Annotated in this window: 40 protein-coding genes and 4 pseudogenes (1 of these 44 running past the window's edge); 20 read left to right on the top strand and 24 right to left on the bottom strand. The window is 70.9% G+C overall.

Features of this window, described 5'->3' with window-relative positions:
- Window positions 1–159: 159 nt before the first annotated feature.
- Window positions 160–1131 (bottom strand): aldo/keto reductase, encoded by a 972-nt coding sequence (locus MXD61_RS26530; RefSeq protein ID WP_248816196.1) that lies wholly within the window; start codon window positions 1129–1131, stop codon window positions 160–162.
- 17 nt (window positions 1132–1148) lie between these two features.
- Window positions 1149–3701, bottom strand: a complete 2553-nt coding sequence (locus MXD61_RS26535; protein ID WP_248816146.1) for an acyl-CoA dehydrogenase — start codon at window positions 3699–3701, stop codon at window positions 1149–1151.
- A gap of 183 nt (window positions 3702–3884) precedes the next feature.
- Between MXD61_RS26535 and MXD61_RS26540 the strand changes: the two genes are divergently transcribed.
- From MXD61_RS26540 to MXD61_RS28235, 3 genes are all read left to right on the top strand, one after another.
- A complete protein-coding gene (locus MXD61_RS26540; protein ID WP_308222857.1) occupies window positions 3885–4370 on the top strand; it encodes a DUF6153 family protein in 486 nt (161 codons plus the stop codon).
- Between the two features lie 82 nt (window positions 4371–4452).
- Window positions 4453–5019 (top strand): DUF305 domain-containing protein, encoded by a 567-nt coding sequence (locus MXD61_RS26545; RefSeq protein WP_248816147.1) that lies wholly within the window; start codon window positions 4453–4455, stop codon window positions 5017–5019.
- A 103-nt stretch (window positions 5020–5122) separates the two neighbouring features.
- Window positions 5123–7429: a glycosyltransferase family 39 protein gene (locus MXD61_RS28235; protein ID WP_285223392.1), complete on the top strand. Its 2307-nt coding sequence runs from the start codon at window positions 5123–5125 to the stop codon at window positions 7427–7429.
- On the opposite strand, the gene MXD61_RS26555 is transcribed toward MXD61_RS28235, so the two are convergent.
- The gene (locus tag MXD61_RS26555; RefSeq protein ID WP_248816148.1) at window positions 7407–7568 is read right to left on the bottom strand and encodes a hypothetical protein; all 162 of its coding nucleotides are present in this window, start codon (window positions 7566–7568) and stop codon (window positions 7407–7409) included. The two genes, MXD61_RS28235 and MXD61_RS26555, sit on opposite strands and share 23 nt — an antisense overlap.
- Before the next feature lie 393 nt (window positions 7569–7961).
- Complete coding sequence (locus MXD61_RS26560; RefSeq protein ID WP_248816149.1) at window positions 7962–9005, bottom strand: alpha/beta fold hydrolase; 1044 nt, start codon at window positions 9003–9005, stop codon at window positions 7962–7964.
- Window positions 9006–9458: 453 nt separating this feature from the next.
- Between MXD61_RS26560 and MXD61_RS26565 the strand changes: the two genes are divergently transcribed.
- The gene (locus MXD61_RS26565) at window positions 9459–11255 is read left to right on the top strand and encodes an MFS transporter (protein ID WP_248816150.1); all 1797 of its coding nucleotides are present in this window, start codon (window positions 9459–9461) and stop codon (window positions 11253–11255) included.
- A gap of 872 nt (window positions 11256–12127) precedes the next feature.
- On the opposite strand, the gene MXD61_RS26570 is transcribed toward MXD61_RS26565, so the two are convergent.
- Window positions 12128–12355: a hypothetical protein gene (locus MXD61_RS26570; RefSeq protein ID WP_248816151.1), complete on the bottom strand. Its 228-nt coding sequence runs from the start codon at window positions 12353–12355 to the stop codon at window positions 12128–12130.
- A gap of 434 nt (window positions 12356–12789) precedes the next feature.
- Between MXD61_RS26570 and MXD61_RS26575 the strand changes: the two genes are divergently transcribed.
- From MXD61_RS26575 to MXD61_RS26585, 3 genes are all read left to right on the top strand, one after another.
- Window positions 12790–14211 (top strand): hypothetical protein, encoded by a 1422-nt coding sequence (locus MXD61_RS26575; RefSeq protein WP_248816152.1) that lies wholly within the window; start codon window positions 12790–12792, stop codon window positions 14209–14211.
- Window positions 14212–14264: 53 nt separating this feature from the next.
- On the top strand, window positions 14265–14840 hold the full coding sequence (locus MXD61_RS26580) for a GNAT family N-acetyltransferase (RefSeq protein WP_248816153.1): 576 nt from the start codon (window positions 14265–14267) through the stop codon (window positions 14838–14840).
- 515 nt (window positions 14841–15355) lie between these two features.
- Window positions 15356–16369: an SAM-dependent methyltransferase gene (locus tag MXD61_RS26585; protein WP_248816154.1), complete on the top strand. Its 1014-nt coding sequence runs from the start codon at window positions 15356–15358 to the stop codon at window positions 16367–16369.
- Here MXD61_RS26585 and MXD61_RS26590 read toward each other — a convergent pair.
- Window positions 16299–17585, bottom strand: coding sequence for an MFS transporter (locus MXD61_RS26590; protein ID WP_248816155.1), 1287 nt, complete (start codon window positions 17583–17585; stop codon window positions 16299–16301). The two genes, MXD61_RS26585 and MXD61_RS26590, sit on opposite strands and share 71 nt — an antisense overlap.
- Before the next feature lie 139 nt (window positions 17586–17724).
- Between MXD61_RS26590 and MXD61_RS26595 the strand changes: the two genes are divergently transcribed.
- On the top strand, window positions 17725–18621 hold the full coding sequence (locus MXD61_RS26595) for a LysR family transcriptional regulator (RefSeq protein ID WP_248816156.1): 897 nt from the start codon (window positions 17725–17727) through the stop codon (window positions 18619–18621).
- Window positions 18622–18713: 92 nt separating this feature from the next.
- Here MXD61_RS26595 and MXD61_RS26600 read toward each other — a convergent pair whose 3' ends face one another.
- From MXD61_RS26600 to MXD61_RS26615, 4 genes are all read right to left on the bottom strand, one after another.
- Window positions 18714–19385 (bottom strand): enoyl-CoA hydratase-related protein, encoded by a 672-nt coding sequence (locus MXD61_RS26600; protein ID WP_248816157.1) that lies wholly within the window; start codon window positions 19383–19385, stop codon window positions 18714–18716.
- Between the two features lie 165 nt (window positions 19386–19550).
- Complete coding sequence (locus MXD61_RS26605) at window positions 19551–20396, bottom strand: hypothetical protein (RefSeq protein WP_248816158.1); 846 nt, start codon at window positions 20394–20396, stop codon at window positions 19551–19553.
- Between the two features lie 370 nt (window positions 20397–20766).
- Window positions 20767–21816 (bottom strand): hypothetical protein, encoded by a 1050-nt coding sequence (locus MXD61_RS26610; protein ID WP_248816159.1) that lies wholly within the window; start codon window positions 21814–21816, stop codon window positions 20767–20769.
- A gap of 283 nt (window positions 21817–22099) precedes the next feature.
- Window positions 22100–22534, bottom strand: coding sequence for an MmcQ/YjbR family DNA-binding protein (locus tag MXD61_RS26615; RefSeq protein ID WP_248816160.1), 435 nt, complete (start codon window positions 22532–22534; stop codon window positions 22100–22102).
- A gap of 277 nt (window positions 22535–22811) precedes the next feature.
- Between MXD61_RS26615 and MXD61_RS26620 the strand changes: the two genes are divergently transcribed.
- Complete coding sequence (locus MXD61_RS26620) at window positions 22812–24446, top strand: MFS transporter (protein ID WP_248816161.1); 1635 nt, start codon at window positions 22812–22814, stop codon at window positions 24444–24446.
- 79 nt (window positions 24447–24525) lie between these two features.
- Here MXD61_RS26620 and MXD61_RS26625 read toward each other — a convergent pair whose 3' ends face one another.
- Complete coding sequence (locus MXD61_RS26625) at window positions 24526–26007, bottom strand: WS/DGAT domain-containing protein (protein WP_248816162.1); 1482 nt, start codon at window positions 26005–26007, stop codon at window positions 24526–24528.
- A 597-nt stretch (window positions 26008–26604) separates the two neighbouring features.
- Here MXD61_RS26625 and lpdA point away from each other — a divergent pair.
- A complete protein-coding gene (gene lpdA / locus MXD61_RS26630; RefSeq protein WP_248816163.1) occupies window positions 26605–28008 on the top strand; it encodes a dihydrolipoyl dehydrogenase in 1404 nt (467 codons plus the stop codon).
- A 70-nt stretch (window positions 28009–28078) separates the two neighbouring features.
- Here the strand turns inward: lpdA and MXD61_RS28240 are convergent, their stop codons facing one another.
- The 10 genes and pseudogenes from MXD61_RS28240 to MXD61_RS26680 all read right to left on the bottom strand — a co-directional run.
- Window positions 28079–28843 (bottom strand): Zn-ribbon domain-containing OB-fold protein, encoded by a 765-nt coding sequence (locus MXD61_RS28240; RefSeq protein WP_285223393.1) that lies wholly within the window; start codon window positions 28841–28843, stop codon window positions 28079–28081.
- 806 nt (window positions 28844–29649) lie between these two features.
- Window positions 29650–30309, bottom strand: a pseudogene (locus MXD61_RS26645) (histone deacetylase); the annotation flags it as partial.
- Between the two features lie 533 nt (window positions 30310–30842).
- Window positions 30843–32495, bottom strand: a complete 1653-nt coding sequence (locus MXD61_RS26650; protein ID WP_248816165.1) for an HNH endonuclease signature motif containing protein — start codon at window positions 32493–32495, stop codon at window positions 30843–30845.
- A gap of 451 nt (window positions 32496–32946) precedes the next feature.
- Window positions 32947–34278, bottom strand: coding sequence for an effector-associated domain EAD1-containing protein (locus tag MXD61_RS26655; protein WP_248816166.1), 1332 nt, complete (start codon window positions 34276–34278; stop codon window positions 32947–32949).
- A gap of 291 nt (window positions 34279–34569) precedes the next feature.
- Window positions 34570–35355, bottom strand: a complete 786-nt coding sequence (locus MXD61_RS26660; RefSeq protein ID WP_248816167.1) for a hypothetical protein — start codon at window positions 35353–35355, stop codon at window positions 34570–34572.
- The gene (locus MXD61_RS26665; RefSeq protein WP_248816168.1) at window positions 35315–36538 is read right to left on the bottom strand and encodes a TAXI family TRAP transporter solute-binding subunit; all 1224 of its coding nucleotides are present in this window, start codon (window positions 36536–36538) and stop codon (window positions 35315–35317) included. The genes MXD61_RS26660 and MXD61_RS26665 overlap by 41 nt, the downstream gene beginning before the upstream one ends.
- A 167-nt stretch (window positions 36539–36705) precedes the next feature.
- Window positions 36706–36882, bottom strand: a pseudogene (locus MXD61_RS26670) (adenylyl-sulfate kinase); the annotation flags it as partial.
- A gap of 246 nt (window positions 36883–37128) precedes the next feature.
- The gene (locus MXD61_RS26675; protein ID WP_248816170.1) at window positions 37129–37893 is read right to left on the bottom strand and encodes an SDR family NAD(P)-dependent oxidoreductase; all 765 of its coding nucleotides are present in this window, start codon (window positions 37891–37893) and stop codon (window positions 37129–37131) included.
- A 208-nt stretch (window positions 37894–38101) separates the two neighbouring features.
- The gene (locus MXD61_RS28245) at window positions 38102–38233 is read right to left on the bottom strand and encodes a hypothetical protein (RefSeq protein WP_285223394.1); all 132 of its coding nucleotides are present in this window, start codon (window positions 38231–38233) and stop codon (window positions 38102–38104) included.
- 21 nt (window positions 38234–38254) lie between these two features.
- Window positions 38255–38598, bottom strand: a pseudogene (locus tag MXD61_RS26680) (aldo/keto reductase); the annotation flags it as partial.
- 146 nt (window positions 38599–38744) lie between these two features.
- Between MXD61_RS26680 and MXD61_RS26685 the strand changes: the two are divergent.
- The 5 genes from MXD61_RS26685 to MXD61_RS26705 all read left to right on the top strand — a co-directional run bounded on the left by MXD61_RS26685 (window position 38745) and on the right by MXD61_RS26705 (window position 45016).
- A complete protein-coding gene (locus MXD61_RS26685) occupies window positions 38745–39158 on the top strand; it encodes a PPOX class F420-dependent oxidoreductase (RefSeq protein WP_248816172.1) in 414 nt (137 codons plus the stop codon).
- A 260-nt stretch (window positions 39159–39418) separates the two neighbouring features.
- The gene (locus tag MXD61_RS26690) at window positions 39419–40291 is read left to right on the top strand and encodes a class II glutamine amidotransferase (RefSeq protein WP_248816173.1); all 873 of its coding nucleotides are present in this window, start codon (window positions 39419–39421) and stop codon (window positions 40289–40291) included.
- Between the two features lie 314 nt (window positions 40292–40605).
- On the top strand, window positions 40606–43407 hold the full coding sequence (gene nirB, locus MXD61_RS26695; protein WP_308222858.1) for a nitrite reductase large subunit NirB: 2802 nt from the start codon (window positions 40606–40608) through the stop codon (window positions 43405–43407).
- Between the two features lie 95 nt (window positions 43408–43502).
- Complete coding sequence (gene nirD / locus MXD61_RS26700; RefSeq protein ID WP_248816174.1) at window positions 43503–43829, top strand: nitrite reductase small subunit NirD; 327 nt, start codon at window positions 43503–43505, stop codon at window positions 43827–43829.
- 35 nt (window positions 43830–43864) lie between these two features.
- The gene (locus MXD61_RS26705) at window positions 43865–45016 is read left to right on the top strand and encodes a uroporphyrinogen-III synthase (protein ID WP_248816199.1); all 1152 of its coding nucleotides are present in this window, start codon (window positions 43865–43867) and stop codon (window positions 45014–45016) included.
- 89 nt (window positions 45017–45105) lie between these two features.
- On the opposite strand, the gene MXD61_RS26710 is transcribed toward MXD61_RS26705, so the two are convergent.
- A complete protein-coding gene (locus MXD61_RS26710; protein ID WP_308222859.1) occupies window positions 45106–46731 on the bottom strand; it encodes a DUF222 domain-containing protein in 1626 nt (541 codons plus the stop codon).
- A gap of 661 nt (window positions 46732–47392) precedes the next feature.
- Window positions 47393–48742 (bottom strand): annotated as a pseudogene (locus MXD61_RS26715) (MFS transporter); the annotation flags it as partial.
- Between the two features lie 326 nt (window positions 48743–49068).
- Between MXD61_RS26715 and MXD61_RS26720 the strand changes: the two are divergent.
- A complete protein-coding gene (locus MXD61_RS26720; protein WP_308222860.1) occupies window positions 49069–53553 on the top strand; it encodes a molybdopterin-dependent oxidoreductase in 4485 nt (1494 codons plus the stop codon).
- Window positions 53554–53627: 74 nt separating this feature from the next.
- Window positions 53628–53789 (top strand): hypothetical protein, encoded by a 162-nt coding sequence (locus tag MXD61_RS26725; RefSeq protein WP_248816177.1) that lies wholly within the window; start codon window positions 53628–53630, stop codon window positions 53787–53789.
- A 61-nt stretch (window positions 53790–53850) separates the two neighbouring features.
- Here the strand turns inward: MXD61_RS26725 and MXD61_RS26730 are convergent, their stop codons facing one another.
- Window positions 53851–54429 carry a Rieske (2Fe-2S) protein gene (locus MXD61_RS26730; protein WP_248816178.1) on the bottom strand — a complete coding sequence of 193 codons (579 nt, stop codon included), beginning with the start codon at window positions 54427–54429 and terminating at the stop codon, window positions 53851–53853.
- Window positions 54430–54691: 262 nt separating this feature from the next.
- Between MXD61_RS26730 and MXD61_RS26735 the strand changes: the two genes are divergently transcribed.
- The 3 genes from MXD61_RS26735 to MXD61_RS26745 all read left to right on the top strand — a co-directional run.
- A complete protein-coding gene (locus MXD61_RS26735; protein ID WP_248816179.1) occupies window positions 54692–55789 on the top strand; it encodes a DUF2889 domain-containing protein in 1098 nt (365 codons plus the stop codon).
- Between the two features lie 337 nt (window positions 55790–56126).
- Window positions 56127–56840 carry an RNA polymerase sigma factor gene (locus MXD61_RS26740; RefSeq protein WP_248816180.1) on the top strand — a complete coding sequence of 238 codons (714 nt, stop codon included), beginning with the start codon at window positions 56127–56129 and terminating at the stop codon, window positions 56838–56840.
- A protein-coding gene (locus tag MXD61_RS26745; protein WP_248816181.1) for a Rieske (2Fe-2S) protein crosses the window boundary here: on the top strand, window positions 56837–57671 show its 5' portion. Its footprint extends 8 nt past the window's final position; 835 of the gene's 843 nt are visible here — the first part of the coding sequence; it begins with the start codon at window positions 56837–56839; its stop codon lies beyond the right edge, outside the window. The genes MXD61_RS26740 and MXD61_RS26745 overlap by 4 nt, the downstream gene beginning before the upstream one ends.

A 57671-nucleotide genomic window follows, 5' to 3' on the forward strand; every position in this document is an offset into this window, starting at 1 on the left:
TGGCGCGCCGCTGGACGTGCTCCGCCGGTACATCGAGGACCAGGCCCGTCCGGTCTAGGGCACGCTCAGGCCGCAGGACGGCCTTCCCGCGCGGCCCTTCACCCCCGGCCTGAAGGCCGGAGCACTGGGCCGCAACCTGGTAGCCCCGGGGCCGCCCGGCTACTGGAAGCCGGCGGTGCGGTGGGGGGTGTAGGGGGCTTCGAGCCGCGCGATCTCGTCGGCGGTGAGGGTGACGTCCAGGGAGGCGAGCGCGTCGTCGAGGTGGGTCAGCCGGGTCGCGCCGATGATCGGCGCGGTGACGCCGGGCTGGGCCAGCAGCCAGGCCAGTGCCACCTGGGCGGGTGGGATCGCGCGGGCGGCGGCGATGCGGGCGACCTCCTCGACGATCCGGCGGTCGCCGTCGGCGTAGAGGGTGCGGCCGAACTGGTCGCTCTCGCTGCGGGCGGTGGTCTCGTCCCAGGGGCGGGTGAGCCGGCCGCGGGCCAGCGGGCTCCACGGGATCACGCCGATGCCCTGGTCGGCGCACAGCCCGAGCATCTCCCGTTCCTCCTCGCGGTAGATCAGGTTGTAATGGTTCTGCATGGAGACGAACCTGGTCCAGCCGTGGGCGTCGGCGAGGAACAACGCCTTGGCGAACTGCCACGCGTACATCGACGAGGCGCCGAGGTAGCGGGCCTTACCCGCCTTCACCACGTCGTGCAGCGCCTCGAGGGTCTCCTCGAGCGGGGTGCCCGGGTCGAACCGGTGGATCTGGTAGAGATCCACGTAGTCGGTGCCCAGCCGGCGCAGGCTCGCGTCGATCTCGGCCAGGATGACCTTGCGCGACAGCCCGCCGCCGTTGGGTCCTGGCCGCATCCGCCCGTGCACCTTCGTCGCCAGCACGATCTCGTCGCGCTGGGCGAACTCGGCGAGCGCCCGTCCGGTGATCTCCTCGCTGCTGCCGTCGGAGTAGACGTTCGCCGTGTCGAAGAACGTCACGCCGGCCTCGATCGCGGCGCGGAAGAACGGCCGGGCGGTGTCCTCGTCGAGCGTCCACTCGTGGTTGCCGCGGGCCGGGTCGCCGTAGCTCATGCAGCCCAGGCAGATCCTCGAGACATCGAGCCCCGTCGCGCCGAGCTTCACGTACTGCACGCACACCTCACAGATACTCAGTGCTGGCCGGGTTCGCGGGGCTGGCCGGGTTCGCGGGGCGGGCCGGCTTCGCGGGGCAGGCCGAGAATACGCTCGGCGATGACGTTGCGGCTGATCTCGGACGTCCCGCCGGCGATCGTGAACGCCCGACTCATCAGATAGGAACGACCCAGCTCCGCCTCCGCGCCCGTCGCGACGGCGGCGCCGGCGATCCGCACCGCCAGTTCGCTGGCCTGCTGGGCGAACTCGGCCGCCACCAGCTTGCTGACACTGCCCTCCGCGGACGGCCCCGCGCCCGCCACCGCCCGCTGCACCCGCCGCAGGTTCAGCACGTCCAGGGCCTGCGCGACCGCGAGCAGCTGCCCGGCCTCACGGGCCAACCCCAGATCGGAGGCGGCGTAGCGGGCATGCAACCCGGGCAGCCGGGCCACCGACCGGCGATCGGCCCCACTGCCCGCGCCGATCGAGACCCGTTCGTTGCCGAGCACCGCGCGGGCGACCGTCCAGCCGGCGCCGACCGGCCCGACGACGTCATCGTCCGGGACGAACACGTCGTCGAGGAAGACCTCGTTGAACAGCGCCTCGCCGGTGATCTCCCGCAACGGTCGGATCTCGACACCGTGCGCCCGCAGATCGATCGCCATCGTGGTGATGCCCCGATGCTTGGCCGCGGACGGGTCGGTCCGCACCGTCGCGAGCCCCCAGTCACAGGCATGGGCGCCGGTCGTCCACACCTTCTGCCCGTGGACGCGCCAGCCGCCCTCGACGCGTTCGGCGCGGGTGGTCACCGCGGCCGCATCCGAGCCGGCGTTCGGTTCGCTGAACAGCTGGCACCACACCAGCTCACCGCGCAGACTCGCCGGCAGCCACCGCGCGAGCTGCTCGGGCGCCCCGTGCTGGGTGATCGTCAACAGCACCCAGCCACCGATCTCCAGATCCGGGACGTCGACCCCGCCCCTGACCAGCTCCTCGTCGATCACCAGCTGCTCGACCGCCCCCGCGCCACGCCCCCACGGCGCCACCCAGTGCGGCACCAGGTAGCCGCTGTCGGCGAGCAGCCCGCGCCGTTCGCCCTCGGGCGCGGCGCGGTGGCGTGCGACGAACTCCCGCGCGTCGCGGCGATACTCCTCGGCCCGCGCCGGCAGTTCGACGGCGAACCGCCGCGTCACCCCGCCCCGCACCAGCGTCAGGACGTCCACCCGAGCGTCATCGGCCGGCCCCGCCAGCACCGCGAGCGCCGCCGATCGCCGCAGGTACAGGTGCGCGTCGTGCTCCCAGGTGAAGCCGATCCCTCCGAGCAGCTGGATGGCGAGCCGCGCGTTGTGCTCGTAGGCCGGCAACGCCAGCGCCGCCGCCACTGCCGCCGCCAGCTCCGCCTCCCCGGCCTCCCCCGCCGACGCGCCCCCCGCCGACGGGTCTCCTGCCGACGGGTCTCCCGCCGTCACCGCTGTCGCGCCCTCGAGTGCGCGGGCCGCGTCCCAGGCCGCGGCGGTGGCAAGCTCCGTCTGGACGAGCATGTTCGCCAGATGATGTTTCACCGCCTGGAAGCCGCCGATGATCCGCCCGAACTGCTCGCGGACCTTCGCGTGCTCCAGCGCCATCGTGAGCGTCGCCCGCGCCCCACCGGCCGCCTGCGCCGCGGCGAGCGTGCGCAGCACCCGTACCGCCACCGCCTGTCCGCCCCGCAACACCCCCATCGGATGCGGCGCCACCCCCCGCAACGTCAGCGACGCCAGCCCCAGCGACGGATCGAGCGCCCGCTGGGCCGCCCGCACCACCAGCCCCGGCGCGTCCGCGACCACCACGGCGAGATCATCCGCCCCCACCGGCAGCAGATGAATCCCCGCCCACACCCCGCCCAGCGCCGCCGCCACCTCCCCGTCCAGCAGCAGACCCGCCACAGCCCCCGCGCCCGCCGAACCGGCCCTGCCGCCCGCGCCGGCCGAACCGGCGACGTCCACGGTGCCGGCGGCATCGGTGGTGATGGTGGCCGCGGTGGCCAGCGAGGCGACGCGGGTACCGTCGGCAAGCCCGGGCAGCAGCGCGGCCCGCTGCTCGACGCTACCGACCGCGGCGATCACCGCCGAGGCGACGACCGTCGGCAGGAACGGTCCCCCGGCGACCTGCCCGCCGAGCCCCTCGCAGACGACCGCGAGCTCCGCCAGACCAAACCCGGACCCGCCGTACTCCGCCGGCAGATGCAACCCCAACCAGCCCAGCTCCGCCATCCGCCACCAGGACGGTTCCGCGCGGCCGCCTCCCACCGACGCCCCCACCCCGGCGCCACCCCCGGGCAGCCCGGCCCCGCCCGAAGGTTCCGCGGCACCACCACCCGAAGGTCGCGCCGAACCGGCACCCGAGGGTTCCGCGGAACCGACCTCGTCCGGTGCCGCGGAACCGGACGAGGTCGGTCGCGCCGCGCGGCGCTCGCGGTAGATGTTCGGCGGACTCTCCGGCTCGGGCAGGGCGTCGAGCGCCCGCCGGGTCAACGCGCGCAGGCCCTCGGCCACGGCGACGTCCCGCACCACCTCGGCGAGCGCCCGGTGATCGTCGGAGATGGCCAGCGGCATGCGAACTCCCCTCCCCAGGACGGCTGGGCAGCCGGTCGCCGGGCGTCATCACGTGTCGTCCAGGCGCAGCAGAAAACGTAGTGCACCCGCGGAACGGCCCGCCATAACCGCACCTGCCCGGTATCACGACCGTCACTGTCCTACCCGGGTCGAGTGACGCTGGGAGCGGGGCATCATGAGCCGGTGCCCGCCCCGTCCCGACCCCCGAGCGCTCGCCGTCATGGTCCGGGCGGACGCGCGGGACTCCCCCTGGTCGTCCCCGTTCTCCTGGGCATCCTGCTCATGCACGGCGGCCTGTCCGCCCAGCCCACCGGACGACCCCCCGCCACCACCGTCGCCGCTCCCGCCGACGCCGGGCACGCCATGGCGCCCGCTCCCCCGGCCGGGCCCGCGACCCGCCACCACGGCGGGCACCCTGATCACGGCGGGCATCCTGATGACGGCGGGCACGGCGGGCATGACGGCGGGTCGCTGTGTCTGGCGTTTCTGCGGGGCGCCGGGGTGCTGTTGCTGGCGGGGCTGCTGGCCGCCGCGGTGTCACGAGCCGCCCGGTCGGCGCCGCGCCTGCCGGCGGTCGTCCTGGCGCGGACGGGGCGGTCCCCGCCGTCGGGCCGGGCGGTGTCGTCCGCCGTACCGTTGTTCACCTCGCTCTGCGTGCTGCGTCGGTAGACCGACGAATCCCGCGCGTCCCAGAAAACGGGGCCGCGCGCATTCGCCTGTGCCATGGACGTTCACCTGACGAGGAGCTCACGTGAAACGGATCGTTCAGCTCATCGCGGCGTTGCTGGCCGCCACCGTCGTCGCCGCCTGCGGTGGCGACACCCCCGACCACAACAGTGTCGACACCCGCTTCGCCCAGGCGATGATCCCGCACCATCAGCAGGCCGTCGACATGGTCGACCTGGTGGCGACCCGCACCCAGAACACCAGGGTCAGGACCTTGGCGACCCGGATCCACGCCGCCCAGACCCCGGAGATCACCACCATGACGGGTTGGCTCGCCGACTGGTCCGAGCCCGTCCCGTCCGCCGCCAACGCCCACCAGGACGGACACCAGGAGCACACCCACGGCGCCGGTCACACCGGGCCGGGAATGATGTCGGACGAGGACATGACCGCGCTCGCGAACACCTCCGGCGCGGCGTTCGACACCATGTTCCTCACCATGATGATCGACCACCACCAGGGCGCGATCGACATGGCGTCCACCGAGATCCAGGGCGGACGGTACGCCCCCGCCAAGGACCTCGCCGCACGCATCCGTACCACCCAGACCACCGAGATCGCCGCGATGCGCACCCTGCTCGCCACCGTCTGACCCGCCCTCCAGGGGGTGTCGTGGACGGCTGGCGGGAAGGCTCACAGGGATCGCCCAGCGGTGGCACAGGGATCTCGCAGCGCCGGGTCTGATCGTGTGGACCATGACACCAGCGCAGGCCAGCCCGCCTTCGTCCACGATCGCGCCGCACCGCGGGCCGGTGACCGAGGAGCAGCCCCTGGTCACCGGCTCGCCGCCGGCCCACCGGCACCGCCAGGTCGCCGAACCGGACGCCGACGCACGACGGCGCCACACCAGTGGCGGCAGTGGCAGCAGTGGCAGCGGCGGCGGACGGCACCGGCCGAACCTGGCCCGGCGGTGGGCACGGGGGGCGGCGGACGACCCGAGCTGGGCACGTCCGGCGCTGCTGGTCCTGCTCGGGGTGACGGCGGTGCTGTACCTGTGGAACCTCAGCGCGTCCGGGTACGCGAACAGTTTCTACGCCGCGGCCACCCAGGCGGGCTCGCAGAGCTGGAAGGCGCTGCTGTTCGGCTCGCTGGACGCCGGAAACGCGATCACGGTCGACAAGCCACCGGCGTCGCTGTGGGTGTCGGGACTGTCCGCGCGGATCTTCGGGTTCTCGTCCTGGTCGGTGCTGGTGCCGCAGGCACTGGAGGGTGTGGCCGCGGTCGGGCTGCTCGCCGCGACGGTGCGGCGCACCGCCGGGGTCGGCGCGGGCCTGCTCGCTGGCGCCGCGTTCGCCCTCACCCCGGTGGCGGCGCTGATGTTCCGGTTCGACAATCCGGACGCGCTGCTCGTGCTGCTGCTGGTCGGTGCCGCCTACGCGACGGTGCGGGCCCTCGAGCGGGCGAGCTGGCGCTGGCTCACCGTAGCCGGGACCTGCCTCGGGTTCGCGTTCCTCACCAAGCTCGCGCAGGCGTTCCTGATCGTGCCGGCCCTGGGGCTGGCCTACCTGATCGCCGCGCCGACGGGACTTCGCCGGCGGCTGCCGCACCTGCTCGCCGGGCTCGGCGCGATCATCGTGTCCGCCGGATGGTACGTGGCCCTGGTCGACCTGTGGCCGGCCGGTTCGCGTCCCTACATCGGCGGGTCGACGAACAACAGCCTCTGGCAGCTCGCGCTCGGCTACAACGGTCTCGGACGGATCGTCGGTGCCACCGCCGGCTCCGGCGGCGGTGGCGGCGGTGGTGGTGGGATGGGCGGCTCGTTCGGTGGGCCGACCGGCATCACCCGGCTGTTCGCCGAGCGGATGGGCGGGGAGATCTCCTGGCTGCTGCCCGCCGCGCTGATCGCCCTGGTCGCCGGCCTGTGGGCGACCCGGCGCGCGCCGCGCACCGACGCCCACCGGGCCGGACTGCTGCTCTGGGGTGGCTGGCTCCTGGTCAGCGGCCTGGTGTTCAGCTACATGAGCGGAATCATCCACCCGTACTACACCGCCGCCCTCGCCCCCGCGATCGCCGCGCTGGTCGCCGGCGTCGGGGTCGCCCTGTGGCGCCTCCGCGACCGCCGTTCGGCCCGGATCGCGCTCGCCGCGATGGTCGCCGTCACCGGTGCCTGGAACCACGTCCTGCTGGACCGGGTGTCCACCTGGCTGCCCGCACTACGCTGGATCATCCTGATCGGCTGCCTGCTGGTGGCCGTCGCCCTGGCCGTCGGCGCCGCCGGACGTCCCACCCCCGGCCGCCCCGGGCGCCTCGCCGTCGTCCTCGCCCTGGCCACCGTGCTCGGCCTGGGCACCGGCAGCACCGCCTACACCCTGGCCACGGTCTCCCAGGCCCACACCGGCTCCACCCCCTCCGCCGGCCCCGCGGCCGCGTCATCCATGGGCGGCGGCTTCGGCCGCGGCATGCGCGGCAACGCCCCCGGCCAACCCCCCGCCGGCACCGCCGGCCCCACCACCACCAGCACCGCCGGCCCCACCACCACCAGCACCTCCGGCACGTCCACCACCGCCGGCGCCTCCTCCTCCACCACCAGCACGTCCACCACCCGCAGCACCGGCACGACGTCCGCGGCCGGCGCCGCCTCGTCCACGACGGGTACGACGTCCACCGACGGAGCGAGGCCGGCGGGCGGCGGCATGGGCGGTGGGCAGAGCGCGAACGCGGAGTTGGTCGCGCTGCTGTCGAAGTCGACGACGACCTGGGCCGCGGCCACCTCCGGCGCGACGACCGCCGCGGAACTGGAACTGGCCAGCGGACAGTCCGTGATCGCCATCGGCGGCTGGGACGGCAGTGACCCGGCGCCCACCCTCACCCAGTTCCAGCAGTGGGTGACCGAGGGCCGCATCCACTACTTCATCTTCGGTGGCGGGATGGGCGGTGGGATGGGCGGCAACAGTTCGACCTCGACCGCCTCCCAGATCGCGGCCTGGATCGCCGCCCACTACACCGCCACCACCGTCGGCAGCCAGACCGTCTACGACCTCACCGCCACCGCCACCAGCTAGACGCCACCTCCCGCCCGACGCACACCTCCACCCGCACCTCGACCCACACCCACACCTCGACCCACACCCGGCCCCGCCACCGACGCCGACGCCGACGCAGCACCCGCAGCACCCGCAGCACCCGCAGCACCCGCAGCACCGCATATCGGCCCCAGTCCGCACCGGATTCGCTTCCGGCCGGACCGGGGCCGATTCCGTTCCGCCACGCCTACGCGCCCGCGCCCGCGCTTCTCGTCGGCGGAGACGATGGTGGCAGGACGCGACAGCCTTCGTCCGTCAAGGCCCGCGATCTCGGCCGAAGTGACGGTCCGTAAGGATGTCAGTGCCTGCCGCTAGGCTGGAGGCTTCGCCGTCGACACCGGGGCGTCCCGCCGTCAGGGCATGCTGGGCACGGTCGGCATCGAATCTCACACCAAGAGTGACGATCACTCGCAAACCGGGGCAAAAATTCTCACTCGCCGTGCATAGCTGCCCATTGTTGCCACTTAGCTGGCTAAGTTCTGCGAAGAGACACTCTCGAGCGTTTTTGCTCTCACTGTCCGTGAATGCCCTCACTGCTGGTGACAACCTTCCCCTCCACGACCGGGGCGGCACCCTCGGCATCCGCGAGCCCGGCGAACGAGCGGATGAGGCCGGCGAGCTCGAGCGGCTGGTCGCTCTGCACCGCATGGCCGGCGCCACCCACCACCGTGTCCCGCAGGGACGGAACCCGACGCCGGAACTCGGCGACATCACTGTCGTGGACGAACTTCGAGTCACCACCGCGAACCAGCAGCGTCGGAGCGGAGATAAGGCTGACGTCGTCCCACAGCGGGCGCAGGTCGGACTGGTCGCGGCGACCCTCCCCGCCAGCTGGCGGCACACTCGGCGCGGGAGCGCGCGGGGCGAACAGGTCATAGCGCCAGCCCCATCGGCCGTCCGGCAACCGGCGGGCGTTGTGCCGGACCCCGCGGCGCACCGCGGCGGCCGGACGGTTCGGGCTCAACGCCACGGCGCCGGCGGCCATCTCCTCGAACGAGTCGAACGTCGGCGGGCCGCCGATCAGCGCGACAGCCCCGAGATCCGCGCCCTTCGGCAGCCGCTCGGGGTCGGTGACCTGCGGGGTCACGTCGACGATCACGATGCGCCGGCACAGCTGCGCGAAGGTCGCCGCCAGCCGGATCAGCGTGGCACCACCCAGTGACATCCCGACCACCACGGCCGCCGCGGGCGCGACCGCCGGCAGTACCGCCCCAAGCGCCTCCGCATTGCTCCACGGACCGTAGTCACGATCGTCGCGCCAGGACGAGCGTCCATGCCCCAGCAGGTCGAACGCCACCGCGGGGCGTCCGAGCACGAGCGCGACCGAATCCCAGGTGTGCGCGTTCTGACCGCCACCGTGCAGAAAGACGATCTCCGGATCGGCCCGTCCCCACCGCAGGTAGCTCAGCCGGCCACCGTCGGGCAGATCGGCGTAGCGGCGACTGAGGTCCGGACGACCGGCGAACGGCAGGCCCAGTTCCTCGGCGTTCTCGTGCAGGAGGCCGAACTCGTCGTAGTCGTCCGCACCCAGTGTGCTCTCGACATCGGTGGCCACGGTGCCCCGCTCTCTCGAGGATCGTTGCGACTCTTCTCCTACCTTTGTCACCACTTTTACGTCGACAACCTCGTCCCGAGTCGAACTTCGCCGGGAAATCAGGCGCGGCGGGCCGAAACAACAACGCTGGGTCGCAGGACGTTCACGTTCGGCGCACGGACCGGCGACAGTGACACCCGGCGGGGCCGAACCGCCGTCCGCGCCCTCGCGAGACGAGCTGACGTACGCCGTACGACCAGTCCTTAGTTGTGAGACAGTAAATTTCGGCTGCGACGCGCCGCGGCAACCGCCGCCGCCCGTACGCACACCGGCATGAGGCCCCCGCCGAACCCCGAGCGGCCGTACAACGACCGTTGGTGTCCTCGGCATGCCTCGGTCACCGCCAGGCGGGATCGACCCGCGCTCGGCTGGTGATCTCCGCAGGTCACGCTGTGATGGGAGGGACGGTCCGCTATGTCCACGGCCGCGACCGCAGGACCAGGATCACCGGGCTCGAGATCACCGGGCTCGGGATCCTCAGGCTCGGGGTACCGGTGGGTCGTCCTGTCGAACACGACGATCGGCGTGCTGCTGGCGACGGTGAACAGCTCCATCGTCATCATCTCGCTGCCGGCGATCTTCCGTGGCATCCACCTGGACCCACTCACCCCGGGCAACGTCAGCTACCTGCTGTGGCTGCTCATGGGGTACATGCTGGTCTCCGCCGTCCTGGTGGTGACGCTGGGCCGCCTGGGCGACATGTACGGCCGGGTCCGCATCTACAACGCGGGGTTCGCGTTGTTCACCGTCTCGGCGATCGGGTTGACGCTCACCCCGCTGCAGGGGGCGGCCGGCGCGCTGTGGCTGATCGGCTTCCGGGTGATCGAGGGGATCGGCGGCGCGATGCTGCTGGCGAACTCGACCGCGATCCTCACCGACGCGTTCCCCGCCGACCAGCGCGGGATGGCCATGGGCATCAATCAGGTGGCGGCGCTCGCCGGGTCGTTCATCGGGCTGGTCGCGGGCGGTCTGCTCTCCGAGTGGAACTGGCGGGCGGTGTTCTGGGTCAGCGTCCCGATCAGCGTGGTCGGCACGATCTGGTCGTACCGCAGCCTGCGTGACACCGGACGCCGCGTCGCCGCCCGCATCGACTGGTGGGGCAACATCACGTTCGCGGTCGGGCTGACCGCGCTGCTGGCCGGGGTCACCTACGGCATCCAGCCCTACGGTGGGCACGACATGGGCTGGACGAGTCCGAAGGTGCTCGGGGCGCTCATCGGCGGGGCGGCGCTGCTGGCGCTGTTCGTCGCGGTCGAGCGGCGGGTGGCACAGCCGATGTTCGACCTGACGCTGTTTCGCAACCGGGCCTTCGCCGCCGGCAACGCGACGACCCTGCTGTTCGCGGTCTCCCGCGGCGGCATGCAGTTCATGCTGATCATCTGGCTGCAGGGCATCTGGCTGCCGCTGCACGGCTACGACTTCATCGACACCCCGCTGTGGGCGGGCATCTACATGCTGCCGCTGACCGTCGGGTTCCTGATCGCGGGGCCGGCCTCGGGCTTTTTGTCGGACCGCTTCGGCGCCCGCGCGTTCGCCACCGGCGGGATGCTGATCGTCGCCGGCACGTTCGTGGGTCTGCTGCTGCTGCCCACCGACTTCAGCTATCCGGTGTTCGCGCTGCTGCTGCTGCTCAACGGCATCGGCTCGGGCCTGTTCTCCGCGCCGAACACGACGGCGGTGATGAACGTCGTGCCACCGGCGGCGCGCGGCGGGGCGTCCGGCATGCGCGGAACGTTCATGAACTCCGGCCAGGTGCTGTCGATCGGCCTGTTCTTCTCCCTGATGATCGCAGGGCTCGCCGCCTCGCTGCCCGCCTCGTTGCGCGACGGACTGTCCGCCCGCGGTCTGCCCGCCGACGTCGTGAACCGGGTCGCCGAACTGCCACCGGTCGGCAGCCTGTTCGCCGCGTTCCTCGGCTACAACCCGATGCAGAACCTGCTCGGTGACGACACCCTGAGCCGACTTCCCGCGGCGGACGCCCAGGAGATCACCGGACGGGAGTTCTTCCCCCATCTGATCGCCGGACCGTTCCACCACGGTCTGGTCATCGCGTTCACCATGGCGACCGTCATGGCGGTCATCGGCGCGTTCGCCTCCCTGCTGCGCGGCACCCGCGTCATCGACCCGGATTCCGACGCGGCCCAGAGCGCCCAGACACTGGCCACCGCGCTGAACGCACCCGTGAACGACGTCGACCCGGTCAGCACATAGCCAGGCGGGCGTTTTCAGCCCACGGGCGGCTGGAGCATCAACGAGTGGCCAACCACGTGTGGCGTCCGGTGCCGCGAGCGTCCGCCGGCGCTGGACGCCGGACGCCTCAGATGCGACACTGCGCCGCCGTCACCGAGCCACCCCCCAGGACGGCAACAATCCGTCCGCATTAGCCGAGGGTCGTGACCGGTCCGGACGGCGAATGGCACGCAACGAAAGCCACAACACCCTCTGTCCCATCTCGCAATGAACACCCAACCAGCGGGTGTTCGATCATCCGTGGGCCGCGCGACCAACCGTCTGGGCGCATTTCCACGCGCCGCGATGGACCGCTCGCCGCACATTCATGACTCCCGCGGCCACCTCGGTCGACCATAAGGTCGCTGTCAGCCGCCGCCGCCGGACGGAACCTCAAGGGGCCGCACGGCACTGACGGCCGGCCCGACACGGGGGCCGACCGGGGGCCGTTCGGTGGCCGGCAGGCCACCAGCGGATGACCGTCGGGTGGCCACCGGCCCCATCGGCGGCCCTGCGGCCAGCCGTCCCGCCCGCCAGGCCGGCCGCGGGGCGGGCCGGGGGAAACCGAGCGTGGGGACACGTTCGGGGGCCTTCATGGTCACTTCGTGCCATCGAAGCCGCGGCCTCCGACTCCCCCCGAAAGTCCGAGAAGGCACTGGTACGACACCACTTTCCGGGCGGTGCAACGAATCCGATCGGGCGCTGGCGCCGGTGGGTCGCGCCGCGGCCGGGGCCGCCCGGAACGGCCCCGGCGGCGGGCCGCGGCGGCGCCCGCGCGGCCACCGGAACCCACGCCCACCCTGGCCACGGGCCGCCGGGGCCGGGCACCGGACACCGATGACCGGCCCCGGCGCTCAGCCCCGGACGGACAGCGGCGCCACGCCCTTGCCGGGCGGCCGGGTAGGCACGATCCGGTAGCGCCCGACCTCGTAGCGCGACTGCGCGTGCCCTTCCGCCAACGCCTCAGTGACCCAACCCACCACCGTCTCAACCGGCAGACCGGCCTCATCGAGGACCACAATCGCGAAGCCGGGCGACGATGCGTAACGAGGGACGAGCCAGTGCCGGCCCGGGTGACGCACCGGCAGGCCCCTCGGGGGTACCCGAACGGGTATGGCCCGGGGGGCACCTCCGATGGGTGGTCCGAATGTTGGCTCAACGTCGGGTTGGTGTCGATAGCGGGACCAAGGTCCCGTGTAGCTGGCACTGTGCGCAGGATTCGGCGGTATGTCCCCCCCATCCCGGGTAGTCCGCGGCGGCGCGGGGGCCTGAACCTGGCAGTCCGCAGTTGGGTGTGTGGTGTGGGCAACCTTCTCAACCACGAGGGGCACCGAGAGAGTGCTCGGTATTCCTGCCGAAGGGCTCGGCGGCGTCATGCAACCTCCCCGAAACAAAGGCGGTTGGATCAACAGTGATCCAGGGACAGTGGGCAGCAGGTACCCGATGGCTCAGAAGTGCCGGAGTTTCGGGTCATGACACAGTTCGCCGTTGCCCGACGACAGAGTGCAACAGATGGGTGCCTGACCCGCAACGGCTCGTTGCACCCTCCGATACAGATGCGGCTGGGAGGTTCACGGTGGAGGCTGAACGGCAACGCAATGATTCACTGGACGAGCTGGCAGGCATGCTCCAGTCATTGATCGGAGACAACGAGACAAACATCAGCAGACTGGCCGAGCGGACCGGCTTCAAGCGGCAGCAGGTGTCCAGGGCGGTAAACGGGAGGGAGGTGCCTTCACCAGATCTCTCCGATGCCCTGGACGTCGTACTTCCCTGCGGGGGGGCGATTCGCCGGCTGCGCGACGCCGCCGATCGGGAGAAGCGGGCGCGCCGCCTTGGTGTCGTCCCGCCGATGCGACGACCAAGCGATGAGTTTGTCCCTGCACCGGAGGGGATGCTTATTACCCATGGTGCACGGACCATTGACCATGAGGTGATTTCCACGAACCGGCGAGAGTTTGCTGCACTCCCGGCACTGCCGGCTCTGTCGGCGATCGCCGCGTCCACCCGGGCGCGGATCGAGACAGGCAGCGCATCGGACCGCACGCTCGACGAGCTGGAGTCCGACGTCGACGAGATCGCCCAGGTCTACGGCTCCGCCCCACATCTGGCGCTGTTGGGCGAGGTCGCGGAACGCTGGAAGCAGATCGAGTCGATCCTGGACGGCCGGATGTCCGCCGGCACCCGGGCCCGGGTGACACAGCTGGGCGGTCAGCTCACCTACTTCCTCGGACGGCTGGCGTTCAACACGAACGACTTCCGCTCCGCCCGCCGTTTCGCCGGGCTGGCCGGCACCTATGCCGACGAGATCGGCGAGCCGGTTCTGATCATGTCGGTCGCCGCGCTGCAGAGCTCGATCGCCTATCACACCCAGCGGTATCGGCAGGCGATCGCCGCGCTGAACCTCGTTCAGCAGGTTCGGCATCCGTACATGGACGGCCGGATGGCGGCCTACGAGGCCCGGGCATATGCGAAGATGGGCGACCAGGAATCTGCCCGCGACGCCCTGAACCGGATGGAGGCGGCCTCCTGCACGATGGCCCCGATGCCGGGTGAGACGCCGGTCGGTCCGGCCGCTGTCGCAATGTTCCGGTCCGGTGTCGCCATCAACATGGGGGATGTCGACATGGCCCAGGAATGGGCGCCGATCGCGATCGCCGGCTATCAGCGCAAGGGCGGCGACTACACCGTCGAGGAATCGCAGCACGCCTACATGTCGTACGCGTCGAAGTTCCTCATCGGACGGGAACCGGAACCCGAAGAGGCCGCCCGTATCGCGATGGACGTCATCCGCACGGCACCGGACGAGCTGACGCATACTGTGAAGGCGAGGCTGCGCCAGTGCGCCTCCTCGTTCTCCCCGGCCCACCATCGAATCCCCGCGGTCTCGTCCTTCCTCGAGGCGTGCCGCACCCTTCCGGCAGGCGGTACTGGATGAGGACGAAAGCCACCCTGGTTACCATCCCGACCCTCTCGACCGACCGACTGGTTATGCGTCCGTTGCGATCCAGTGACGCGCCTGGCTTCGTCACGATCTGGTCGGACACCGAGTTCACCCGCTACATCGGCGGCCGTTGTGATCCCGACAGCGTCTGGCACGCGATGGCCGGCAACATCGGCTGCTGGGCACTGACCGGCGTGGGCCCGTGGGCCGTGGTCGAACGCGCCACCGGCGACCTCGTCGGCCGCGCGGGCCTGTGGACCGAACCGGGCTGGCCCGGCATCGAAGCGGTCTGGTTCATCCGCCGGGACCGTTGGGGTCGCGGCTACGCCCGCGAGGCCGGCACCGCCGCGATCAGCTGGGTGTTCGCCGAACGACCCGAACTCGCCGAAGTGATCTCGGTGATCCTGCCCGAGAACACCGCGTCCGTACGTGTCGCCGAACGCCTCGGCATGACCTGCGCGCGCCTTCAGTACCTGCACGGCGAGGAGCATGCCGTCTACGCCATCAGCCGGGCCGCCTGGTTCGACCGGCTCGCCGGAGCCGTGCCCCGCGGTGTCGCCGAGCGACCCGCCGCCGCGGCCGGCCTGCCCACCCCGCCGCTGCCCGCCCACAGCTCCACCTGATCCCCTGAACCGTCTGATCCACCCGAACCACCTGATCCACCCGAACCACCTGTGTCGCCTGGGCCGTCCGAGTCACCTGAGTCATCCCCCACCTGACTCATCCACCGTGACTCGCCCGTCGCCTCCCCAAGGCACCTGGGACACCGACCGCACGACGCCCGGCCCGACCACCCCGCTCCACCTGGCCCGGACGCCCCGCGGTCGGGCAGGCCGCCGGCCGATCACCCCGATCGACCGCGCCCTGCCTGACCGACCCCGCGCCCTGCCCGGCCAACCCGCACCCGCGTGGCCGGCCCGCCTGCCCTGCCCCACCGGCCCGCCTGCCCTCTTCGACGAGCCCGCACGCTCTGCCCCGCGGGCCCGCCCGCACTGCCCGGCGGGTTCGCGTCCCGGGCCGTCCATCCTCGCGTCCCGGGGTGAGCGACGCCGCGGCGCGGACGCGGTCTCGTCTGGCGGACCATCCGGCCTGGAGCTACCTTCGGTGACGAGACGGGCGCATCTCTGGAGGTCGGGCCATGGCGAACGTGCGGCACGCAGTACCCCGCGGGCAGACGAACCATCCGGACGACGTCGACGGGAGCCACCGCGTCGACGGCCCGGCCAGCACCGACGGTCTGGCCAGCACCGACGGTCTGGTCGACTGGGACATCACCACCGGGGTGGGCATCACCGCGCTGGCCGTGGCCGCCGCCCGGGCGGTGGAAAGCGGCCAGCCGGACGCGATGTGTGACGACCCGTGGGCGGCGGCGTTCGTGCGGGCCGCCCACCTGCCGCATCCGATGCCGACGACACCCGCGGAGGTGGGCGACCACGCGTTGCCGGACACATGGATGCTGACCAACCGTTACCTGGGCATCCGAACGAAGTTCCTCGACGCGATGGTCACCGGGGCGCTCGCGGACGGCATCCGTCAGACGGTCATTCTCGCCGCGGGGCTGGACACCCGGGCGTTCCGGTTGTCGTGGCCGGCGGGAAGCACCGTGTTCGAGATCGACCAGCCACGGGTGCTGGCCTTCAAGCTGGCGGTGCTGCGGGCCCGGGGCGCGGTGGCGGGCTGCGTCCATCATCCGGTGCCGGTGGACCTGCGCCGGGACTGGGCGATGTCGCTGCGGGCGACCGGGTTCGACCCGGACACGCCGACGTTGTGGCTGGTCGAGGGGCTGACGCCGTACCTGCCGGCGCAGGCCGAGCTCCAGCTGCTGGCCGGGGTGGACGCCCACTCCGCCCCGGGCAGCCGGATCGCCGTGGAGGAGGCCCGGCGCATTCTGACCGCGGTCAGCGACGCCGAACTCGACGGCGCCCGGGACCGGTGGGGTGTCGACATGCGCGCGCTCGTCCACGACGACGACGATCGGGACGCCGCGGGAGTGCTGCGTGGGCTCGGATGGACGGTCAGCGCCGAGGGGATCGCCGCGGTCGCGCGGCGTTACGGCCATCCCGTCGCCGACGCGTTCGCGGTCACGGCGCAGGCGAGTCAGTTCGTGACCGCCGAGCGCCCGGGCGCAGCCGCTCCCACCCGGCCACGGTGACGGCCAGCAGCCCGAAGGCGGCGCCGGTGAGGCTGACCCCCGTCCATCCGCCATGGCTGTAGGCGGCGTCGGCGGCCAGGGAGCCCAGCAGACCCCCGGTGAAGTAGGTGGCCATGTAGGCGGCGGTCAGCCGGCTTCGGGCCTCGGGGCGCAGCGCGTAGATCTCGCTCTGGTTGGTGATGTGCAGCGCCTGCACCGCCAGATCCAGCACCAGGACGCCGACCACGAGTCCGGCCAGGTGCTGACCGCCCAGGCCCAGCGGCAGCCAGGACACCAGCAGCAGCCCCGCCGAGCCGAGCGTGACCAGGCTCGCCCGCCCCCGGTCGGCGGCCCGGCCGGCCCCGGCGGCGGCCAGCACGCCGACCAGGCCGAGCAGACCGAACAGGCCGATGACACCGGTCGAACAGCCGTAGGGCGCCGCGCTGAGCAGGAACGACAGTGGCGTCCACAGGACGCTGAACCCCCCGAACGCCGCCGCCCCGTAGATCGCGCGTCGGCGCAGCACCGGTTCGTCCCGCAGCAGTCGTCCCACCGACGCCACCGCCTCGCCGTAACGCGGGGCGGCGGTGGCGTCCGGGCGGGGCCGTTCCGCCGGCAGCCGGACGGCGAGCACCACGCACATCACCACCTGCACCCCACCGGCCACCCAGTACGGGGTGCGCCAGCCGCCCAGATCCGCGAGCCAGCCCGCGGCCGTGCGGGCCAGCAGGATGCCCATCAGCAGCCCGCTCATCACCGTGCCCACGACCTTGCCGCGCTCGGCGTCCCCGGCCAGACTCGCGGCGAAGGCCACCCCGACCTGCGCGCTGACACTCAGCGCCCCGACCGCGATACCCGCGGCGAACAGCTGCGCCGGTGAGCTGGCCGTGGCCAGCACGACGAGGGCGGCGGCCTGGCCCGCGGTGAGCAGCGGGATGAGCCGGCGGCGGGCCACCAGGTCCCCGACCGGCACCAGCAGGCACAGCGCCACCAGATAGCCGGCCTGGGTGACGGTCACCAGCAGTCCCGCCGCCCCGGTGGACATCCCCAGGTCGGCGCGGATGTCGTCCAGCAGGGGTTGGGCGTAGTACATCGCCGCGACGCTGAGCCCGGTGCTCACCGCCAGCAGCGCGACCAGTCCCCGGCCGATCGCCGTGGTCGCCGTGGTCGCCGGGGTCGCCGGGTCGGCCGGTGGCGGCCGGGTCAGGCCGCGGGAAGGTGCGTTCCGCTCGATCACGTCCCCAGCGTCGCCCCGCACGGATAACCTGTCCAACAGAACAATCAGCTTGGTTTCATCGGTGGGGGTGATGAGGTCGAGCACCGCGACCGCGCCGCGACGCACCATGAAGCGCACCGTGATGGACCCGAGGAGGGGCATGGTGGAGCTACGGCAGCTGGAGCACTTCCTCGCGGTCGCCGAGGAGCTGCACTTCACCCGGGCCGCGCGGCGGGTGAACATCGTCCAGTCGGGGCTGTCGTCGTCCATCGGGGCGTTGGAGAAGGAACTCGGCGCGAAGCTGTTCGTCCGCAGCACCCGGGCCGTGCGGCTGACCCGGGAGGGTGAGGTGCTGCTGACCGAGGCGCGGCGGGTCCTGGCCGCCGCGCAGTCCGCGCGCACGGCCGTCGCCGGGGTCGTCAGCGGGGTGCGCGGACCGCTCACCATCGGGATCATGCAGAGTTTCCGGCGTGGGGTGACCGACGCGCTCGCCGCCTTCCACACCGCCCATCCCTCGGTGGACCTGCGCGTGGTGCAGGCACCCACGGTGATCCTGCTCGACCGGGTCGCCGGCGGCCGTCTGGACATCGCCTTCGCCTGCGTGGCGGAACCACTGGCGGCGCTGGAGGTCACCCCGCTCGACTCGGAGCCGATGGTGTTCGCCTGCCACGCCGGGCATCCGTTCGCCGCCCGGTCGTCGGTGACGCTCGCGGACGCCGCCGGCGAGTCGTTCGTCGACTACCCACCGGGATGGGGTGCCCGCACGATCGTCGACGCCGCGTTCACCGAACTCGGCATCAGGCGCCGCCCGGCCTGCGAGGTCGGCGACACCGACACCCTGCTCGACCTCGTCGCCCACGGTCTGGGCGTCGCCGTCCTACCGCCGAGCCTGAACAACCGCGTCCACGACGGTCTGCGGCTGATCCCCCTGGACCCGCCCGCCCCCATCTACCCGACGGCGATCGTCACCCCGGCCGGCGCCACCTCCACCGCCGCCCGCATCCTGCGCGACACCGTCCTTGCCCATCAGCCCGGCCAGCCCCGCTCCCCCGCGTAGCCCCGCCGTCCTGCCTGACCCGACGTCCTGCCTGACCCGCCTCGTCACGGATGGCCCCGCCGTCCAGCCTGGACCGTCGTCCCGGAGGGTGCTCAGACGCCGGGGGTGGGGGTGCGCAGCGCGGCGAGGGCCTCGGCGTAGAGGGTCTCCTTGATCTGGGCGCGGGCCGGTTTGGTCTTCGCCGCGAGCGGACGGGCGAGCTCCAGCGCGGCGCCGAGCAGACCGTCGGCGGAGGCCACCGCATCGACGATGCCGGCGCCGAGCGCCTGCTGGCCGCCGTAACGCTGGCCGGTGGTCATCGCCAGATGGGCGGTGGACGGGGCGAGCCGGGCGCGGACCAGCGCGGACATGCCCGGGGTGAACGGCAGGTCGATGTCGACCTCGGGCAGACAGAAATAGCCCCGGTCCGTGCGCATCACCCGCAGGTCGTGGGCGAGCGCCCAGATCGCGCCGGCGGCGAAGGCATGACCGTTGAGCGCGGCCACGGTGACCACCGGCGAGGCGAGAGTACGGGCCAGCAGACGGTGCACCCGGTCGAGGTAGGGGCCGACCTGATCGGTATGGCTGAGCAGCCAGTCCAGGGCAAGACCGTTCGACCAGAACCGGCCGCTGCCCACGGTCACCAACGCCCGTGGTCCCTCGGCGGCGGCGGCCTCGTCCAAGGCTGCCTCGACGGCGTCGATCCAGTAGGGATGGAACCGGTTCTCGTCATCGGGGTCAAGATGCAGCACGAACACCTCACCATCGCGCTTCATCGTTGGCATCTGCCGAACGTACCGCGATGAGCTGTGCGTCCTTGTCTCAGGATCGCGCGTCGAAGGTGCCACCCGGCCAGGTGACACGGCCAGGGACACGGCCAGCGCGGGCCTGTGGCCACCGGATCGCCGCGTGCCGGACCAGACCGGCCGTCGCGGAGTCCCCGTCGACCCTCACGGGGCGAGAGCGGCCGGGGTGGCCCATTCGGGGGCGACCGTGGTCCCGTCCACGGTGAGGCTGTAGCCACCGTCCTCGTCGAGTTGGGTGACCAGCAGGGCGAGCAGCGTCTGTAACCGGGCGAGCCGCTCGCTGTCCGGGGCGGACGGCGCGCGCAGGGCCTCGGCGAACGGGTCGAGCCAGCTGGCGAACAGCTCGTCATAGCTGTCGTGGAAGTAGGCGAATCCGACGCAGACGGTGCCGGTGCCGTCCGGCCCACGCATCAGCTCGCCGATGGCCCGCTGCTCCTCCCGCCAGAGCATGAACCGCGGCTCGCCGGCGCGCTCGGCCTTGCGCAGCGAACTGGCCCCCGCCGGCGCCCCGCCCTCCTGCGCACCGGACGGGGGATCCTCGTCGTGGAGCTGGCTGGAGAAGGCACGGCCGATGTCGGCCAGCAACGCGGCGACCAGCCGGGTGTCGGTGGCACTGTCGAAACGCAGCAACGCCAGCCGTGAGTAGAGGATCTCCAGCGTGCCGAGGTAGCGAGCGACGCAGTACACCGTGCCGAGCACGGCCAGACGCCCGCGTCGCTGCGTCGATCCCAGATAGCCCTGCAACCCACGCTCGCGGATCGTGTGCAGCCGCGCGCCCAGATCCACGACGGCGAGCAGCAGCGGCTCGCGGTAGCGGTCCAGCTCCGCCTTGGCCGCCGAGCGCTTCTCGTGGTCGCGGGCCGAGCGCTCCGACTCGAACCGCATCCGCTCCAGCTCGACGCCCTGGCGGCGCGTCCACACCGACGCTCCCACGGACACCACGACACTCGCCACCGACGTGATCAGTGCCGCGATGATGCCGGCGTCCACCGCACCCCCACCAGTCCCCCACGCTGACCCGATCCGCACCGATCCGCACCGATCCGATCCGATCCGATCCGCACCGCGCCGATCCGCACCGATCCGATCCGCACCGCGCCGATCCGCACCGCGCCGGTCCGGTCCGGTCCGATCCGGTCCACGCCGACCTGTCCCGAACCGTGCGCGTACGACTCCGTGCCGACATATCGGCGACGATCATCGTAGCGCCGCGGGGCGCCGTGCGGGTGTCTTCCACCCGGGTCGCCGTGGGGCGGCGGGCGGCTCTCAGGACCGAACCAGGGACCGCGCCAGGAACCACGTTCCAGGACCCACATCGGGAACCGTCAGGGGCCCATCTCAGGGGCAGGCCGGGCGACGATCAGCGGGCGGTGAGGGTGAGAGCGGCGGTGTGGAGCTGGCCGGCGGCGCGGAACTGCAGGTAGATCCGCCAGGCGCCGGGGCGGGGCAGCAGCGCGTCGAAGGTGAGGGTCGGGCCGCCGCGGCCGGTGGCGGACCGACCGGTCGCGTCGGGACCGAGGGGATGCAGGTGCGCGAAGGCGAGATCGTCCTGGTGGAAGGCGCTCAGGTGGGCGTAGCTGGCCAGATACGGCTGCAGATCGGTGACGGGCTGACCGTCACGGCTCACGGTGACCGTCAGCGGGCTCGTGGTCCCGGCGCGCGGGGGACCCTGCGGGGTGGCCAGGCTCAGGGTGTAGCCGTCCACGACGGTCGTGGTGGCGGGTGCGGGCACAGGTGTGGGGACGGCCGCCCCGGGCACGACGAGGGCGACGCTGAGGACGAAACGGTTGGCGCGTCCGTCCACCGCCGTGGTGAAGGCGGCGTAGGCCCGGTAGAGGCCGCTCGCGGGGGCGGCGAGGGTGGCCGTCCAGGTGCCGTCCGCGGCCATGGTCGGGTGGACGTGCTGGAATCCGACCAGGTCCGAGCGGATCAGATAGAGGTGCATCGCCGCGTCCTGTTCCTGGACGAACCGGGTGATCGCCTGACCACCCACACCGCGGATCTGGAAGCGCAGCTCGACCGGCCAGTTCGCGGCGAACTGCGTGGTCGCCGGCACCAGCCTCACCCCGCCCGCCGCGACCGCCAGCCCATCACCGGAGCCATCACCGACACCGGTGCCCTCGCCATGGGTGTCGGGCATCGCGTGTTCGGGTTCCCTCGCATGGTCGGCCGGATGCGAGGCGACAGCCGAGCCGGATGTCCGTGGGACACGGCCGGAATCGACGGCGCCCGTGGTGTCGGCACCGCAGGCGGTGACCGCGGCGAGAGCAGCCATGACGGTGGCGGCGGCGAGCGGCCGGGCAGACCGGGAACGGGCGTGCAGACGAGAACGGGAGCCGGCGCCGGAACGGGCGCGGGAACCGGGACGGGAAAAGGCGCGGGAGCGGAGACGGGGGCGGGCGGCCAGCATCGAACAGAGCCCTCCTCCGGGCGGAAAACGGGGGTCGTGCACCCGGATATCCCATTCCAGGGACACCCGGTCTCGATCACGGACGGCACAACCGGCGGGACGGCACAACCGGCGGGACGGCCCCACCAGTGCGGGAATCCCGCGCCATCAGCACGTGCGGGCGCTCGTCGACATTCTAGGAAATGCGCGGCAGGTCACCCCACCATGCGGCTCCCCCGGCAACACTGTTCCCCCGGCAACACGGCTCCCCCGGCAACACGGTGCTCTGGCGGGATGCCGAGGGTCAGCGGGATTCGTCGAGGTAACGCCGCGCCAGCACCTTGGGAGCGCGGGTCAGCCATGCTTCGGTGGTCAGTTCCGCCAGATCGGCGCTCCTGATCTCGCCGAGCCGCACCAGCACCGCAGGAAAGGCCGCGAAGTGCGCCACGGTGAAGTACACCTCGGGTTCCTCGGCGATCAGCGCGGCCCGCACCCCAAGGTCTGCGACCCGGACGGCAAGTGGCACCTCACCGGTCGCGACGACCGCGTCCGCCGCGGTTGTGCCCGCCGCGGTTGTGCCCGCCGCGGCGCGCAGGCCCTCACGGTCGGCCCGCCGCAACGGACGCTCCCAGACAAAGGTCGCCTTACGCACCCGCCAGGCGACGCTGCCGTAGGACGTCCCCTCGCTGACCTCGGGCAACCCGAGCGCGATGCGCCGCACATCCGCCCAGTCCGCCATGCGGATCACTGTAACGATCCGTCCCGGCGACCACAGCCCGACCCACGCCTCCAGCACGCGGCTCCAGCACGCGGCTCCAGCACGCGGCTCCAGCACGCGGCCGCGGGCACGAGCCTGGGCAGATGAGGGATATCGGCGCGGGCACGGGGCACAGGGCCAAGGTCACCAGGCGTCCCGGCGGTGGGCGCGGGTCACGGGATCGGACGCGGGAGGTGGCATGGCCGGCCACGGTGCGCACGACCACGACACGCACGACCAAGACATACGCCGCAGCGGCATGGACGAGGCCACGGCGAGGGACCTCCCGGGACGGGACGACAGCCGGGCGGCCGGGGTCGTACGCACCGCGATTCCGGCCCGGCTGGACCGGCTGCCCTGGGCCAGGTTCCACTGGATGATCATCATTGGTCTGGGGACCGTCTGGATCCTGGACGGGCTCGAGGTGACGATGGTCGGCGCGGTCGGTTCGCGCCTGACCGAGGACGGCAGCGGCATCGCACTGTCATCCGCTGACATCGGCACCGCCGCGGCGATCTACGTGCTCGGCGCCTGCCTCGGCGCGTTGTTCTTCGGGCAGCTCACCGACCGGTTCGGCCGCAGGAAGCTGTTCATCCTCACCCTCGGCGTCTACATCACGGCCACCACACTCACCGCGTTCTCCTGGACGCCCTGGTTCTTCTTCCTGACGCGGTTCTTCACCGGTGCCGGTATCGGCGGCGAATACGCCGCGATCAACTCCGCGGTGGACGAGCTCATTCCCGCCCGGGTGCGTGGCCGCGTCGACCTGATCATCAATGGTACCTACTGGGCCGGTTCGGCCGCCGGGTCGGGGCTGACCGTCTTCTTCCTGTCCGAGCACCACTTCGCGGCGGATGTCGGCTGGCGGCTCAGTTTCGGCCTGGGCGCGCTGCTGGGCCTGGTGATCCTCATCGTCCGCCGGCACGTGCCGGAAAGCCCACGGTGGCTGTTCATCCACGGCCAGGCCGACGAGGCCGAACGGATCGTCGGCGACATCGAGACGTCGGTCGAGGCGGACACCGGCCAGCCACTGCCACCGGCGACGAGCAGCATCACGGTGCGCCAGCGTCAGGTGATTCCGCTGCGGACGATCGCCGAGACCGCGTTTCGCACCTATCCCCGCCGGGCCGTCCTGGGTCTCGCCCTGTTCATCGGGCAGGCTTTTCTTTATAACGCGTTCACGTTCGACCTGGGCACGATGCTGACCACGTTCTACGACGTGAAGTCGTCCGCGGTTCCGGTGTTCCTGGTCGTCTACGCCCTCGGCAACTGTGCCGGGCCGCTGCTGCTCGGGCCGCTGTTCGACACGGTCGGACGCAAACCGATGATCGCCGGGACGTACCTCGCGGCAGCCGTGGGCGGCGTGGTCCTGGCGGTGCTGTTCCATTCCGGCGCGCTGACCGCGTGGACGTTCCTCGCTGTGGTGGCGGTCACCTTCTTCTTCGCCTCGGCGGGGGCGAGCGCCGCCTATCTCACGGTCAGCGAGATCTTCCCGATGGAGACCCGCGCCCTGGCGATCGCGTTCTTCTACGCGATCGGCACCGGTATCGGCGGCATCGCCGGCCCGCTGCTGTTCGGCCATCTCATCGACACCGGACGCACCGGCCCGGTGATGGTCGGTTTCCTCATCGGCGCCGCGGTGATGGCCATCGGCGGCGTCGCCGAACTCCTGCTCGGTGTGGACGCGGCCGGCCGTTCCCTCGAGGAGATCGCCGCTCCCCTGACCACCACCACGGACGAAGCGAACACCGCGGACACAGGCACCGCGGACACAGGCACCGCGGACATGGGCACCGCAGACATGGGCAGTCACGCGGGTTGCCCCCAGGGGCGGGCATGCGTCAGGCCACGGCGCATGCCCGCCCCAGGAGGCGCCCGCATCCCACCAGGATGATCGGCCGGGGCGAGTACCGGCCGGGGACTGACGGCGTGGGGATGCGGGCGGCGCGGTCAGCACACCGAGGGGGCCCACCTCACCGGGCGCGCGGACTCGGATGACGCTGGTGCGGAACCTGCACGCCGATCGGCGCGAGGCGGTTCATCTCGTCGAGTTCGTGGCGCCACAGGGTGGCGAGTCGCTCGTGGTTGGGCACGCTGTCACTGGCGGCGAAGGTGATGCCGACCCGGTCGCCGACGCCGAACAACGCCACCGACAGGTGCTGGCGCCCGGCGAGCAGCGGTCCGGTGCCGATGAGTTCGGTGACCTTGCGTCCGGCGACCTCCAGCGGACCGCGCACGGTGCGGGCGTTCGTGGCGACCATCGCGAGTTCGTGGGTGCGTCCCCCGAAACTCGCCGCGTACGACAGCATGCGTGGGGTGGCGCGCTGGGCGACCGTGGGGAAAAGGTGGTGTTCGACCAGGCCGATGCCGCCACGCTTGAGTGCCTTGGTCCGCTCGGCGATGCGGGCGAGCCGGTGGGCGGCGTCCGGTTCCCCGCACGGCAGGGCGACCCGCACACCCGAGGTGTAGTTCGACAGCACGTTCTGGTCGGCCGCGAGCCGGATGCTCACCGGCATCAGCGCGTGCACCGGACGGTCGTCGTGGCGCCATTCGAACTCCGACCAGGTGCGGACGGCACCGGCGAGCGCGGCGAGATAGACGTCGTTGACGGTGGCGTTGTGCCGGCGGGCGGCGGTGCGGATCTCACCGAGGTCGGCGGTGGTCCAGGTGTGCCGGGCGGGGCCCCGCGGCGGGCCGCCCCAGGCGTCGAGCACCCGCGTCGGTGACAGCACGTTCAGGCCACGGGTGACAAAACGCAGATAGTCGACGGCCCTGGGCCGCGCGATCGACGTGGGCAGCCCGATGTCGGGATCGTCCTCGCCACCGAAGAGCAGGTGCAGCGCCCGGTAGAGCGCGGCGCCGTCCTGGGCGATGTGACTGGTGCGGTACACCAGCACCGAGCCGGACGTCGCGCCGCGGCGCCCACCCGAACCGGTGACGTCCGACGATTCACCGGACGAGCCACCGGACGTGCCGGTGCTGTCGCAGATCAGGTAGATCTTCCACGGCTGGCTGTTCGTGTCGGTCGGCCAGCTGGCGATCTGGTCGATGGCCGCGCGGATGCGCCGATCGCCGACGGCGTCACTGTCACCGAGGCGTTCGGCCTGCTCGAGGGTCGGCAACGGGACGGCGGCGACATGGGCGTCGATGTCCATGTCGGGCTGGGAGACCCAGTGCGTCTCGGTGACGGTCGAGCGGCGGTCGGTCGGGCGGACGGTCACCGTTTCCAGCCGGTCGGTGAGCATCAGTGCCCGGGGCTGACGTACCCGTTCGGCGACGTGCGCCCGCAGGTCGGCGAGTTCCACCGGACCATCGAGGAAAAGCACCGCGCCGACATCCTGGAACTCACCCGGGTTCAGCCTGTGGAAAGCGAGGTACGCTCGGTCACCCGCGGTGAGTGGACGGGCGAACGCCCGGTTGTAGCCGGTCTTCGAGACCGAGTCGACGAGCGTCATCAGGCGCGCCCCCCATCCGAGACCGGGGAGTGGGCACACACGCTGATACCCCTCGGAACAATGCTAGCAGAACGGCGGGAAAGTGCGCCGCGCGGACCTGTACCCATGGACCTGTTTATCCCCGGGCCGTTCCGCCCTGACAACCTTGTGTCGCAGGTCTCGAGATACCAGGACGTTAAACGTGCCGCCCCCGGGAGCCCCCTCCCAGGTATCGCCATGTCAATGCAGCTGAAAAGGGGCCCACCCGCCCCCACATGGCCCGACGGTGTATCACCACGAAAAGGCCGAGCTCCTACTGCCGGCGGGGTCGCCCGAATGTCCCGCCATTTCCGGGCCCCACTGCCCTGCCCAGCTCCGACCCCCCGCACCCGCCAGCCCCGCCCCACGACGAGCGGCCTCGACCGACGTCCAGCCTCGACCAACCGACGGCCTCGACCGGCGGACGCGGCGGCCACCGGACGGGCAGGTGGGCATCCTGGGCACAGCGGGACGGACCGTCTCCCCGGGGGCGGGGGGACGGTCGGCCCACGCGAGGTGTGACCGAACGCCGGGTGACGGGCTCGTCGCCGGACTGTCCAGGGTCGTTAGGCTCGGCGTGTGAGCGAACATTTCGACGTGGTGGTGCTCGGCGCCGGGCCGGGCGGATACGTGGCCGCGATCCGAGCAGCCCAGCTCGGTCTGTCCACGGCGGTGGTCGAGGAGAAGTACTGGGGTGGGGTGTGCCTCAACGTGGGCTGCATCCCGTCCAAGGCGTTGTTGCGCAACGCCGAGCTGGTACACACCCTCACCCACGAGGCCAGGACCTTCGGCATCTCGGTCAACGGCGAACTGTCGTTCGACTACGGGGAGGCGTTTCGCCGCAGCCGCAAGGTCGCGGACGGCCGGGTCAAGGGCGTCCACTTCCTGATGAAGAAGAACAAGATCACCGAGTTCAACGGACGCGGCACGTTCCTCGATGATCACACCCTGTCGGTGGCGACGGTGGACGGCTCCACCCAGACGGTGAGTTTCGACCACGTCATCATCGCCGCCGGCGCGACCCCGCGACTGCTGCCGGGCACGTCCCTGTCGGACCGGGTGGTCACCTACGAGCAGCAGATCCTCACCGAGAAGCTGCCGCGCAGCATCGTCATCGCGGGCGCGGGCGCGATCGGCGTCGAGTTCGGCTACGTGCTCAACAACTACGGCGTGGACGTCACGATCGTCGAGTTCCTCGACCGGATGGTGCCGCTGGAGGACGTCGACGTCTCCGCGGAACTGATCAAGCACTACAAGAAGGCCGGGGTGAAGGTCCTCACCTCGACCCGGGTCGACTCGATCGACGAGTCGGGCGAGCTCGTCCGGGTCACCGTGACCGGCAAGGACGGCACCTCCCAGGTCATCGAGACCGAGAAGGTGCTGCAGGCGATCGGCTTCGCACCGAACGTCAAGGGCTATGGCCTGGAGAACACCGGCGTCGCGCTCACCGAGCGCGGTGCGATCGACGTCGACGAGTACGCGCGGACGAACGTCCCGCACATCTTCGCCATCGGGGACGTGACCGCCAAGCTGATGCTCGCGCACGCCGCCGAGGCCATGGGGATCATCGCCGCCGAGACCATCGGTGACGCCGAGACCTACCCGATCGACTACGTGATGGTGCCGCGCGCCACCTACTGCCAGCCGCAGATCGCGAGCTTCGGTTACACCGAGGCGCAGGCCCGCGAGCTCGGCTTCGACGTGCAGGTCGCCAAGTTCCCGTTCATGGCCAACGGCAAGGCCCACGGTCTCGGCGAGACCGCCGGCTTCGTCAAGATCCTCTCGGACGGGAAGTACGGCGAGCTGCTCGGCGCGCACATGATCGGCCCGGACGTCACCGAACAGCTCCCGCAGCTGACCCTGGCCCAGCGCTGGGACCTCACCGTGTCCGAACTCGCCCGCAACGTCCACGCCCACCCGACCCTCGGCGAAGCCGTCAAGGAAGCCATCCACGGCCTGGCCGGCCACATGATCAACTTCTGAGACGCCTCCGCAGTACCCGCGTCAGGCCGGCCTCGCGAACAGGCCGGCCTCGCAGGCCAGCTCCGACGATCTAGTACGCCCCGGCGGCGGCCGGCACCCGCGGACGAAACACCACGTGGGGTTCGGCCGAGCCGGGCCGCACCGCGAGAGCCGCCCGCACGGGCAGGCCGAGGGTCGCCTCGTCGGCCGGCACCCCGTCTAGCCGCCCGGACAGCCTGACCCCCTCGGCGAGGGTGACCAGCACGAGGGCGTACGGCGCACGGCCGGCGAAGGCCGGGGTGTCGGGATGCCGCATCACCAGGACGCCCTGCACCACGCCGGTCCCGTCGGCGGGCTCGAGCACCGCCGGCCCGCCGCACTGCTCGCAGGCCCGGACCGCCGCGGCCACCGGCTCCAGCCACGCCCCACACCGCAGGCAGTGACCCAGCACGAACCGCTCTTCCTGCAGCGCCGCCCACAGCGCCCCCTGCGCCGACGGCCCAAGCACCTGCGGCCGCGTCACCTCCCCCGCACCGCCCGCGGGTCCACCCGAGGCGTCAGCGCCCAGACCGACGCCGACATCCACACCCGCACCGGCCGCGGCACCCGTACCCGCGGTGGAATCGGCCGCGACACCCGCACCAGCACCGCCCCCCGCACCCGGGATCGAGGGCCGCGGCGACGCCGAAGGGTGGACGGGGTGGATCACCCGTACATGCGGCTGGCCACTGATCACTCGCTCCACACCCGCCTTCCGCGCTGGTTCCTCCCGTTCCAGCACAGCACCACCGGGCACCGAATGCCCCCGTTCCGCGCCGTCCCGCACGGCGATTACCGAACCGGCTTCCCTGCTCATGGTTCTCCCCTGGTCGCCGGTGATCCGTCCACGAGAGCCATCGGCCCGCGCCGGCGATGGCCGTGCCACCGTCGACCGCCAGGCGTCACGCCGATGCGCGTCTCTCGGGGGTGCTACGCCCGGCGGTGCCCCGCCCCGCAGCCATCGGACGGGCCACCCGCCGCCTCGGCCGCCGCAAACCCTGCCGGACGGCGGCAAACACCCTCCTACCAGCAAGTTCTATCGCAACCGGAGACGATCGCACGCGCGGGGGTGGCCCGTCCCGGTGCCCGCGCCCGGGGATACCAGACCGGTGGTACCCGGGGCCCGCCGTCCAGGCATGGACGCCCGGTTCCCACAGCGGCGGCCCCGCCGGCCCGGCACCCTCGTGACCGGTGCGCCGCGATGGCCCATCACAACCGGTACTGGCGCAACCACCCGGCACGCGTGGCCGTATGGCCCCCAGCCGGGCCAGCCGGCGCGATCCGGAGTCAGCCGGCGCGATCCGCGGGCGTCGCGATGTCGCGCGCCACGTCGATCGTGCCGACCGGCTGGCCCGGGAGCATGCCCGGCTGCGTGGGGATGAGGGCTGACTGGAAAACGGCGGCAGCTGACTCGGCCGACACCAGAACCTAGGCCTGTCCCGGATGAGATCCAGACGGGACCAGCGCGACACCAGACTGACCCAGCGCGACACCAGACTGACCCAGTCCGGCACCAGGCTGACCCAGTCCGGCACCAGACTGACCCAGCGCGGTACCCGCTTGATCCAGTGCGGCACCAGCCCGGTCCAGGAGGGGAGCGGTCTGGACGGGGAGGGACTCCGTCGGGGTGAGGAGACGCTCGATCTCCGAGGGCGCCCAGTATCCGGCGGCACCCGGGCGAGCCGCGAGGTAGGCGGCGATCTGCGCGGCGGGCCAGCCGTGCGCCTCGCGGATGCCCGCGGCCAGCATGGTCAGGTAGCCGCCGGACGGCACGGACGGCTCGACGTCCGCCATCTGCCAGGGTGCGGTGAAGGTCAGCACCGGGACCCCGCCGCTGTGGCCCACCAGCACGAGGGTCTCGTACCGACCGGATCCGATCTGGGCCCGCCCGGTACGCAGCACCGCGGCCAGGTCGAGATCGGCTTCGGGCGTGCGGTGCATCTCCTGCGCGGCGACGTCGGCGAACTGCCCGGCGGTCAGCAGGTAGGCGCGGCCAGCGGTCTCCCCCGCCGCGGTGGGGTCGTAGAAGGAAACCCCACCGGTCCAGATCGCCGACTCCGAGGCGAAGTACATCGCTCCCGGCAACATGACCGGCATGGCGAGGCGTGGTGGCCGCGGATCCCGACAGCCCGGATGCCGGTGGGTGCTGCCGGGAGGGCAGCCGCCGGCCAGATAGTAGGTGAGCCGCGCGAGGCGCATGTTCGAGCCGTAGCTGGCGTACCAGACCAGCGCCGGGCCGCCCGAGCCGCCGGCCGCGCCTTCCGGTCCTGCCGCACCTGGCAGGCCGGCCAGGCCCGTCTCGCCATCGGAATCGGCCAAGCTGACCGGTGCGGTCAGGGGAAGGGACTCGCGCATGACCCCAGCATGAACACCCGTCGCCCCAATGGCCACGAGAACCCGACACTGCAGTGCCCCATCGAATGCCCGCCGCTGTCGTGGCCTCGGCCAAACCCGCCGGTGACGTCGACGGCTGCCCATGCGAGGCCAAAACGTCATTGTCGTCACACGCACGCACGGGGAAGCCGCACGAAACACCGGGCATCTCTCCTCCCCTTCCTTCGCACCGCTGGCGTGCGTCGATCGATGCGTCTCGGCGGGCAGGGCCGCGTCCCGCCCGGCCCCCGGACTGCCTCGGCCGCGTTCCACCCAACGCGCCCACCGCGAGGGAACCCTCCGGTGCGCCGTTCCAATGGGCACAGGCCTCACGAGCCCAACCGTGAACGGCTCCCGATGCCCACGAGCACGACAGGACGACAGGCGGAACGGCACGCTGGCACCACTCCGTCGCCCCAATGGCCCTCAACACCGCCTCGCACCTATGCCGTGGAGAAAAGATCGGGACGCGGCTGGCTATACGGATTGCGCCGGGGGCGACGTTGCGGATCGATATGCTCCGGAGGAATGAACGTGGGGCGCCGATCCACGTCCATGACAATATCCCAGTGCTCGTGATGCACCCGGTTGTGATGATGCCCGCAGAGAAGCACGCCGTTATCCAGCGCGGATTCGCCGCCATCCAGCCAGGAGACCACATGATGCGCATCCGTCCATGACGGGGGCCGATCACAGCCGGGGAACGCACATCCCTGATCCCGCTTGATCAGGGCCCGGCGGATATGCGGCGGGAACGTGCGCCGCGCCCGGCCCACATCCAACGGCACCCCGTTCGGGTCCAGCACGATCCGGCTTACCACCGCATCACAGACGATCCGGCGCAGCACATCGCGGGGCAACGGAATCCGCCAGTTCGTCACGGCCGGTTCGCAGCCGTGCTCCACCAGGGTCTCCCACCCCACCGTGACCGTCAGATGCGGCCGGGTCCCCCCTGAGGACGGCACCGAATCGGCTGACAGCGCCCGATGCGCGAGCTCCACCAGCGCATCCGCCCGGCGCCGAGCAGGACTGCGCTCATCACGGATTCCATCGGCGCTCGGCGCGGGGGCGGACAGACCATCGAGCGCGGTGCGCAGCAGGCCTGCGCCCTCAGCGTCAAGTTCCCCACTGATCAGCGTCGTGCCTGAGGCCGTATCGGCGAACGTCAGGCGCCGCGCCGCATGCGGATCCACCGGGGCGCCACCCGCGTCACCACCACCATCGCCGCTCTTCTTCGTGCCGGGCTTGCCACGGCCCTCGTGCTCACCCGTCAGCGCATCCGCCTCGGGATCGTCCCCGCCCGGGGAGTCATCCACGTACGTGAGGCGCTCGCGAATCTCCACGCCGTACTTCTGCAACTCGCGGCGATCCATGAACTGGGCCGCTTCCAGCATCAGAGCTTCGGCCTTCGCGACGGCTTCCTGGGGCAGATCCTTCGGAAGCCGGCGCAACGCCTCAACGATCGACCGGGCGTTCTCCGGACCCAGTCGCCCGTCGGCCAGCGCCTGGCCGACCGCCCGATAGGGACCTTCGACGGTGTCGCGGGCCAGCGCGATCTCCCGTTGCGCATCATCGCGGGTCATCTGCAGGCGGTCGCACATCCAGGCCGGCAGATCATCCGAGCCCGTACTCGCGGCGAACCCACGGGCCCCGGCCTCGACCAGTACCTGGCTGCGGGCGGCAACCACCTGGGAGGCCAACGCCCGTACACCCTCCAGTACCTCACCGACGTCCTCGTTCGACCACTGCCATGACGGCGATGACAACAGATCCGCCATCACCTCCGACAGCGCCGCCAGACACTCGACCGGACCGGACCGCGTTCCGGAGCCAGCTGCCGCGACTGCGCCGGCAACCGAATCCGGGCCAGCGCTGGCGCCAGCTACCGATCCTGAACACGGTTCTCCTGCCGGAATCGGATCCGCCGCACCACCGGCCGACAGCTCGTCGCCACCGGACAGGAGAACCCGGCCGGTCGCTCCGGGAATCAGATGCCGAACACCGGCGGCCATGGAACCGGAGGCGACTTCACCAACCTTCCCGGCGGAGCCGGGAGGCGGCGCAGGGCCGTCCGGAGAATTTTCCTTGAACATCATGAACACAGCATCTACCACGCACACTTCGATGTCGAACGCTAGTTCGAACCATCTGATGTCTAGTCCGAACAGGCCACACGTCCACAGCAGGACCAGCGGGCCCTCCGAACAGGCCAGCCAACAAGAGCACCAGCAACACCGGTCGCATATCACCAAAGAACCCTGGAGTCCTACAGGAAGCACCGGACAGCGAGCACGAGAAGAAGAAGAAGTTCATTCCGCCAGAAGTTGCCAACCCCAGAATGGGAATTTATTTCCATCTCGGGACTCCGGAGCACCACCCTGGATCTCCGAACACCCTTGCCAGCCTTGCGCTTCCGGGTGATCTTAATACCAGGCCAACCACGCCATCCACCTATCGCCGCAAGGCGCCGAGGAGTCCCGTACAGGATGCAGCGAAAGGAGGAGCACAGACCCACGAACTGACCGTTCCGGCGCAGAAATCTTTACGCTAACTACCGAGCCCCGTGGTCGGGATACTGAACTGCGTCACGACCCGAGCGCCAAGATCAGTCAGTCTGTCCGGCCCGACGCCCGGATTACTGCTTCCTTTACGACTCTCCAGATAGTCAAGTGTCGCCTGGTCAACGAGCATCACCCGGGCAATATATGTGATGCCCATCGCGTATGCGTATCCCAGGTAGGGCTGGGTCCAGTTGGAGCACTTCACGTCGTCGTACATCTTGTACTTGTAGAAATCCTGGTTGTAGCCAGGTGTCTGGTGGATGTCGCGCGAGTACGGATCCGCGCGATACACGACGATCAGATGCTGGCCAGCCGGGATGTCACCGGCCCGAAGGATCGCCAGGTGCAGCACGATGTTCGGGCCGTTCGCCCTGATCTGGTACGACACGGAGGGTATAGAGACACCGGAGACCTCGTCGCCCAACAGACTTGGGAAGATGGTGCGCGTTCCCAGCGAGCCGCTGGGAACACACGGCGCGACGGGCGGCACCTTGGTCGGCGGCGACAATGCGCTCGGCGCGGAGGAGATTCCGCCGGTAGCTCGCAGCGCGTCGCTTCTCGTCGGTTTGGCGCCGTCCGCCAGATCGCTGGTGATGTGCTGGCCTGGTGCCCCGTTCGGACCTGGCGAGGTGCGCGGGTTCGGAGGCGACGGATCGGAGAGCGAAGGAACAGCGTCAGCGGCAGGCGCCATGGAAAACGCTGACGCGGGCGTCGCCGACGTCGGAGATTCGCCGCGGCCCTTCTCGGTCATGCGCCAGGCGACTATCAGGCCGAGGACGACCAGGAGCAGTAACACCGTGGCCGTCGGCCACCCCCGTTGTCGAACGGTCCACCGCGCACCCGCGCTGCTCCCAGCCGCACCAGCTGCTGCGTCGGCCCGGCTGGCACCGGTGGCCATGGTGGGGGACAGATCAGCGCCACCTTCGGCACCAGCACCGGAGGCCAGCCCACCGGGATCAACCAACCCAACAGGATCGCCCAGCCCACTGGAGTCGGCTCGCTCGGCGAGTTCGTTCGGCGCTATGGGATCGGCGTGCTGGGAGAAGGCCCGCAGCAGGACCGGGTTCTCCGGGAAGTCTCGAAGGGCCGCGGCCAGGACACGACTACGGCCGTTGTGCAGCACGCCGCCAGCGAGAAGCTCACCAACTTCGTACCAAAACACATATGGACTGTTCCCGTGCATAACGGGCATTCGATAGGGTGGAAAGCCTGCTTCGAGGAGCAGCTGGCGGGCAGCCGTGGGGCTGGCGAACAGCGTCGCCAGGGCACGACGCTCCGATTCGTTCAGCGTCGGATTCGCGCTGTCATGGCGGGACATGGCCGGCCTGCCTCTGGACGCGGGCCGTTGTCAGCCGCGATCGATCACCTGACCAGGCAGATGGTAGCAGCGCCGCGAACATGACAGCGATACCCGTCCCGTCGTGGACGACATGGCAAGCTCGGATCAGAGCTGGCGAACAGGTGACTGGAGCCGAACCAACCGGGTCAGGGTCGAACAGTTGGGTCAGCGTGGCGAACGGCCACGGGCCCGAACGGCGATCGGGTAACACGGTGGCGACGGCTCTGGGCCGGGAGACACATCACCGGGACGGGATGACGGTGGGATCACCTATACGTGATACTTACGCTTCAGCCCCAGGAGAATATGATTCTTTGGCTGATCTCGCAGTGCCTCGGCAATGATCTTCCGATAGGGGTCCCCGATCATGCCGTTCCCGACCCTTTCCAGCGTTGATCGCCACAAGTCGATCCTGGACGTCGCGGATGTCGTGGGCAGCAGCGCGTAGATCGGTATGCCAACTCTCGAAAGGAGGATTCCAGGCTCCGGGTAGCGCCCGGCAAGTACCTTTGCCAGCAGCTCGCGATCCTGGCCATCGATCGCGATGTGAGCGATGGCCTCGTCGACCCGCCTCGGCACCGGACAGAGCGTCTGATCATCATCCGATCCAGTGGTACTCGGAGCCGTCCGAGCGGCGGCGAGCGGCAACGAGGCAATGCCTGCGAAGGCCAACGCCACCAATGCCTCGAGGAGGATCCTGGCGAGCCCTGCCAGGTCCACACCGAACACCCGGGTGAGGAGCACCACCAGACCGGCACCGTCCATGGCCGCGCCGAGCACCGCCACGCCCAGCGGCCATTGAGCGGGCGGACGCATCGTCAGGACGAGAATCGCCATCATCACCGCTACACCGACCGGGCTGATCACCGATCCTGGACCGGGCCACCACGTCAGCAGGGCGACCGCCCAGGTCAGCACCAATGCCCCCGCTGCCAGCAGGACGCCCATGGAACGGACGGAGAACCCGCGGGCGCGCCCGAATTCCAGCACCGACGCCCCGGGGCTCGCCTCGTTGCTATCGCTTGGCACAGTCCGGCAATCCGTATCCGAGCTCATCGCGATAGACCGTCTCGGCCGCCGGGTGCAGCGGAACGTAGCAGAACAGGGACGAAATCCCATACTGCCGATCACCGATGTCTGTTGCCACATTGGCGAGCTTGCTGTGCACGCCCGCTCTTCCCCACATCGCTTCCGTGAGAGCCTGACGACTCTGGCTGCCCGTCAGGATCCGGGCAAGAGCTGTTACCAGGACGGTGTCGGCGGAGTCGCGGACCACCAAGCCAGCGGGCACCGCGACCGTCTCGTAGTTCCCGGAGGTGAGGTAGTCGTCACGGAAGATCACTCCCTCTCGAAAGATCTTCTGGTCAATGTACTCCTCGCCTGCCTTCTCCTGGTAGAAGACCCGCCAGTTCTCGTTCATCTTCTCAATGTACTTCTGTGGAATATCGAGCAGGCGAGCCTTGTGGTTCTGGAGCTGCTGCGCGATCTCGTCTGTGGGCGCCGCGTTCACCCAGAGGATCGCGTCGACCGGTTCCCGTCCGCTGCCCAGGTGCGCGAAACCCTCCTTGAGGCTCTCCTCCTTCACCCGCAGCGGCGTGTTCGGACAGAGCTTGCGGTAGAAGACCTCGGTCACCTGCCGGGAGCCGGACAGTGGAAAACCCACGCTGAGCGGCCGGCCGCAGAGCTCCTCGACCGTCCGTGGCGCACCGGGCTGGTCCGCCACAGCGATCTGCAGAAGATCGTCGAACACCGGGCCAACCGTGCGTAGCCCCCGGATCGGGTTCTGCTTCTGCGGCGGTCGTACTCCGGGCGTCTCGCCGGGGAGAAACTGATACACGCCGTACGTGGCATCCACCGCGACGTTCAGTTTGGCTATGGCTACTCCGCATCGGCCGGCCTCGTTCTCCTCCAGCCGGTATAGATTGTCGGCGCCGCCGGCGGTGACCTGCGGCAGTACCTGCGGCTGCGGCGCCCCGCCCGCCCTCAGCGCGGCTTTGATCTGCGTGGCCAGCTCCCCGGCGAAACGCCAGTACGGCGACTGTCGGTTGCCGATGAAGATCTGTACCGTCGTGCAGCCCGAGCCCTGCACCTGGCGCTCCGACCGCACAGGCGTGGGGGCGGGAGCCGGCCCATGGATCTCCACCAGCAGCAGCGCCAGGACGAACGCGACCATCACCACGATTGCGACGACAATACGAGGCTTTTGCCCGAATTCGCCCGGAGACTTCTCGTCCGCCATAGCCAGGTCCCCCACGGCCCGACGCACGCCCCCGCGGCGACTCGCCCGATTGCGGACGAGGTACGTCAAGCTGTCATCAGTTTACCCTCGGCACAAATCCCGGCGGACTCCTACCCCGCTGTGTGTCGGGTCGTCACCCGGCGATGCGAACGCTGTCGGAAGTTGTGTCAGGCAGCGATACCGGCGGCACGCGGCTGCTCGACAATGCCGTCCGCAGCGGCCTGGGAAGTGAGTGCGGTGGTGTCGAGGCGCACCTCGACGCGCTCGGCCGGCTCGTAAGCGCCATCGACACCGGTGACACTGGCCAACTTGTCGCACCGTGCCTTCGCGTAGAGGCCTTTGGCGCCGCGTTCCTCGCCACCGGCCGCGCGGCGAGATCATCGATTCCCTCGACCGTCTCCAGGTCGCTGATCAGGGTGGACCTTCATACCAGGGGTGTGCAGACCGGATTCACGACGTCCTCGAGCTGAAGCCCGACGACCACAGCCGCGCTGTGAGGGGCGGCTGTGCCGCGCAACCGCCCCTCGTTCCCCCGCGGCCTCGTTCCCCCGCGAGCTCGACCGGTTCGATGCGGCACCGAAGGCGTTGGGTCAGGTCTCGTTCGCGCCTTCCTGGGATGGTCGCCACGGGCCCGCGAGGTGGCCACCGTCGACGACCATCTGGGCCCCGGTGATGTAGCTCGCCTCGTCTCCGGCCAGGAACAGCACCAGCGCGGCGACCTCCTCCGGCCGGCCCAGCCTGGGGATGGGTTGCCATTCCACCAGCCGCTGGACGTAGGCCCGGAATACCGCCGGAATGTGCGGTGTGTCAATGACCCCGGGGTACACCGCGTTGACCCGAATGCCCGCCGGCCCGAGTTCCCGGGCCGCGGAGCGGGTGAGCCCGGTGAGCGCGGCCTTGGTCGCCGCGTAGCTGGACAGCCCGGCGATACCGACCAACCCGTCGATCGAGGAGATGTTCACAATGGCACTGGCGCCCTGCCGGCGCATCGCGGCGGCGACCGCTCGGGTGCCGTAGAAGGCGCCGTTGATGTTCACGTCGACCATCTGGCGGTGCTGTTCGAGCGGCAGGTGCTCAAGCGTGCCGACCGCGGCGACGCCGGCATTGTTCACCAGGACGTCCAGGCGCCCCAGCGGGCCAACACGCTCGCGACGACCGGGCTCCCAGGCGGCCGCGTCGGTGACGTCCAGGTGGGCGAAGACAGCCGCCTCCCCGAGTTCGGCGACCAGCGCGGGACCGCCCGTGGAGTCGATATCGGCGACCACCACGCGGGCGCCCTCCGCCACGAACAGCTGCGCCTGCGCCTTGCCCAGGCCACTCGCGGCACCCGTGATGAGCGGGACCTTCCGTGCCAACCTGTCCGCCGTTGCGGTCCCTTCCTGCCGATTACGCCGGACGTTCCTCGAGCGCGACGACCGCGAACGGGCGCCGGGTCTCGGACAGCCCGACGACCGTCGATCTGCACTTCCGGCGGGTGGCCGGGCCGAGGACGACGCTGTAGCCGAGTTCCCGAACGGCGGCCGCGGCCTGTTGATATATCGGCGACCATGGTGGCCGCCGGGGTCAGCTCCTGGGCTTCGTCCACGACGAGGATCGCTCGGCGAGAGCGCCGAGAGCTCGGTCGAGGGCGCCGGGGTAGATCGGTTCGGGCTGGGTGACGGCGTCCAGGCTGCGCAGCTCCTCCTCGGTCAGCACGAGGCTCGCGGCACCGAGGTTGTCCTCCAGCTGCTCGATCCGGCTCGGCCCGACGATGACGGACGTGACCCCGGCTGGGCCAGCAGCCAGGCCAGCGCGACCTGGGCCATCGAGACGCCGTGTGCCCGGGCGACCAGGTCCAGGGCGGCGCGGGCCGCGCGCAGGGTGGGACCGGGCAACGGCGACATCGTGCCCATCCGGCGGCGCCCCGGGGCGCTCGGGGTGTCCCGCCATCCGGTCAGCTGACCCGCGGCCAGCGGGCTGCAACACAGGACGCCGACGTTGTCGGCCTGGCGGTACGGCAGGAGTTCGTGCTCCAGATCGCGGTGGACCAGCGAGTAGCTGCACTGCGTCGAACTGGTCAACGGCGCGTCGCGGGCCCGCTGCCGGGCCTTGACCTCACCTCGACATCAGCTTCTACGGTGACCTCGAAAGCACCCACGCCACGGCATCCCCGCCCCATACGCGCCACAGGCCACAGGCCACCCTGCCGCACCCCGAAAGGCACACCATGGTCTTCACTCCGGACGAGCTCGAGTACCTGCGGTCCCAGCGTCTCGGTCGACTCGCGACCCTCGCGCCCGAGGGCACCCTGCAGAACAGCCCGGTCAGCCATACCGTCGACGAGGCCACCGGTGTGATCAGTATCTACGGCTACCACCTCGGCGACACCCGCAAGTTCCGCAACGTCGCCGCGAACGGGCAGGTCGCCTACGTGGTGGACGACATCGCGTCGCTGGATCCCTGGTCGGTGCGCGGCGTGGAGATCCGCGGCACCGCGCAGGCCCTGCGCGACATCACCGCGCCTGCCCCGCATCTGAGTCCCGAGGTGATCCGCATCCATCCGCACCGGATCATCAGCTGGAACCTCGGCGCCGACGGCGCTCACAGCTCCCGCCGCACAGTAACTCCCGCCGCCCAGTAACTCCGACGACACAGGGCTCCCACGACACAGGGCTCCCACCACCCAGTGGCTCCCACCGCGCCGGGCCCGGCCGAGTCCTGATCCGGCCACGCGAGCCCGCCACCACGCCCCTCGCGGACACTTATAGTCGTGCCCCAGACACGATAAGTTGACATCCCGACTGCGACCGCACACGTCCTTCTCCCGGACCATCGAGAGACGCAGACGCAGGACGGACGGGACGCGGGACGCGGCAGGGTGCCAGAACAGGGAGCGACGGAATGTGCAGGCTCTTCGGACTGATCAGCGCCCCGCGGGCCACCCGGGCCACGTTCTGGCTGTTGGACGCGCCGGACAGCCTCGACGAGCAGAGCCGCCAGAACCCGGACGGGACGGGCCTGGGCTACTTCGACTCCCGTGGACAGCCCGAGGTGTTCCGCCAGCCGATCGCGGCCTGGCAGGATCGGCAGTTCGCCGCGCAGGCCCGCCACGCCCGGTCGACCGCCTTCGTCGCACATGTGCGGCATGCCTCCACCGGTGAGATAGCGGTACCCAACACCCATCCGTTCGAGCGTTCGGGCCGGCTTTTCGCGCACAACGGGGTGATCGAGGGCCTGGACGTCCTGGAACGCCATCTCGGCGCGGCCGGGATGGCCGACATCGGCGGAGCCACCGACTCCGAGCGACTGTTCGCCCTGGTCGACCGGGAGATCGACAACGCCGGTGGGGACGTCACCCGTGGCATCACCACCGCGGTCCGCTGGGTGGCCGGCGCACTGCCGCTCTACAGCATCAACCTGCTGTTGGCCACCGCCACCGACCTGTGGGCCCTGCGCTACCCCGACACCAACCGGCTCTACCTGCTACGCCGTCCCGCCGGTGGTCAGCACGGCGATCGGGCCCTGCACCACGCCGACGCGACCGGCGCGACCCGGGTGCACGCCCCGGATCTGACGGTGGCCCCGGCCGTCGTCGTCGCGAGCGAGCCGATGGACGAGCACCCTGGCTGGCGGGCGCTGGCCAGCGGCGAACTCCTGCACGTCGGCGCGCACGGCGAGGTGACGTCCACGATCGTCCTGCCCGACCCGCCGGCCCACCCGCTGGCCCTGACCGACCTGCGCCCCGCGGCCGCCGCCTCCCAGCACACGCTCTGACCAGCACACGCCCTGACCAGCACACGCCCTGACCGGCACACGCCCTGACCGGCACCGACCGCGTCCGAACCGTGGCTGGTTCGAAGCGAGGCGCCGAGCCGATGCGCGACTGGTCCAGTCCATGGCCGCCACCGCGACGCGACGCCGCATAACGGTAACCTCATCGGCGCATTCTTGCCCATCACGCCACCAGTAATGACATGCACCTGGAAAGGCGTGTGCGCATCCGGTGGAACGTCGCTCCCGGCCATCCGCACAAGGCGCCTCCGGGCGCGGTGAGAAGGATTTATCACCGCAGTAACGCGGATGCAGGGGTGAGTCAACAGAAGACCGACACCATCGTCTGCGTGGTCGACAAAAAGCGGCTGGTCGTCGTGGGTAACGGAATGGTCGGGCAGCGTTTCGTCGAACAGCTGCGCGCACTCGACACCGCCCGGCTCTGGCAGATGACGGTGTTCGGCGCCGAGCACCAACGCGCCTATGACCGGGTGGCGCTGTCGTCCTGCTTCGACGGTGTCGACCCGCGGGACCTCGATCTGGTGGCCGACGACTGCTACGACGGCCAGGACTACGTCCTGCATCTGGCCGAATCCGTGGTCGCCCTCGATCGCGGCGCGCGGACCGTGACGACCAGTCGCGGCCGGACGGTCGGTTACGACGCTCTCGTCCTGGCCACCGGCTCGTCCGCGTTCGTCCCACCGGTGCCCGGCGCCGCCCTGCCGGGCTGTTTCGTCTACCGCACCCTGGACGACCTGGCCGCCATCCGCGCCGCCGCCGAACGCGCCACCGGCCACGCCCCCGCGCGCGGCGGCCCATCACGCGGGCTCGTCGTCGGCGGTGGACTGCTCGGTCTGGAAGCCGCCCGCGCGCTGCGTCAGCTGGGCCTCGCCGTCCATGTCGTCGAGATGGCGGACCGGCTCATGCCCCTGCAGGTGGACGTCGGCGGCGGCGCTCTGCTGCGCCGACTCGTCGAGCACCTTGGCGTCACCGTTCACCTGGGTACCTTCGCCGCCGCGATCACGGTCCCACCAGCAGCCGCCGAACCGATCGCAGGCACCGAGCCGCCCATCGGCGGTGCGGCGGCCGTCGCCACCGCGGGAGCCGGGGGTGACGGACCGGCGGGGGGCGCATCCGGCCCACTGACGGTGTCGCTGGGTGACGGGACGACGTTGGCGGCGGATGTCGTCGTCTTCGCGGCGGGCGTGCGGCCGCAGGACGCGCTGGCGCGGGACGCGGGGCTGGCCGTGGGCGGGCGGGGCGGGATCGTCGTCGACGGGGGCTGCGCGACCGCGGATCCGGCCGTGTTCGCGATCGGCGAGTGCGCGTGCATCGACGGACGGGTGCACGGGCTGGTCGCGCCGGGATACGCGATGGCGACGCTGCTGGCCGAGCGCCTGCTCGGCGCCGAGGGCCGTGAACTGGGCGCCACGGACACCTCCACCAAGCTCAAGCTGCTCGGCGTCGACGTGGCGAGTTTCGGAGATGCCCTGGCCGGCACCGCCGGAGCGCTCGAGGTGACCGTCAATGACCCGGTCGCCGGCAGCTACGCCAAACTCGTCGTCTCCGACGACGCCTCCACTCTGCTCGGCGGGGTCCTCGTCGGCGACGCGTCCCGTTACGCCCTGCTGCGCCCGCTGGTGGGACGTCCCCTTCCGGGCGACCCGCTTGCCATGATCGCCCCGACCGGTCCCGACTCCGCCACCGGCGCCGGTGTCGGGGCGGTCGGGGTCGCGGCGCTGCCCGTCGACGCGATGGTCTGCTCGTGTCACGCGGTGACCCGGGGCGCGATCGACACGGCCATCGGCGAGTCCGGACTGACCACCGTCGCCCAGGTGAAGGACTGCACCCGGGCCGGCACCGGCTGCGGCTCGTGCGTGCCGATGCTGTCGGCGCTGCTGGCCGAGTCCGGTGTGACGGTGAACCCCGCGCTCTGCGAGCATTTCGATGTCTCCCGGGTGCGACTCGCCGAACTGGTACGTACCCAGGGCATCACCACGTTCAGCGAGCTGGTCTCCCGGTACGGCCGCGGCCGCGGCTGTGACATCTGCAGGCCAGCCGTCGCCTCCATTCTCGCCAGCCACGGCAACGGCCATATTCTGGACGGCGAACAGGCCGCCCTCCAGGACACCAATGACGCCTTCCTGGCGAACATCCAACGCAATGGCACCTATTCGGTGGTGCCGCGTATTCCCGGCGGGGAGATCACTCCGGCGAAACTCATCGCCATCGGCGAGGTCGCCCGCGACTTCGACCTCTACACCAAGATCACCGGCGGGCAGCGCATCGATCTGCTCGGCGCCCGGGTCGAGCAGCTTCCGGCGATCTGGCAACGTCTGGTCGCCGCCGGCTTCGAGTCCGGTCACGCCTACGGCAAGGCGCTGCGCACCGTGAAGTCGTGCGTCGGTTCCACCTGGTGCCGCTTCGGCGTCGGCGACTCGGTGGCTCTGGCCATCCAGCTGGAACTGCGCTACCGCGGCCTGCGTTCCCCGCACAAGGTCAAGGCCGGCGTGTCCGGCTGCGCCCGCGAATGCGCCGAGGCTCGCGGCAAGGACATCGGAGTCATCGCCACCGAGCGCGGTTGGAACCTCTACGTCGGCGGCAACGGCGGCTTTCGCCCACGCCACGCCGACCTGCTGCTGACCGATGTCGACGCCGACACCCTGGTCCGCACCATCGATCGCTTCCTGATGTTCTACATCCGCACCGCCGATCGCCTGCAACGCACCTCCGGGTGGCTCGAATCGCTTGCCACCGCCACCACCCGACCCTCCCCCGGACCTGACCGCACCGGTACCAACGGGCTGGACGGGCTGGACGGGCTGGCCTACCTGCGGGCGGTCCTGGTCGAGGACGCACTGGGTATCGCCGCCGAACTGGATGCAGCGATGGAGCGTCACGCCGCCACCTACCGCGACGAGTGGGCCGGCGTTCTTGCCGACCCGGAACGCCTGCGCCGCTTCGCGTCGTTCGTCAACGCGCCCGACACACCCGACCCGGGCATCACCTTCGTGACCGAACGCGACCAGCCCCGTCCTGTCCTGCTCCCCCTGCCGACCACCGTGCCGGCACCGCGGGCCGATGACCGGCCTGGCGCCTCCGCCGTCACACCGCGGTGACCGACACACCCGAGAATCAGATGACCGGCACGTCCACGAGGCAGCGGGCCGTGGCGGCCAGCGGGACCGCCGCGAGGAGGAGAGACAGCGAGATCATGTCCAGTTGGACTGCGGTGTGCCGGTTCGCCGACCTGACGCCCGAGCGTGGGGTGGCCGCACTGATCGGGCAGACCCAGGTGGCGCTGTTCCGTACGCACGATGATGCTCTCTTCGCACTGGGGAACCAGGACCCGTTCAGCGGAGCCTGGGTACTGTCACGGGGCATCGTCGGTACCCGGGGCTCCCGGCCGACGGTGGCGTCACCGATGCACAAGCAGGTCTTCGATCTGCGCACCGGCGAGTGCCTGGACGACCACGGCGTCGCCGTGCCCGTCTACGACGTCCGTGTCCGCGAAGGAACTGTCGAGGTGAACTGCACGTGAGTGGTGCCAGCACGCCTGCCGGGGCGGGCCCGGGGATGATCTCCGGGCCCGGCGGCGTCGAGCCGCTCACTGGCTACACCGTCGGGATCACCGCGGCACGGCGACGGGAGGAGTTCGGCGCCGCGCTGGAACGGCGGGGCGCGAGCGTCCGCTACGGACCGGCGATCCGCATCGTGCCGCTGGCGGACGACACGCGGTTGCGTGAGGCCACCGACGCCTGCCTGACCGCGCCCCTTGACCTGGCGATCGCCACGACCGGCATCGGCTTCCGGGGTTGGATGGACGCCGCCGAGACCTGGGGCCTGGCCGAGCCCCTGACCAAGGCGCTGGACTCGGCCGTCCTGCTCGCCCGTGGCCCGAAGGCTCGTGGTGCGCTGCGCGCCAGCGGGCTGCGCGAGGCCTGGTCGCCGACATCCGAATCGTCCAACGAGGTACTCGAGCACCTGATCGAGCAGCACGACCTCGACGGTCGGCGCATCGCCGTCCAGCTGCACGGCGAACCGCTGCCTGATCTGGTCGAGACCCTGCGGGCAGCCGGAGCCGACGTCATCGAGGTGCCCGTCTACCGCTGGATCGGACCCGCCGACCCGGCCCCGCTGCGCCGGGTGATCGACGCGGTGGCCACCAACGAACTCGACGCGGTCGCGTTCACCAGCGCTCCCGCGGTGATCAGCTTCCTGCGCGCCTCCCAGGAACTGGGCCTGCGCGAAGCGGTGCTGGAAGCGCTGCGCGGCCCCGTCGTCGCCGCCGGGGTGGGCCCGGTGACCTCCGGCCCGCTGCTCGCCCTCGATATTCCGGTCGTCCAGCCGGCCCGCGCCCGTCTTGGGGCGCTCGTACGCGAGATCGTCGAACAGGTGCCACGCCGCCGTGGCCTGCTGCTGCCCGTCGCCGAGGGCTGGCTCGACATCCGCGGCCAGGCCGCCGTGGCCGACGGCCGGATCGTGCCGCTGAGCCGTACCGCGATGGCTCTGCTGCGCCGCCTCGCCGCCCGGCCGGGGCACGTGGTGACCCGTCGCGACCTGCTGCCCCCGGGCGGCGGCGACGAGCATGCCGTCGAGGTCGCCATCGGACGGCTGCGGGCGGCCCTCGGCGACCCGCGCATCATCCAGACCGTGGCCAAACGCGGCTACCGCCTCGCCTTCGATCCCGAACGCGCCGCCGTCGACACCGCCGACTGGCGTTACTAGCGATACCGCCCCGCGGTGCGCACCCGACGGAGCATCTCCACCTGACCAGGACATGACATCACCAACCTGATCATCTCGAGAACCTGCCATCACAGTCTCCACCCGCCCAGGAGATCGGGCCGGTGGAGATTTCGACGCCGACGGCGAGACGGATCGATATCTGCCGGCGGCACAAACGACGGCCTTCGATCACCCTCGACAACAACATGCCATTTTTCCCGATGCACTCGATGATGATGAAAGGAGCACAGCAGTACCAGGTTGTCGACCTTCGTCGCACCGTTGTCGAGCCAGTGGACGATGTGATGAGCCTCGGTCCACGAAGGCGGCCTATCACAACTCGGGAATGCACACCCGCCGTCTCGGGAGACAAGAGCTCGACGCATGTGCGGGGGAACCGTCCGCACGCTCCTCCCTGCATCCAGCGGCACGCCGTTCGGGTCGAGAATGATACGACCGACCGCCGCGTCGCAGGAGATCCGGCGGATCACCTCGAGGGGCAGCGGCATTCCCCAGCTCGTCGTCGCCGAACCCAGACCACCCGAGATCAGGGTCGACCAGGCGATCGTGACCGTGAGATGGGGCCGCGTACCTCCTGACTTCGGCACCCGATTCCCGGAAAGAGCACGGCTGACCAGCTCCACCAGCGCATCGGCACGACGGCGGGCGGGAGTACGCAGATCACGTGCGCCATCCTCGCCCGGGCGGGGAGCGGACAGACCATCGAGCGCCGTCCGCAGCAGCGCCGCGCCTTCGGCGTCCAGCTCGCCGCGCACCAGCGTGGTGCCCTGCGGCGTGTCGAAGAACGTCAGCTGACGTACCGCCTGCGGATCCGGCCGCGGGGCACTGCCGCCGCTCTGGCCCGGACCGCTGCCCGGGCCTGGACCGCTGCCCTCTGACTCCGGCGAACAGCCGTCACCCACCGGCGGAGCGTCGCCCGCGCCGCCCGCGTCGACTGGGCCGTCCTCCCCACCCCCGCACGTCGCATCGGGCTTGTCACCGCTGCCAGTCACGCCCCTGCCGGCCGCGCCGGTGTCGTGGGGATTCTCCTCGTCCGCTGGGCGGTCGGCGGCGAGCAGCTTCTCGGTCAGCTGAGCCGCCGACCTGGTCAGCTGATGACGATCCATCCGGATCGCGTCGGCGAGCAGCGTGACCTGCATCGCATGTCGCTGCTCGTCACTGGCCTGCCCGGGGAATCCCTGCACCGCCCGCAGAATCACGTCGGCCTGCTCAGGGCTGATTCTTCCTTGGGCCAGCGCCACCCCGGTGGCCTGGCATGGCCCGCCAACCACGGCCTGAGCGACGGCGATCAGACGCCTCGTGTCCCCCGGAGCGACCTGCATCTGCTCACGCATCCACCCGACCAGATCAGGGGCGCCCCGCTGAGCGGAGAACCCGAGCTCACCGGCCCTGAGAATCGCCCGACTACGGACCACACTCAGCTGGGAAAGCAGCTCGTACATACCCAGAAGAACGTTCTCGACATCGTCGCGTGACCAGCACGAGGGTTCAGCGGACAACAGCGCGCGCATACCTCCGGCGATATCCGCCAGCTGGCCTGCGGTACGAGAAGCGGCGTTTTCCTCTCCCGCGACGACAACCACGGGGATGTTCGGCAGGACGTTGACAGGATCCCTGCTGCCCAGATTCCCAGCAGCACTATCGGACCCGCCCGGCGGCTCAGGGCCGGCCAGCTCCTCCGACTGAAATGGCATGCCAGAACCATAACCTGCCCAGCGACAGAAAATCGAACCTCAGTTCGAACTATTTCCAGTGTAGTCCAGTGGACCCAGCACCCCCCGCCGGGGCCAGGTAACTCGATGCCACGCATACCGCATCCCCCGCCCGGGCCAGTCAGGGTCGCGAGGCCAAGGATGCCTCCCCTGATCTGACCAGCCGGATGACCACCCTCCGCACCATGATCAGATCCTGCTCGTTCCAGATATCGGCACGGCACCAGTCGGAGGCACACCTGACAGCACCCGACCCGCCAGAGGGCGTCGCCGCCGTGACCGCAGCCCGACCGCAGCCCGACCGCGACCCGACCGGGGTTCCCGGCAAGGTCGACGACAGGACCCGGCAGGAGAACGAGGCGAACTCCACCGCGGCCTTACCGCCACCAGAAAGGCCACACAGCGGCACCCCTGGTAGAAACCAGAAGAAGCATCGACCAGCACCGGAATCCGACTACCCCCGCGCACCGGCCCCGGCGTCACGACCCCCCAGCGGTACCGAGATCCGCTCGTGCTCTCCCGCCAGCGCGGCGGCCTGACCGGAATCCACGGATGCCTCCCGCGCGGCCGTCTCACCCTCAGAAGAATCGTGTGCGGGAATATCTTCGGAGGCCGATCGCGGGGCTGGGATGAATTCCGGACCGCCGCCGCGCAGATAGCACAACCAGGTGACGAGGGCCATGACGAAGAAAAGGCAGACATACACCCACAGCGCAGGAGCAATAGTGTGGTAGTCCTTGTTCGACTCGGCATAGATGATCGGGACCAGGAATCCACCGAATGCGCCGACCGCCGAACAGATGCCGAGCGCGCCGGCGGCCTCCTTGCGAGAGCGGCGCATGGTCTCGGCGGAGCCGCCGGCGGCGAGGCCGCGACGCGCGAAGATGGCGGGAATCATCCGGTAGGTCGAACCGTTTCCGATGCCGCTGGCCAGGAACAGGAGCATGAAGGAGGCGAAGAACAGCCCGAAACTGGGCCGCTCGAGGATTTTCCCCTTCGCTCCGATGGAGGCGATCGCGCCCAGGCCGCCGATCGTCATGGCACCGAACGCGGCCACGGTGACCTTGGCACCGCCGAAACGGTCCCCGAGGCGCCCACCCAGCGGGCGGGCCAGCGAGCCGACGAGTGCGCCCAGGAACCCGTAGCTGAGGGCGACGTCCGCCCGGTCGAAGAGCCCGGGGTTCTTCAGCAGGGCGGGAAAGGCGGTGGAGTACCCGATGAAGGAGCCGAAGGTACCGATGTAGAGGAACGACATGATCCAGGTGTGGCCACGTTTCGCCGCGGACGCGGTGGCACCGTAGTCGGCCCGGGCCTCACGCAGGTTGTCCATGAACAGCAGTGCTCCGACGGCCGCGGCGATGGCCAGCGGAATGTAGATCAGGCCGAGCCGGGCGAGCGCCGTGCCGGTGCCGGCGGCGATGACGGTGGCACCGAGCTTCTGGATGACGGCGACACCGAGGTTGCCGCCGGCGGCGTTCAGGCCGAGCGCCCAGCCCTTCTCCCGTTCCGGATAGAAGAACGAGATGTTCGTCATCGACGACGCGAAGTTCCCGCCGCCGACGCCGGCCACCGCGGCGATCACCAGCAGTGTGCCGAACGAGAGCTCCGGATGCCGTACCGCCCACATCATCAGCCCGCATGGCACGACCAGCAGCAGCGCCGAGAACACCGTCCAGTTTCGTCCACCGAAGACGGGAACGGCGAAGGTGTAGGGCAGTCGAAGAAAAGCTCCCACGCCGGAGGGAACGGCCACCAGCCACAGCTGCTGGTCTGTGTTGAGGGAGAATCCGGCGGGGCCGGGGCCGCCCCCGGAACTCGCCCCGAGCTTGACGACCAGGATGCTCCACATCACCCAGACCGAGAAACCGAAATGTTCCGCGACCACGGACCAGAACAGATTACGGCGCGCGGTGCGGCGTCCACCGTCCGCCCAGAACTGGGGGTCCTCCGGACGCCAGTCGTCGATCCACCGGCTGTGACGAGCTGATGTCATGGTTTACGGGCTCCTCGGGAGCGGGTGAACGGGATCACCGGACGGGGTGACGCGCCGCCGACGGTAGGAACCTCGTGTTTCCGGCTCTCCAGACCGGGATTACACCCACGGAAAACACTTCTCTCGACACCGCTCCGGGCGCTGTGAGCGGGTAACAGTGCGCCTTCACGGGCCGACCTGGAACACCGTGCGGATGACGTCATCTGGTTGTTTCGTCCGGTGTCACCATGGTGAAACGGCTTCGTTCTACGGTCCACGTACGGAGCGCGGGACATGGCGGCGGATGACGTGCGGGCGGATGACCCTGCGGGTGGAGGTGGGATGTGGTGTCGGCCGAGCGGGTCAGGTCGGTGTGCTCGTACTGCGGGGTCGGGTGCGGCATGATCCTCGAGGTCGAGCCTGGCCCGAACGGGGGGTCCCGGCTGCGCCGGGTCAGCGGCGACAAGGAGCATCCGGCCAACGGCGGCCGGCTGTGCACCAAGGGCGCGACGAGCGCCGACATGCTCGCCGCCGCGACTCCACGGCGGCTGCGCACCGCCCGTGACCGGCCCGTTCGCGGTGCCGAAGCTTACGACGTCCCCGTCCAGGCCGCGATCGACACCGTCGGCCGTCGCCTGCGCGCGATCATCGACGAGCACGGCCCGGACGCCGTCGCCCTCTACGTCTCGGGGCAGTTGACGCTCGAGGCACAGTACCTGGCGAACAAGCTCGCCAAGGGGTTCATCGGAACGAACCAGATCGAGTCGAACTCGCGGTTGTGCATGGCCAGCGCCGGCAGTGGCTACAAGCTGTCGCTCGGGGCGGACGGCCCGCCCGGCTCCTACGACGATTTCGACCACGCTGACACGTTCCTGGTCATCGGCGCGAACATGGCCGACTGCCATCCGATCCTGTTCCTGCGGATGATGGAGCGGGTCCGCGCGGGAGCCAAACTGATCGTGGTCGACCCGCGGCGCACCGCGACCGCCGCCAAGGCCGACCTTTTCCTGCAGGTGCGCCCGGGCACCGACCTCGCGCTGCTCAACGGTCTGCTGCACCTGCTGGTCGCTGGCGGCCACGTCGACGAGGAGTTCGTCGCCGAGCACACCGAGGGCTGGGCGGCCATGGAGCCGTTCCTCGCCGACTACCCGCCGGCGACGGTGGCGGAGCTGACCGGCCTCGCCGAGGACGACCTGCGCCGGGCCGCCGACTGGATCGGCGCGGCCCGCGGCACCTGGATGAGCTGTTGGACGATGGGTCTCAACCAGAGCACCCACGGCACGTGGAACACCAATGCCCTGGTCAACCTGCATCTGGCGACCGGCGCGATCTGCCGGCAGGGTGCGGGTCCGTTCTCCCTGACCGGTCAGCCCAACGCCATGGGCGGCCGCGAGATGGGCTATATGGGTCCGGGGCTGCCCGGCCAGCGCTCGGTGCTGGTCGAAGCCGACCGCGCCTTCGTCGAGCAGCGGTGGGGTCTGCCACCGGGACGGCTACGCACCGAGGTCGGACGTGGCACCGTCGAGATGTTCCAGAAGATGGCCGACGGTGAGATCAGAGCCTGTTGGATCCTCTGCACGAACCCGGTCGCCTCCGTCGGCAACCGGTCGACGGTGCTCGCGGGTCTGGCCGCCGCGGAGTTCGTCGTCAGCCAGGACGCGTTCGCCGAGACCGAGACGAACGCGCACGCCGATGTGCTCCTGCCCGCGGCGATGTGGGCCGAGACCGACGGCGTGATGATCAACTCGGAGCGGAACCTGACCCTGACCCGCCGCGTCGTCGACCCGCCCGGCGAGGCTCTGGCGGACTGGCGGCTCATCGCCGCCGTCGCCACCGCGATGGGCTACGGCGCGGCGTTCAGCTACGCCAGCGCCGCGGAGATCTTCGCCGAGATCCGCGCGTTCCACAATCCACAGACCGGCTATGACCTGCGCGGCATCACCTACGAGCGGCTGCGTGCGGGCCCCGTCCAGTGGCCGGCGGCGCCCGGTGCGGCCCCGCGCAACCCCATCCGCTACCGCAACGACGGGGTGAGCCAGCCGCTGCTGGTGCGCCCCGACGGCACCCGCCCCCGGCTGGTGTTTCCCACCCCGGGTGGACGCGCGGTCTTCCACCCCCGGCCGCACCTGCCGGCCGCCGAACTGCCCGACGACGACCATCCGTTCCTGCTCAACACCGGACGCGTCGCGCACCAGTGGCACACGATGACCAGGACCGGCACGGTGGCGAAGCTCAACCGCCTCAACCCCGGGCCGTTCGTCGAACTGCACCCCTCGGACGCCGCCGACCTCGGCATCGGCGAAGGCGACCGGGTGCGGATCGCGTCGCGCCGCGGCCACGCCGTGCTGCCCGCGGTCGTGACCGACCGGGTGCTGCCCGGTAACTGCTTCGCACCGTTCCACTGGGGTGACGTGTTCGGCGCCGACCTCGCCGTCAACGCCGTCACCAACGACGCCGTCGACCCGATCTCCTTCCAACCCGAGCTGAAGCTCGCCGCCGTGTCCCTGACCAGAGTGGACGTAGAACCGCGCACCGCCACCACGCCCGCGACCGGTCGCGCGGAACACCTCGACGCCCCCACTGGCAACGCCGCTGGCAGGGCCGCGAGTTCCGATGTGCCGATCACCGCGAGCCGTCCGGACGGCTCCGCCGGGCCCCAGACCGACGGGAGGCGTCCCGCGGACCGGAACCTGGCGCTGCTGCGCGCCCTGGGCACCACGTTCGGCCTCGACCCGGCGCCCCCGCCGCTGACCGAGCCGCAGCGCCACTATCTGTCCGGTTTCCTCGCCGCCGCGACCACGCTGGCCACACTGACCGCCGATCACACCACGGCCGTGGCCCCGCCCCTGCCACCCATCCCCGCGGACGCGCCCCTCGACCCGGCCACCGCCCTGTGGCTCTCCGGTTTCCTCGCCGGCGCCCGCCCCACCACCGAAAGCTCGGCGCCAGCCGACGTCCGCCCACCGACGGACGACTCCGTCAGCATCACCGCCCCGGCCACCACAGCTACAACAGCTGGTACAGCCGGCACCAACGTCAGCGGCGACACCGGCGACAGCGGGCCCGGGGCCGGTTCGGATCCGGGGGCACGGGTGGTGCAGGTGCTGTGGGCATCGCAGACCGGTAACGCCCAGGAAGCGGCCGAGACGATCAGCGACCGACTGACGCGGGCCGGTTGGCGACCGCGGCTGCGGGAGATGTCGGTCTCCACGACCGAGATCATGCGTGACCCCGGCGATCTGCTCGTCGTGACCAGCACCTTCGGCGACGGCGACGCCCCCGACAACGGCGGCGTCCTGTGGGACGACCTCAGCGCCGAGGATGCCGCCCGGTTCGACGGTCGTCGCTTCGCCGTCGCGGCCCTCGGCGATTCGAGCTACGCCGATTTCTGCGGCCATGGCCGGCGCCTGGACGAACGCCTGGGTGCCCTCGGTGGCCACCGGCTCGTCCCCCGCGTCGACTGCGAACCGGACTACGCCGACGCCCTCGGCAGCTGGCTCGACGACGTCCTGGCCGCACTGACCACCGCACAGCCCGCACGGGTCGCCGCACAGCCCGCACGAGTCGAGACACGTCCGGCGACGACCGCGCTGCCCCGGCCGCGGACGTCCTCGGAGGCGGACCGGACGCCGAGCCGCACCGATCCGCTGCCGGCGCCGCTGGTCGGCAACCGTCTGCTCAGCGGGCCCGGATCGACGAAGGAGGTACGCCAGTTCACCTTCGACGTCGGTGGCGGCCGTCTGGACTACTCCGTCGGCGACGCGCTCGGAGTGTGGCCGGTGAACTGCCCCGAGCTGGTCGCCGAATGGCTGGCTCTCACCGGACTCGACCCGTCCATCCCCGTCACCCTCGAGGGCGGCCAGGGCCGACCGACCTTGGCCACGTCGATGCCGCTGCATCTGGCGTTACGTCATCACGTCGACCTCACCTTGGTGCGCCCTGAGCTGCTCCGCTTCCTCGCCGACAAGAGCAACAACAGCACTCGCGCCAGCAGCACCGCCCGTGCCACCGGCGGTGCGGACGGACCGGGGGACGTCGCGCGGTTGCGCGAGCTGCTGGCGGCCGAACGGCGCGCGGACCTGGCCACCTGGGCCTGGGGATGGCAGGCGGTCGACCTGCTGGCGCAGTTCCCGGTGCGGGCGCGGGCCGAACAGTGGTTGGCGGTGCTGCCGCGACTACGGCCACGGCTGTATTCGATCAGTTCATCGCCGCTGGTCAACCCGTCCGCCGTGAGCGTGACCGTCTCGGTGGTCCGGTTCGCGAATCCCCACGGACGCGTCCGTGGGGGCGTGTGTTCGACGTTTCTCGCCGACGCACAGCCAGGTGACCCGCCGGTGGACGTGTTCGTGCAGCGCTCACCGCACTTCCGGCTACCCGCCGACGATGCCACGCCCATCGTCATGATCGGACCGGGAACGGGCGTCGCCCCGTTCGTCGGGTTCCTCCAGGAGCGTCAGGCCCGCGGTGCCCGTGGCCGGGCCTGGCTGTTCTTCGGTGAACGCCACCGCGCCACCGACTTCCACTACGCCCCGGAACTGACCGCTCTGGCCGAGGCCGGCACGCTGAGCCGGCTGGACGTGGCGTTCTCCCGCGACCAGCCGGCCCGCGTCCACGTCCAGGACCGGCTGCGCGAACACGGCGCCGAGCTGTGGTCGTGGCTCGCCGACGGCGCCCATCTCTATGTCTGCGGGGACGCGGCCCGGATGGCCCGCGACGTCGACACGGCGTTACGCGAGATAGCCACGACCCACGGCAACCTCACCCCCGAGGACGCCGCCGCCCACCTGCGCACGCTCGCCGCGCAACGCCGCTACGTCCGCGACGTCTACTGACCGTCCGGGACGGCCCGTCCGGGACGGCCCAGCTTGGACGGCACGCCCTGGCTCGAGGGGGACGTCACGGTCAGGTGACCATCGCGTCCGCGGTGCTCGTGGCGGCCGGGGGCGGCAGTGGCGAGGGCGGTTCCCTGGTCCTGACCGGCCGGCCGCCGCGGGAAGTCGTCAACGTCGTTGATTATCTTGGAGACTCCACCGCGGGCGGCCGGGAACCGCCGCGACGTCCACCGTGATGTGTGGCTGCCGCGACGGCAGGTCGTCCACCTGGGCCAGCCCTGAGGCCAGCAGGGTGTGTCAGCTGCCGAGGACCAGGTTCGTGCCGTCGACGGACACGTTCGCCGCGGGCAGCGCGGTCTGGGCCGGACCGGCCTGCGGCGAGCCGTCGGTGATGCTGAAGTCGCTGCCGTGGCACGGGCACTTGATGACACCGTTCGCGACCGCGTTCACCTGGCAGCCACGGTGCGTGCAGGTGCTGCTGAACGCCTTGTAGCTGCCGGCGGTCGGCTGGGTGACCACGACCTTCTGCGCGGCGAAGATCGTGCCGCCACCGACCGGGATCGAGCTGGTGGCGCCGAGCACGGTGCCGCCGCTGGCGCTGGCGCCGCTGGATGCGCTCGCGCTCGCGGATGGTTCGGTGCTCGCCGTCGCCGATGTGGAGGGCGAGGAGGTCGAGCCCGACGATGCCGTGTCGTCGGAACTGCCCGAACTGCCGCAGCCGGCGACCAGCACCGCGCCGGAGGCGGTCGCGACGATCGCCGCGCTGGAGAGCACCCCGCGCCGCGTCGCGGGACCACGGGAGGCTGCGGCGCCAAAGGCCGCGTCGCCGTGTCGGTCGTCGCGCGCGTGCTGGGCGAGGTCGTCGAGAGTGGTCATGTCGCTCCTTGCGGGGTCGCCGGCCAGGGTCGAGTCGCTCACCGAATGACACGGGGGCGGGTGTGGACCGGTTCAGCCCGGATCGCGGCAGTTTCAAGCCACAGTGTCATCACAGAGTTCACAGCTGCGTCATAGGTCAGCGACGTAGTGCGAGCACAAGGCAGAGCGCACAGTAACAGTCCCCGGACGAATCCCGCCGATCCCCACGCCGTCCGTGCACGATCATGGCGTGTGCCGCGGGGACGCGGGTAGCGTCAAAAGGGTGCATCCTCGGCACGGCATCCACGATCCGAGCGCCGGCACACCGTCGCGGCGCCCCGGCTCGGTGCGGCGTACCCTCACCGTCGAGACGCGGTATCCGGCCGGCCTGCGCGGCACACTGGCCGTGCACGGTCGAGGTCGGGATCTGGTGACCCACGCCGACGGCACGGTCACCGTCGCCGCCACGGGCTCCCTCGAGATCGAGGTGGACGGTTTCCACAGCCGTACCGTCACGGCCGTGCGCACCACCCCGGCGGTGCCCGCGCTCGCCGGGCTGGTCGGCGCCCGGCTGCGCGGCGGTTTCCGCACCCGGCTGCGCGAGGTCGCGCCTGATCTCGCCGGCTCGCAGCCGATCCTCGCCGCGCTGCTCGACGACGTCCCGATCGCCGTCCTGGTCAGCGGCACCATCCTGCTCCACGTCGCCCGCACGGCCGCTCTCGCCGCCGGGACCGCACCCGCCGATCCCGCGGGTCCGCCCACGCCCACCGAGGTGGGGCTGCCGCCGGGGGCACCGTCGGCCACGGAGCTGGCGCGCGGCGCGGATCAGTGCGCGGGCTGGCGCCACGGCGCGACCATCATGGTCGAGGTGTCACGCACAGGTCGTCCACCCGCCCCGACCGGACCGCCGGCACCCTGGCTGGGCTCCCCCGACGACCCGCTGGCCTGGCACGTCGGCGCCCTCGATCCGCTGGCCCCGTTGAGCTCCCGCCGCCACCGCCGCATCGATCTGACCCCCACCGAGGCCCCCGCCGACGCCGAGCTCACGGTGGACGTCCTGTTCCGGGACAGTTACCAGCCCGAGGACGAGCCGCAGACGATCGTGCACGAGTACGAGGTACACGGGGCTCTGGACGCATACTCCACCCGGTTCACCCGCCTGGCCGCGACTCCCCGGGTGCTGCCGTGGCTCGAGTGCCCCGAGGCGGTCCCCAGCGCCGCCTGGCTGGTCGGCCAGCCCGCCGGCGACGCCCGCGCCACCGTTCGCCGCGACTTCGTCGGCCCTCCGACCTGCACCCACCTCAACGACACCCTGCGCCACCTGGCCGACCTCCCGGCTCTGGCGAGCCTGTTGCCACCGGCGGGCCAGATCTCCTCCTGAACCACCGAGCCACGGAACCACCGAGCCACGGAACCACCGAGCCGGCGAGCCACCGAGCCACCGAGCCGGCGGGTCACGGAGCCGGCGGGTCACGGAGCCGGCGGGTCACGGAGCCGGCGGGCCGTGCGTGGCGTCCGGATTCGGAAGGTGTCGTGTCCGCGACAGAACGCTGCGTGTAACCCGGGGTGCTATTGGCTGGTGTGCGCGAGACATCGAGCGGGACCGCCGACGCCGGCCGTCCGGGACAGCCCGGGTGGTCGGCCCGACGAACCACACGGGACGGTGGCACCAGGTGCAGGGCGGCGCGGGACGTCGGTTCGGACGCAGGCCGTCCGACATGACGCAACCGGTACGTGACCGACGCGTCGACGGTGTCCGGACGCCACCACGGCTGCGTATCGTCGGCCCGACGACCGGTCCCACGCCCCGGGACGGGACCATCTCGGGCCTCGAGCCCGCACCGGACGTGGAGCCGGCGGCGGACGCCTCCTATCCCGGCTGGGAGGACATCTACCGCGACAACGTCGACCGCATCTACCGGCTGATGTTCGCCAGGGTCGGCAACAGGGCCGACGCCGAGGACCTGACGGCCGAGGTCTTCACCACCGCGTTGCGTCCGCTGCGGGTGTCGGCGAGCGTCGGTGAGGTCCGTGCCTATCTCAACGCCGTCGCCCGCACGGCCCTGGCCGCGCACTGGCGGCGCACCCTGGGGGTCGCGGTCACCGTCCTGGACACCGAGCATCTGGACGCTCTGGCCGCCGAGGCCACCCACGGCGCGCCGCGGCCCGCCGACCGATCGGACACGACTGCGAGCCCAGCGGTCGCTCCCCCGGCCGGACCCGACTTCGTCGGCGGTTCGGTGGCCGCGGCCGAACAGATCCTCGCGGCTCTGTCACCGCGCTACCAGCAGATCCTGCGGCTACGGTTTCTGGAATCCCGCACGATCCGGGAGGCCGCGGCGGAGCTTGGGGTGAGCGTCGCGAACGCGAAGGTCCTGCAGCACCGGGCGCTACGCAAGGCTGCCCAGCTCACCCCGGGAGGACGACCATGACGCGGCGCGCGAAGCACCGTTTCATCGAGGATCTGCTCCACGGCCGCCGTCCCCACCCGTTCGCCGCCACCAGCCAGGACGCCGCCGAGCTGCGCGCGGCCATCGCCCTGCGGGCCGCCGCCCCCGACGCCACCGCCCCCAGCCCCGACTTCCTCGCTGATCTGCACCGCCGCCTGGCCGCCACCCTGGACGCCACCGCGGACGCCACCGACACCCCGCCTCCCGCCGTCCCGTCACCCATCGGCTCGCCGCCGGCCGGCCCGCCACCCGTCGGCACCCTTGCCGCCGTTCAGTCTGATGCCGTGCGGCCGGATGCCGGCCAGCTCGGTGACGATGAGCTGGCCTCGCGGCGAGGCGGGACGGGCACACGGCGTCGGTTCGTCGGTGGCGCGTCGATCGCGGCCGCGGCGGCCACCGTCGGCGGCGCGGTCGGCGCGGTCGTCCAGCGGACGTTCGCCCCGACCGATACCGAGCCGCGACCCAGCGCCGAGACCTCGACGCTGATGCCGGCCACCGCGGTCTGGGCGACGGTCGCCACCACCCAGGACCTGCCCGAGGGGGGCGTGCGCGCCTTCGATCTGGGGACGGTCAGTGGCTTCGTGCGCCGCAGTGCCGGGCAGGTACGCGCCGTTTCCGGTGTCTGCACCCACCAGGGTTGCCAGCTCGCGCTGGACGCCGCGGAAAGCCGCCTGAACTGCCCCTGCCACCGGACGAGTTTCGCCATCAGTGGTGAGGTGCTGCATTCTCAGCTGCGTACTCCACCGCGTACGCTACCGGAATTTCGGGTACGCGAGGTGTCCGGTGTCGTACAGGTGTATGCGCCGCCCCGCC

Origin of the sequence: Frankia sp. AgPm24, from assembly GCF_023243055.1 — a bacterium.
Taxonomy (GTDB): Bacteria; Actinomycetota; Actinomycetes; order Frankiales; family Frankiaceae; genus Frankia; species Frankia umida.

Bases quoted from the DNA above. Each gene is read 5' to 3' on its own strand.
- MXD61_RS26585 (WP_248816154.1), top strand. From the start codon at position 15,356: ATGGCGAACGTGCGGCACGCAGTACCCCGCGGGCAGACGAACCATCCG.
- MXD61_RS26610 (WP_248816159.1), bottom strand. From the start codon at position 21,816: ATGCTGGCCGCCCGCCCCCGTCTCCGCTCCCGCGCCTTTTCCCGTCCC.
- MXD61_RS26730 (WP_248816178.1), bottom strand. From the start codon at position 54,429: ATGACCACTCTCGACGACCTCGCCCAGCACGCGCGCGACGACCGACAC.
- MXD61_RS26660 (WP_248816167.1), bottom strand. From the start codon at position 35,355: ATGAGCTCGGATACGGATTGCCGGACTGTGCCAAGCGATAGCAACGAG.
- nirD (WP_248816174.1), top strand. From the start codon at position 43,503: ATGTCCAGTTGGACTGCGGTGTGCCGGTTCGCCGACCTGACGCCCGAG.
- MXD61_RS26655 (WP_248816166.1), bottom strand. From the start codon at position 34,278: ATGTCCCGCCATGACAGCGCGAATCCGACGCTGAACGAATCGGAGCGT.
- MXD61_RS26690 (WP_248816173.1), top strand. From the start codon at position 39,419: ATGTGCAGGCTCTTCGGACTGATCAGCGCCCCGCGGGCCACCCGGGCC.
- MXD61_RS26685 (WP_248816172.1), top strand. From the start codon at position 38,745: ATGGTCTTCACTCCGGACGAGCTCGAGTACCTGCGGTCCCAGCGTCTC.
- MXD61_RS26535 (WP_248816146.1), bottom strand. From the start codon at position 3,701: ATGCCGCTGGCCATCTCCGACGATCACCGGGCGCTCGCCGAGGTGGTG.
- MXD61_RS26580 (WP_248816153.1), top strand. From the start codon at position 14,265: ATGCGTCCGTTGCGATCCAGTGACGCGCCTGGCTTCGTCACGATCTGG.
- MXD61_RS26565 (WP_248816150.1), top strand. From the start codon at position 9,459: ATGTCCACGGCCGCGACCGCAGGACCAGGATCACCGGGCTCGAGATCA.
- MXD61_RS26705 (WP_248816199.1), top strand. From the start codon at position 43,865: ATGATCTCCGGGCCCGGCGGCGTCGAGCCGCTCACTGGCTACACCGTC.
- MXD61_RS28240 (WP_285223393.1), bottom strand. From the start codon at position 28,843: ATGAGCAGGGAAGCCGGTTCGGTAATCGCCGTGCGGGACGGCGCGGAA.
- MXD61_RS26650 (WP_248816165.1), bottom strand. From the start codon at position 32,495: ATGATGTTCAAGGAAAATTCTCCGGACGGCCCTGCGCCGCCTCCCGGC.
- MXD61_RS26615 (WP_248816160.1), bottom strand. From the start codon at position 22,534: ATGGCGGACTGGGCGGATGTGCGGCGCATCGCGCTCGGGTTGCCCGAG.
- MXD61_RS26595 (WP_248816156.1), top strand. From the start codon at position 17,725: ATGGTGGAGCTACGGCAGCTGGAGCACTTCCTCGCGGTCGCCGAGGAG.
- MXD61_RS26625 (WP_248816162.1), bottom strand. From the start codon at position 26,007: ATGACGCTCGTCGACTCGGTCTCGAAGACCGGCTACAACCGGGCGTTC.
- MXD61_RS26620 (WP_248816161.1), top strand. From the start codon at position 22,812: ATGGACGAGGCCACGGCGAGGGACCTCCCGGGACGGGACGACAGCCGG.
- MXD61_RS28235 (WP_285223392.1), top strand. From the start codon at position 5,123: ATGACACCAGCGCAGGCCAGCCCGCCTTCGTCCACGATCGCGCCGCAC.
- MXD61_RS26740 (WP_248816180.1), top strand. From the start codon at position 56,127: ATGACGCAACCGGTACGTGACCGACGCGTCGACGGTGTCCGGACGCCA.
- MXD61_RS26665 (WP_248816168.1), bottom strand. From the start codon at position 36,538: ATGGCGGACGAGAAGTCTCCGGGCGAATTCGGGCAAAAGCCTCGTATT.
- MXD61_RS26710 (WP_308222859.1), bottom strand. From the start codon at position 46,731: ATGCCATTTCAGTCGGAGGAGCTGGCCGGCCCTGAGCCGCCGGGCGGG.
- MXD61_RS26600 (WP_248816157.1), bottom strand. From the start codon at position 19,385: ATGCCAACGATGAAGCGCGATGGTGAGGTGTTCGTGCTGCATCTTGAC.